This is a genomic window from uncultured Parabacteroides sp., assembly GCF_905196875.1.
Classification (GTDB): Bacteria; Bacteroidota; Bacteroidia; order Bacteroidales; family Tannerellaceae; genus Parabacteroides.
The window spans coordinates 1-56570 of record NZ_CAJJWO010000033.1 but is presented as its reverse complement, the minus strand read 5'-3'; the positions used below and the strand labels follow the sequence as shown (position 1 = coordinate 56570).

The following is a 56570-nucleotide window of genomic DNA, read 5'->3' as shown; positions in this document are numbered from 1 at the left end:
ACTCAATTCTATCACTATATCTTTCCGCATTTCACTTTTTTGTAGTAACTTTGCATACATAATTTACACACTCTTTTATAACTAGTATTAAAAAAGATTACAAAAGAAAATAAATGAAGATTATGAAGAAAATTCTTATTCTTTTTCTGCTGCTTGCCGGAATGACTAGTGTCTATGGGCAAAAGTTTGCGGTAAAGTCCAATTTGCTGTATGATGCAACAACGACCATAAACCTGGGAGTTGAAATGGGACTGAGTAAAAAATGGACATTAGATCTGTCGGGTAACTACAACGGATGGAAGTTTGGCGACGAGACTCGTCTGAAGAACTGGATGGTGCAGCCGGAAGCACGCTACTGGTTATGTGAGAAATTCAACGGCCATTTCTTTGGGTTGCATCCTTTCTACGGGGAATTCAACATCGGAGGACTGAACTTTCTGAGCGACAACATGAAGAACTATCGTTATCAGGGTACTGCCTACGGTGCGGGTATTGGCTATGGATACCAGTGGCTGCTGGGGAATCATTGGAGTATGGAAGCTGAAATCGGTGTGGGGTGGATCCATCTGGATTATGACAAGTATCCGTGTACTACCTGCGGAACGATACAAAAGAGCGACAAGAAAGACTTTTTCGGTGTGACAAAGGCGGCTCTGTCTATTATCTACTTCTTTAAATGATTGAAACAATGAAAAATATAAAGAAATTATCTCTGATGGCAATGTTGCTGTCGGCCGGTATGCTGACAGCTATGGCCCAAACCAACAGCCCGATCCATGTAACGAGCAACGACCTGACACAGAAAGGCGACTCGCTGTATATCGATGCAACGATACGGGTACAAAGTAAACTGATCGAATCGCGCAAGTCGCTAACACTGACTCCGGTGATTGAAAACAATAGCCAGCGCGAAGGGCTACCCAATATCCTGCTGAACGGAAAGAACCGCAGCAAAGTGTATAAGCGTGAAAAGGCGCTGAACAATCTGAAGAATGAAGAACCTCATTTTATCGTGTTGCGTGCACCCGATGCTACGGAACATGTAATCAACTATAAGATGGCTATTGCGTGGGAACCGTGGATGAAGGACGCACGTTTCGTGTTGGCACAGGATCTGTGCGGATGCGGTAAGGAAGAGGCGGTAGGTCCGCTCTTGATTGCCGACAAAATTCGTATGGCTCCCACTGAACGCTATCAGGTGCAGCCTACGCTGGCTTATATCACTCCCGAAGCCGAAACGGAAAAGCATCGTGCCGAAGTGGGTACGGCTTATCTGGAATTCCAGGTGGGAAAATCGGTTATCCTCAACGATTTCCGCAACAATGCTTCCGAGTTGGCTAAGATCGAGAATACTATTAATACAGTAATACGCGATAAAAATATCACTCCGAAAGGAATCATGCTGAAAGGATATGCCTCTCCTGAAGGAAGCTATGCCAGCAACCAGCGTCTGGCCGACAGCCGTGTGAGAGCTTTGCGCGATTATATCCGTGTAAGAAACAACTTCGGTAACGACTTCTTTATTATCGAATCGGAGCCGGAAGACTGGGCCGGATTTAAGGCTGCCGTAGAAAAAGACAGCGAAGTGCCTGCCCGTAGCGAAGTGCTGGCTATTATCAATAGCGATGATATGCCCGACGTAAAAGAGGCAAAGCTGAAAACATTGCAGGGAGGTGCCGCTTATCGTTATGTGTTGAATACGATCTTCCCGTCGTTGCGCCGTTCGGATTACCGGATCGACTATACCGTACGTGAATTCACTGTAGAGGAGGGACGCGAAATTATCAAGACTCGTCCGCAGCAACTGAGCCTGAGCGAGATGTTCGCAGTGGCCAACAGTTACGAAACAGGAAGTGAAGCCTACAACGAAGTGTTTGACATTGCTGTGCGCATGTACAGCTCCGACCCGGTAGCCAACCTGAATGCGGCTAATATCGCAATCGGCAGAGGCGATTATGCATCGGCTGCCAAATATCTGGATAAAGCAGGTATTTCGCCTGAAGCAAGCCATGCACGCGGCGTGATGTTCCTGATCGAAGGTAACCTCGATGCTGCCGAACCCCTGCTGAAGAAGGCTGCTGAAGCCGGCATAGAAGCTGCTTCGGCAAATCTGAAGGAGTTGCAGAAGAAACGCGAGAACGACGAATTGTTTAAGAGTTTCGGTTTATAAGATTATAATTTGTTTATCTATACGAAAAGGTTGCCTTAGGAATAGGGCAACCTTTTTTCTTGGTTCGTACCCGACATGAGGGGGGGTAAGCAGTCGAAAAGCCTTGATTTATGTGCTATGATCTATTTGCCTATGTAGATTGATATAAACTATTATGTAATAGATAGTTTTGCCATAGCCGCGATAGTCGGAGCCACTGTATCTTTGTAACATCAAAAGATAATAATATAAACCTGAAATACAACAAAGCAATGACTAAAGAATCAGTATTAAATGGTGTAAAGTCATACGTAGAGCAAATATTGGTAAACGAAGTCGGAAACGAACAAAGTGTTTACCTGTATCTGGAGGATGGCCATTGGTGTGCTTACGAACGCTCGGCTTATTATCTGGCCAGCCTGAATATCCCTATTCAGTTAAAAAGGGAAGTGATACGCGACGGATTTGATGTGATCCTCCTGAAAGCAAAAGTAGCGGTAGAAAAGCTCGGTCTGTCGGCAGGCGATTCGTATATCAAGTTAAAGAAAATAGGGGATGATAATCTCCAGTTAGGGCTGTCTTCGAATATTTACGGTTTTCCGGAATGGAAGGAGTCTCAGCTGAATGTTTTGTTGGCTTGATAATCAAAATAAACTGATTTGATAGTTTCACACCTGATGTTGATAGATTTGTCGCTTATAAATGATAGTTTTACCATAATCGGTCAGTATTTAAATACTCTATCTTTGTTGTGAGAGGTTCATCGATGTTGAACAAATTAAAATTGTGGATCATGGAAACTACATCACGTGTGGAATTTGTTTTGGGAAATGAAGTAGACAACAGCAACGCTGTCTATCTTTATTTGGAAGGGAACGAGTGGTGTGCTTACGAACGGTCTGCCTATTATTTATCTTTCCTGAAAGCGCCGGTTCGGTTGAAGAAGGAAATTATACGTGACGGGTATGATGTCGTTTTAATGAAAGCTTGTTTCACGTTAGATGAAATAAGTTTACCATTAGCTCCCAAAACTGTACTAAAGCAGGTGGCGGATGATAAGTTGCTGTTTCTGGTAGATAGCAATATTGATGGTTTTTTTGAGTGGAAACAATCTCAACTAAACAAGTTACCTGCTTAAGATTTTTTTTTGACCGGCCGTGAGGCTAGTTTCTTTTTTTAGAAAAGTTGTAAAATTGAGGGTGTATTTAGAGGGAGTGCGATTATGTCGGCTCCCTCTTTTGTTTTTATTTGGCTGCTGTTGTCTGGTAGATGATTACTTTACCTCCTTTTGTGAAGGTGATGGTAAAAGAGTCGCCGAGCGCTTCATTGAGGCTTCCTTGCCACCAGGCGGTAAGGTTGCGGTTGTTGATGGGCCATTTCAGCCCTTCGGTGGTGATAGTGGTATCGCCGGAAAGCGAGAAGATGGATACCTGTTGTCCGGCAAAGCTGGATAGAGTCGTGGTCTGAAGGAGTGGGGTGAAGAGTCCGTAGTCGGACAACATTTCCACACGGTCGAACAGAGGAGCGTAGTCTGTCAGTAGAGATATATTTCCCAAGGTATGGTCTTCGCGCAGACCGGTAGCTCCGAGGATCAGTATTTTGCGGTATCCGGCAGCATGAGCGAATCTGATGGCCTTGGTCAGGTCGTTTATTTCCTGGTCTTCCACGATATGAATGCGGTCTGAGTATAACCGGAACATAGCGGTAGGGATACTGTCGAGATCGCCCACGATAGCTGTTGGCTCCAGTCCCTGTTTGTAGAGCGTTTCAATAGCTCCGTCGCAGGCAATAATGGCAGGAGCCTCCCTCAGTTTTAGCAAAGGTAATTTTGTTACCGGAAATCTTCCGTTGGCAACCACAACACAATCATAAGATGTTTTCATATTTATTTATTCCTTTCTTTTTCCATGTATAATATCCGGCGATAGCCAATATGGCATAGCAAAGATATAGAAACATGGTGGGATAGAGTCCGCGCAGGTAATAAAGATATACCGATACGAAGTTGACGATCACCCAAAATATCCAATGTTCGATGATACGACGGGCCAGCATCCAGGTGGCAACGATACCGACGGAGGTAGTAAAAGCATCGCCCATCGGGATGGGAGAGTCGGTGAAGTTGTGGAGCACGTAATAGAGCAGCCCGTAGATGGAGAGGATAGCCAGAGCTATCCCTCCGAATAACGGCCAGGTGATATGACGGTACAGAATAGATTCGGAAACCGGCTCTTCTTCGGGTGTGGCCTTGTCGGTCTGCGTCCATTTCCGAAAACCGTAGATGCTGATCGCTACATAATAGATATTCAATCCCATATCGGCATATATCTTTGAAAAGAAAAAGACAAAGACATACACCAGGGAGGTAAGGAAGCCTACCACCCACATGGCTTTGTGTTGTCTGATTTCGAGTAGCAGGTAAAGCAATCCGGTTACTACTCCGAAATATTCCAGTACTTGTTCCATCTTTCTTAAAATTTGAAAGTAATACGCGCCATTGCGCTGGTTCCTGCCTGTGTGAAATAACCGTCGTCCTTTTTCAGGGTTCCATTCTCTATATAGGAATAAACCCAGGCGTTTGTTTCATATTGTTCGTTGAACAGATTGTTGACTGTCACATCCACGCCGATCTCTTTGATGAACTTCGGTTTGAAAACATAACCTACCCGCAGGCTGTTCACGAAATAAGGATCGATCGAGCGGTCTTTTGTGGAGGTGTTGTCGATATATTGACGGCCGACAAACTGCGAGTTGAAGCTGGCGGAGAATCCTTTCAGGTTGAAGTCGAACATGCTGTTGGCAATAATGCCCGGAGAAAAGGCGATATCGGTTGTCCCCAGGTATTCACTGTTTTGTCCACCGGTATCCCAGTTATCTACGTACCGGGTGAAATTTTTTATCTTATTACGGCTTAGTGTGACATTTCCGTTCCAGTCGAGCCAGTGTGTGATACTAACACCTCCGGTCAGTTCGATACCCATGCGGTAACTGTCTTTGATGTTGCTGGTCAATGCCTCGCCGATCTCACTGATCTTACCGGTCAGGATCAACTGATTATTGTAATCCATATAATACAGGTTGGCTCCTACGCGGAAATGCTGGTTGCCGAAACTGTAACCGGCTTCGTAGTCATAGAGGGTTTCATGAACGGGACGTTCGTCGGCGGCAGCTTCTGTAAAATTGTCACGGTTGGGTTCGCGGTTGGCTACGGAGAAGGAGACAAATGCGTTATGTCCTCCCCGCTGGATGTTGATACCGGCTTTCGGGTTGAAGAAGTTCCAGTGTTTATCTACATCGACGTTATCGCCAGCTTTGTCGTCGCTACCTTCTATAGTATAATGTATACCGCGGTATTGCAGGTCGAGGTATCCGTTCAACCAGGGGAGTAGCCGGTAGTTTGTTTTTATATAAGCATTATAGTCCAGTTTATTACCAGTGTTGCGATAGTATTCGTAATCGGGTACCGGCAGTGTTTCGCTGTTTTTTACCCACATGACACGGCCGAAGTGGTCACCGCTATATTTATTAACGGCAGAACCGAAGCTCATCTGAAGACGTTCGGTACGGTAGTTGGCGCTGTAAACCGCTCCGTAGAAGTCATTGTCCAGCCATTTACGTCGGACCAGGTCCGAACGTGTTATCGTATCTCCTTTCCCGTCGATGTAGTATGCGGGTAGTTTGTATGACTTGAACTTTGCATCGGCTTTATAGTCTTCGTAATATCCTTCTCCGTGTGTATAATGCAGGGTCAGGTTCATATTCCATAGATCACCCAGACGTTGGCTGGCCATCAGGTGATAATTCTGCTGCCAGTAGTTGTCGGTCTGGTTGTCGTAGAATTTAGTAACCCCGTTTTCTTGGTATTCGCCGCATGGGTTATAGGTGCGGTCGCTGTTCAATAGATAGGAGGGAACACCGGTCCAGGCCTGGTAGGTCTTTTCTACATTCCCGAAAGTCTGGAAACGAACTAGCGTATTGTCGCCATAATAGGCGGCGGAACCAAAATAAGAATGCATATTGGCTGTTGCGCGGTCGATATATCCGTCGCTTTGAATGTTGGAGTAGCGGGCATCGAAAACAAAATGATCGTGCAGTAACCCGGTACCTGCTTTGACGGAGTTTTTTACAGTTCCGAACGAACCGGCGGAGATGGCATATTCCGCATAAGGTTTCAGGTCGGGTTTCTGCGTCTGCATGGCAACGGTCGCTCCGAAAGAGGCGGCTCCGTTGGTGGAGGTTCCTGCTCCGCGTTGTATCTGTATGTTATCGACGGAGGAAGCAAAATCTGCCATGTTTGCCCAGAACACGGTATGCGATTCGGAGTCGTTGACCGGGACACCATTAACGGTGATGTTTATACGGTTGGCATCCGTGCCACGAATACGGAAGCCGGAGTAGCCGATACCGGTTCCGGCATCGGAAGTCATGATCACGGATGGTGACTGGGAAATAAGGTAGGGAATACCTTGTCCGTCATTCTTTCTGCTGAGTTCTTTTTTTGATAATTCGCTGTAAGCGACAGGTGTACTTTGCGATACTTTGGTGGCGGTGACCACCACTTCGTTTAAAGATACATCCCGGGAAATTTTGAGAGAATCGACAGGGTCGGACTCATTGCCCGCAACTGCGAATGAAGCCAGAGAACCGGCAAAAATAATCAATACACTTTTCATCCTTTTGTCCTTAAAGTTTAAAACCTGATAAGTGAATAGGAGAGGTGTGTCATGTGAAGAAGTATACCATAGTTTACAATTCCCTTCGCCGGCATTATCCGTATCAGGTAATATGGGTATCATCTCAGCCTGCGGTACGTTCTGTTTTTTTGAACGCTGCAAGCACCCCCTTGTATTCAGCGTGCAAAGAAAGGGAAAAATACGGAAGATACCAAATTGCATGTCGGGGGAATGATTTTCTTCATTTTCTTAGAAAAAGATAGATTTTATTTGAAAACTCGCTGATTATTTGTATATTTGCGGGCGATTAAGCGAAGATGAGGAGGGGGCGGGTAGTCCCCTTCTTTTGTTCTTAACAGTATGTTTATGATTGAAAAGGGAGTAATAACTCAGTTGGTTGAAGAAAAATTGGCTTCTTCCGACAATTATTTAGTTGACGTGGTGGTTAAGCCGGGAAACCTTATTATTATTGAGATAGATAATGATGAGGGTGTTTGCATAGATGATTGTGCAGCGTTGAGCCGGTATGTGGAAGAACATCTGGACCGTGAGGTGGAAGATTTCGAACTGGAAGTAGGTTCGGCCGGTGTTACTTCTCCTTTTAAAGTACTTCGTCAGTATGTGAAGAATATAGGAAACGAAGTGGAAATGTTACTGAAAAATGGCGTGAAGCTGTGCGGTGTGTTGAATTCGGCAGACGAAAACGGGGTAGTAGTTTCCGTTGAAAAACAGGTGAAACCCGAAGGTTCCAAGCGGAAAGTGACAGTTCAGGAAAATCAATCCTATACATTCGATGAAATAAAATATACAAAATACCTAATAAGATTCAAGTAAAGAAAGATTATGGCCAAGAAAGAGGAAACAATCAGTATGATTGACACCCTTGCGGAGTTCAAGGAGTTGAAAAATATAGATAAGGATACGATGATCAGCGTATTGGAAGATTCCTTCCGTAACGTAATTGCTAAGATGTTTGGTACGGATGAGAATTATGACGTGATCATTAACCCTGAGAAAGGTGACTTCGAGATCTGGAGAAACCGCACCGTGGTGGCTGATGATGAATTGGAAGATCCTAATCTGCAACTTACGTTGACCGAGGCCCGTAAGATCGATGCCGACTGTGAAGTGGGTGAAGAAGTGACCGACGAGGTTCATTTCGCCGATTTCGGACGTCGTGCCATCCTGAACCTGCGTCAGACGCTGGCTTCGAAGATTCTTGAATTGCAGAAGGATAGTTTATATGCTAAATATAAAGATAAAATAGGAAATATCGTAGCAGCTGATGTCTATCAGGTGTGGAAGAAAGAGATCCTGTTGCTGGATGACGAGGGTAATGAGTTGCTGCTCCCGAAATCAGAACAGATCCCTTCGGATTTCTACCGTAAAGGTGAAACCGTTCGTGCGGTTGTACAGAAAGTGGATAATTATAATAATAATCCGAAGATTATTCTGTCGCGTACAGATAAAATGTTCCTGCAGCGCTTATTTGAACTCGAGGTCCCTGAAATTAATGATGGCCTGATTATGATCAAGGCTATCGCGCGTATCCCGGGGGAAAGAGCCAAAGTGGCTGTCGAGTCGTATGACGACCGTATCGACCCGGTAGGTGCCTGCGTGGGAATGAAAGGTTCTCGTATCCACGGAATTGTCCGTGAATTGAGAAACGAGAACATCGATGTAATTAATTATACATCCAATGTGTCGCTGTTTATCCAGCGTGCATTAAGCCCGGCAAAAATTTCCTCCATACGAGTGAACGAAGAAGAACACAAGGCAGAGGTTTATCTTCGTCCTGAAGAAGTTTCATTGGCTATTGGTAAAGGCGGTTTGAATATTAAACTGGCCTGTATGTTGACAGAATACACGATCGATGTATTCCGTGATGTGGAAGGAGCTGATGAGGAAGATATTTATCTGGATGAATTTACAGATGAAATAGACAGCTGGGTAATCGAAGCATTCAAGAATATTGGTTGTTACACGGCTAAGAGCGTTTTAGCGATGACCCGTGAAGAACTTATTGAACGTGCCGACCTTGAAGAGACAACAGTCGACGAGGTACTTGCTATCTTATCTGCCGAATTTGAAGATGAAAGTCAGGAATAAAATGTATTACGACAAAGTTAGATATGCCCATAAAATTAATACAAGTACAAAGAAAATTAAACGTAGGGATCAATACGGTTGTTGAGTTTCTACACAAGAAAGGTCATCCGGTTGAGGATAATGCAAATCCCAACACGAGGATCAGTGATGAACAGTATGCTTTGCTCGTAAAAGAGTTTGGAAAGGATCTGCCCAATGGCGGCTTTGAACGTCCTCGCGTGGTGGAACGTCCTAACAGAGATAGAGATAAAGAGAAAGAAAGAGAGTCGGCTTCTGTGAAAGAAGAGAAGACTTCAGAAATAAAAACAGTCATCCCGGAAGAGTTCAAGCCTAAAATCGTGACGAAGGGCCATATCGACCTGGATGGACAGCATAGAAAACATCAGGAAGCTCCTGAAGTGAAAGAAGAACCGGTTGCTATCCCGCAACCTGCTGCCGTACAACAGCCTGTGGTGGAACCGCAACCTGTTGTCGAAGTAGCTCCTGCACCTTCTCCTGCTCCTGAAGAAAAGCCTGTGGAAGCTCCGGCTAAACAGGAAAAACAGGAACCGGTTCACGTGGAAAAGCCGGTGGAAAAACCTGTGGAGAAAAAAGAAGTAAAAGAGATAGTTGTGGAAAAAGAAAGAATCGAAGAGAAAAAACCGGAGGTTATTAAAAAGCCGGAAACGACGACAAACTCTTCTGAAGAAGTGAGTAATACGACCGCAGAGAGTCATTCTTCGGCCGAGTCGGAAGAGGATAGCCTGTTCCGGTTGAATACTCCGAAGTTCGAGTCGAATATCAAGGTTACCGGTAAGATTGACCTGAATGCTTTGAACCAGTCTACTCGTCCTAAGAAGAAAACCAAGGAAGAGAGACGGAAAGAACGTGACGACAAGCGCGACAAGTTCAGTAACAACAACAGACCCGGACAGCCGGGATTCCATAAAGGTCCGAAAGATCCGAATGCCAAACCGGGTGCACCGGCTAAGCCCGGAGCTCCTGTGAAGCCAGGCGCACCTGTTAAACCGGGTGAAGGTGGTGCAGATGCGAAAAAGAAACGTAACCGTATTAAGAAGGATCGTGTCGATGTAAACAACACTCCGGGTACGAACTATAGCCGTCCTGCCAACCAGGGCGACCGCAAGCCACGTCTGAAAAAGCCTGTTAAGGCTGAAGTAAGCGAGGAAGATGTACAGAAGCAGATCAAAGAAACCCTGGCTCGCCTGACGAACAAGGGGAATAAGAATAACAAGGGTGCCAAGTACCGTCGTGATAAACGTGATGCCGCCGTTAAGCGCGAACACGAAATGATGGAACAGGAGGAAATGGAAAGCAAAATCTTGAAGCTGACCGAGTTTGTTACGGCAAACGACCTCGCCAACATGATGGATGTTCCTGTAACGAAGGTTATCGCCACTTGTATGAGTATCGGTATCATGGTTTCCATCAACCAGCGTCTGGATGCGGAAACGATCAATATCGTAGCCGATGAATTCGGTTTCAAAACAGAATATGTCAGTGCGGAAGTGGTGGAAGCCATCAATGCCGACGACGAAGACGATAACGAAGAAGACTGGGTAGCACGTCCGCCTATCGTAACAGTGATGGGACACGTCGACCACGGTAAAACTTCTTTGCTGGATAATATCCGTAAAGCAAACGTTATTGCCGGTGAGGCCGGAGGTATCACACAGCACATCGGTGCTTACAATGTGAAACTGGCCAGCGGACGACGTATCACCTTCCTGGATACTCCGGGTCACGAGGCGTTTACCGCCATGCGTGCCCGTGGTGCGAAGGTGACCGATATTGCGATTATCATTGTGGCTGCCGACGATGCCGTGATGCCGCAGACCATTGAAGCGATCAACCATGCTTCAGCTGCCGGTGTTCCTATCGTGTTTGCTATTAATAAGGTAGATAAGCCGCATGCTAACCCCGAAAAGATTAAAGAAGAACTGGCCAATATGAACTACCTGGTCGAAGATTGGGGTGGTAAATACCAGAGTCAGGAAATCTCGGCCAAGAAAGGCATGGGTGTGGAAGAACTGCTTGAAAAAGTATTGCTCGAAGCAGACCTGTTGGATCTGAAAGCTAATCCGAAAAAACGTGCTGTCGGTTCGATCATCGAATCGTCACTGGATAAAGGACGTGGTTATGTATCGACCGTGCTGGTAGAGAACGGTACCCTGAAGATGGGTGATATCGTGCTGGCAGGAACACACCACGGACGTATCAAGGCAATGTTCAACGAACGTAACCTGCGTGTGGAAAAAGCCGGTCCGTCAGAACCGGTATTGATCCTGGGTCTGAACGGTGCTCCTCAGGCTGGCGATACATTCAATGTATTGGAAACTGAACAGGAAGCACGCGAGATCGCTACCCGCCGCGAACAGTTGCAGCGTGAGTTGGGTATCCGTACTCAGAAGATGCTGACGCTGGATGATATCGGTCGTCGTATTGCAGTCGGTAACTTCCAGGAACTGAACGTGATCGTGAAGGGTGACGTGGACGGTTCCGTTGAAGCTCTGTCCGACTCGTTGATCCGTTTGTCTACCGAAGAAATCCAGGTGAATGTTATTCACAAGGCTGTCGGTCAGATCTCCGAATCGGATGTTGTACTGGCTGCTGCTTCGAATGCCATCATTATCGGATTCCAGGTTCGCCCGTCTGTACAGGCTCGCCGTAATGCAGAAAAAGACGGTGTCGAGATCCGTTTGTACTCGATTATCTACGATGCGATCGAAGAGGTGAAGAGTGCAATGGAAGGTATGCTTTCACCGGAGATTCGGGAAGAGATTACCGCTTATGTGGATGTTACCCAGGTATTCAAGATCACGAAAGTCGGTACGGTTGCCGGTTGTGTGGTTAAGGAAGGTAAGATCAAACGTACGAACAAGATCCGCCTGATCCGTGACGGTATCGTAATATATGCCGGCGAGCTCGGTTCACTGAAACGCTTCAAGGACGATGTGAAGGAAGTGGTTGCCGGTCTGGATTGCGGTCTGAACATCACTAACTTTAATGATATTCAGGTAGGCGACGTGATCGAGTCTTACGAAGAAACTGAAGTTAAGAAAACTCTATAACCATGAACTGGTTAGACATTACATTGCTATGTCTGGCAGGAATTGGATTTGCGAAAGGCCTGTTTGATGGAATGATCAAACAGGTTGTTTCGCTTATAGCCCTCCTTGTTGCTATCTTTTTCTGTGCAAAAGCTGCTGCCTGGCTGAGAGGATATATTGTTGCCCTGGGGTGGTTTCCGCCCGAGGGAGTAACGATCCTTAGTTATGTGGCCGGTTTTATCCTGATCATGGGAGTCGTTTTGCTGGCAGGAGAAGTAGTACATAGGGGGGTCGGGGTTACCCCTCTCAGTATATTGAACCATCTGGCCGGTGGATTTCTGGGTCTGGGCCTGATGATCGTATTTGTCAGCCTGTTGCTGAATATACTGGAAGGCATCGATCGTGGTTCGGTACTGATCCCGCGGGAATCGAAGGTAGAATCGCGGTTCTATCATTCAGTCAAAGATATAGTCCCAACCATTTACCCCGGAAATTTGTTCTCATGGAAGGAGTAAATGGTTTGTTTTAAATTTAATATATAGATATGCAGGAGTCAAACGACATAATTAATGAGGTAACGAGCAGTGATTACAAGTACGGCTTCGTTACCGATATCGATACGGAAGTGATTCATAAAGGATTGGATGAAGACACCGTCCGTATTATTTCTGCCAAAAAGAATGAGCCGGACTGGATGCTCCAGTTCCGCCTGAAGGCTTTCCGCCACTGGCAGACACTGGAGATGCCGACATGGCCTCACCTCGATATTCCGCCGATCGATTATCAGGATATCATCTATTACGCAGCTCCAAAGAAAAAAGAGGGCCCGAAAAGCCTCGATGAAGTAGATCCCGAATTGTTGAAGACATTCGACAAGCTGGGTATCCCGTTGCATGAACGTGCACAGCTGGCAGGTATGGCTGTGGATGCCGTGATGGATAGTGTGTCCGTAAAGACAACATTTAAAGAGACACTGGCCGAGAAGGGTATTATCTTCTGTTCATTCAGTGAAGCAGTGCAACATCACCCGGATCTGGTGCAACAATACCTGGGGAGTGTGGTAAGCTATCGCGATAACTTCTTTGCGGCGTTGAACTCAGCTGTATTCTCGGACGGATCGTTCGTGTATATACCGAAAGGCGTGCGTTGCCCGATGGAACTTTCCACCTATTTCCGTATCAACGCGGCAAATACTGGACAGTTCGAACGGACACTGATCGTAGCCGACGATGAGGCGTATGTAAGTTACCTGGAAGGATGTACCGCCCCGATGCGTGACGAGAACCAGCTTCATGCCGCTATCGTAGAGATCGTGGCCAAAGAACGTGCCGAAGTGAAATATTCGACGGTGCAGAACTGGTATCCGGGCGATAAAGAAGGCAAAGGTGGTATTTATAACTTTGTGACCAAGCGTGGCTTGTGCAAAGGCGAAGGAAGTAAGATCTCCTGGACACAGGTGGAAACCGGTTCAGCCATCACCTGGAAATATCCGAGTTGTATCCTGGCTGGGGATAATTCTGTCGGTGAGTTCTACTCGGTGGCAGTCACCAACAACTACCAGCAGGCCGATACCGGAACGAAGATGATCCACCTGGGAAAGAATACCCGCAGCACGATCGTCTCGAAAGGTATCTCCGCCGGTCATAGCCAGAATAGCTATCGTGGACTGGTGAAAGTTTCTCCGCGTGCGGAAGGAGCCCGCAATCATAGTCAGTGCGACAGCTTATTATTGAGCTCTACGTGTGGTGCCCATACGTTCCCTTATGCCGATATTCAGAATGAAACGGCTGTGGTGGAGCATGAAGCTACGACAAGTAAAATCAGTGAAGAACAATTGTTCTACTGCCAGCAACGCGGTATTTCAGTAGAAGAGGCCGTCGGCCTGATCGTAAACGGTTATGCCCGTGAGGTAATGAATAAGCTCCCGATGGAGTTTGCCGTAGAAGCGCAGAAGCTACTGACTATCTCCCTGGAGGGAAGCGTCGGATAAAACGGAATCGCGTGACCCCCGTGGTAGGTATCGCGCAAGGCCCGCGATTAGGATCGCGCGATGTCCGTGATAGGTATCGCGCAACGTCCGCGATAAGTATTGAATAAATATAGAGAAATAACAACAGATATGTTAGAGATAAAGAACTTACATGCCAATGTGAATGGCAAAGAGATATTGAAAGGCATCGATCTTTCTGTAAAAGCCGGTGAGATACATGCCATCATGGGGCCGAACGGTTCGGGAAAGAGTACGCTGAGCAGCGTACTGGTAGGTAATCCTGCATTCGAGGTGACTCAAGGCGAGGTTACTTTCAACGGCAAGAACCTGTTGGAGCTGGAACCGGAAGACCGCAGCCGCGAAGGTATCTTCCTCAGTTTCCAATATCCGGTGGAAATTCCCGGAGTGAGCATGGTTAACTTTATGCGTGCCGCTCTGAATGAACATCGTAAATATAAAGGGCTTGACCCTGTTTCAGCCACAGACTTCCTGAAACTGATGCGCGAAAAGCGTGCGATTGTCGAGCTGGATAACAAGCTGGCAAGCCGCAGCGTGAACGAAGGTTTCTCCGGTGGCGAAAAGAAGCGGAACGAAATATTCCAGATGGCCATGCTCGAACCGAAACTGGCTATCCTCGATGAAACAGACAGCGGTCTGGATATCGATGCGCTCCGTATCGTGGCAAATGGCGTAAACCAACTGCGCACACCGGAGAATGCCGCCATCGTGATTACTCACTACCAGCGTCTGCTGGATTATATCAAGCCGGACGTGGTACATGTGTTGTACAAAGGCCGTATTGTAAAGACCGCCGGTCCGGAACTGGCTCTCGAACTGGAAGAAAAAGGTTACGACTGGATCAAGAAAGAGATGGGAGATGAGTGAGATGAGAGCTGAACAACAATATATCGACCTCTTTACCCGCTATGAAGACCTGGTGTGCCGGCATAGTGCAGCGGTGATGAATGCTCCGCGCGCAGAGGCACTGGTTAATTTCGATCGGCTGGGCTTTCCTTCGGTAAAAAGTGAAGATTATAAATATACGGATGTAGCGCAGGCTTTTGCTCCCGATTACGGAGTGAATATAAACCGCCTGGCCATCCCGGTGAACCCGTATGACGTGTTTCGTTGTGATGTCCCGAACCTCAGTACCTCTCTCTATTTTGTGATTAACGACACTTTCTACGATAAGATGATGCCGAAAGCACACCTTCCGGAAGGTGTTTATGCAGGCGGGCTGAAAACGTTTGCCGAGAAATATCCTGAAGTGGCCGCCCGTTATTACGGGAAAGCGGCAAAAAGCAGCCACGACGGTATCATCGCTTTGAATACCATGCTGGCGCAGGATGGTTTCGTACTGTATGTGCCGGAAGGCGTTGCCGTGGAACGTCCCATCCAGTTAATCAATATATTCCGTAGTGATGTGGATGCAATGGCCAACCGCCGTATCCTTGTCATCATGGAGCCGCGTTCGGAAGCCCGGTTGCTGATCTGCGACCATAGTATAGATGATGTGAAGTTCCTGGCCACGCAGGTAGTAGAGATATTTGCCGGTGAAGATTCCTATTTCGATTATTACGATCTGGAAGAAAGCAGTATATCTACCACCCGTTTTACATCTGTACATGTGAAACAGGAGGCTTCCAGTAATGTCCTGGTGAACGGTATAACGTTGAATAACGGACTTACCCGTAATAACTATTATATCGAGTTGAATGGTGAGTATGCCGAAACGACTTTGTGTGGTATGTCGGTAGCAGACCGTGAACAACAGGTCGATACGTATAGCCATATTACGCATGCCGTGCCGAATTGTACCAGTACAGAATTGTTCAAGAATGTTCTGAACGATCAGGCTGTCGGTGTTTTCAGCGGTCGTATCCTGGTGAAGGAAGATGCGCAGAAAACGGCGGCCTATCAGACGAACCGGAATCTTTGTGCTACCCGCGAAGCCCGTATGTACAGTAAACCGCAACTGGAAATCTATGCGGACGATGTAAAGTGCTCGCATGGTATGACTACCGGACAACTGGATGAAAATGCCCTGTTCTATATGCGAAGTCGCGGTATTCCTCTTAATGAGGCCCGGATGATGCTGAGCGTCGCATTTACCTCGGATGTGATCGATTATGTCCGCTTGGATGCGTTGAAAGACCGTTTGCATAAGTTGGTTGAAAAGCGTTTCCGCGGCGAGTTAGCCCGTTGTGCCGATTGCCGCATCTGTAAATAAGATATTATTCTGATCTATATAAAGGCCCGGATGGATGTAATGTCTGTCCGGGCTTTTTGTTTATCTTTGTCGTTCATCAAATCACATTATATTATGCAGTTGACTCATATTGCTATCTGGACCAATGAACTTGAACGTTCCCGTGAGTTCTACGTGAAGTATTTTAATGGAAAGAGTAACAATAAGTATGTGAATCCGAAGAAAGGGTTTGCCTCTTATTTCGTGACTTTCGAGGGGGGAGCTTCTCTGGAGATTATGCAGCGAACGGATGTGACTGAGGAAAGGGAAGGGTTGTTTATCGGCCTGGCACATTTCGCCTTTTCTGTCGGATCGAAAGAGAATGTCGATAATATGATAGAATTGTTCCACAAAGAAGGATACACCGTTCTCGGTGAACCGCGTACTACGGGGGATGGCTTCTATGAAGGTTCCGTGGCCGATCCCGACGGAAATATTGTAGAAATAATTGCCTGATATGGAAATACAAATCAAACAAACGACAGATTATCCTTACGATCTGCTTTTACTGGCAGATCCCAGCCATGAATATGTGGATAATTATCTGAAGACCTCGGATTGCTTTGTAGCTCTCCTAGAAGATCGGGTAGTAGGCGTGGCCGTTGTTCAAAAACAAACCGTGGATATGGCGGAGCTGATGAATCTGGCAGTGGATGAATCTTATCAGCGTAGAGGAATAGCACGTCGCCTGCTTCGATTTATATCGGACGAATGGGCTCCGGCAAACCACCTTTCCTGTCTGAAAGTATGTACTGGAACTTCCGCTCCGGGTCCCCTTATGCTTTACCAACAGGAAGGTTTTGACCTGAAAGTGTTGGATCGTGATTACTTCGTCAGAAACTATCCGGAACCTATCTGGGAGAATGGCGTACAATGCCGTCATCGGTTGATACTGGAAAAAGAATTATGAGTTTAGTTGAGAAATAAGAAGAGGAAGACCGGGTAATAATCCTTCAGGTTGGTATGCAGTTTCTTTAATGCTTTAGAAATGTGATATTCTACCCCTTTAGTAGTTATGCCCAGGGCATCTGCGATTTCTTTGTGAGATTTGTTTTCGTAACGGCTCATGACAAAAACAATCCTGGTCTGTTCCGGCAAGCCGGCCAGGGTTTTATTTACGATATCCTGTGCTTCGGCAGTGAATAGCTCGCCCGGATCGCAGGCTTCGAGAGTAGATATACGGGTGTTCAACTCCCACTCTGCATGGTTCAGTAAATGTTGGTTTACATCTTCTCTTACCTGGAGATGCTGAAGATAGTTGAGGCATTTATTTTTAATAATGGTAAGGATATAGGCCGGAACATTCGAATTTTCTTCCAGTGAATGGCGGTTTTCCCAATAATACATCAAAGCTTCAATCGTAAAGTCCTCGGCAACGGCAATATCCCTGACATACGTATTCGCAAAGCGGATGAATCTGCCTTGATAATTAGTGAATAATTGATTGAATGCTTTTAAGTCTGTTGTATTCTCCATTTCTAAGGCTTGTAATGCGACGTAAATATAATAAAAATAGTGTTATAAATTCCTTTTCACCTTTATAATCCTATATAGATAAAAAAGAACGATCCTCTATTGTTTCAGAGAATCGTTCTTTTATTTGGTTTATTCTTTATTTATCAAAGAGGAGTTGTCATTCACGCATTTGTTTGGCCCAGATATTACCGGGGTATAGCTGGATTGCCTGGTTGAACTCCTCGTTTGCCTTAGAGGGATTGCTTTGTAAGAGATGAATCAGCCCCGAATAATACAGGATATTACTTTGTTGTACATTCTGGTTTGCTTCTCCGAATTTGGCGTATGAATCCATCAAGTTGGTTTGCATACGTTCCAGGCTCTTTTGCATATCTGCCAGAGTTGCATCGGCTTCTTCGTTCCTGTTCAGTTTTCTGAGTGATTTGACTTTGTAATAGTTCAGGTCAGTCAACCGGTTTCTGAAATCGGTATCTGCTGATTTCTCAAAGCACTCTTTGGCTTTGTCCGCCTGATTCATCGCTTCGTAAGCAACGCCTGTCAGGTAATAAACTTTTGCTTCATATCCACCTTTTGGTGAAGGAGCTACTTCGAGATTGACAGGATATTGGTTTGCCAAGTCGAATTCGTCGATAGCCTCTTTGTAACGTTTCCCTTTCAATAGCTTCATTCCTTTCAGCATATGCGAGTCCACATAGATATCGTGAACCTGTCCACCGCCTTCCCATAGATGGAAATGTCTGCTGTCAAGTATTTTTATCGCTTTGTCATACAGGCCGGCTGCATTGTACAGTGTGAGCAAGCGCATCACGGCATCATCGTGCTTCATTACTGTTTTCAGATGAGATTCCAGTCGTTTTAATCGCATATCTGCCGATATGTTTGCTTGTTCATAGATCTTATCCGATTCTGTCAGTAGGAGAGGATCGTTCGGATTGGCTTTGATAGCCATATCATAATACTTCATGGACTTATCCAGTTCATTCAGGCAACCATAGCCGAAGCCGACATTACGACAGGCAATGGCGAAAGACGGATTAAGTTCTGTGGAACGTATCCAGTGGTCGAGGCCTGCTTCTTTCTGTCCGAGATAGTAAAGTAAATTCCCCAGGTGATAATGAAGGAATGAATTGTCCGGGCTTTCTTTTAATAAAGTCTCAAACAGGTTGATCTCTTCTATACGGAAAGGATAATTATTCAACGGAGATAATGATCCGGCCTTATCCAGACAGGCAATGGCTTCAGTCTGATTGTTCTGTTCCAGTAAATTGTATGCTTTATAATAATAGAGCAGCGGGTAAGATGCATATGGATCTCCCAGAGCTATTGCTCTGTTTAGCAATGTCAAAGCATCTTCGGTAGCTCCTATTTTCATATAGTTGGAAACAACTTCCAGCAACTCTTGTACGGCAATGATTCCTTTACTGTTATGATTGGTTCCGGTATTAAGGAAAGAGGTGTTTTGGGAGGCCAATAGACTGGCTTCTGCTGCGCTCCAGTAATCCAGCGGATCGATTTGTTGGATATAACGGATTGTTTCTTGTGCCTCTTCTTTCTTTCCCTGCATCCGGAGGATATAAGCCTTTAACGTTAGAGCCTGAAGATCGCGTCCTCCCACATAAAGGGACTGGGTGATCATGTCCATGGCTTGTTTATAGTTTTTGTCTTTTACCGCTAATACGGCCAGTTCATAGAAGGAACGATGTTTGAAATCGGGGGTCCAGGTCGCTGCCCAATAGGCGTCTATCGCTTTGCCCGTATTTTCGGTCATTTGGTATAGGTATCCCAGATAATATAAGGCTTCCGTGTTTTTAACGGTTGTGTAGTCGTGCGACAAACGGGCCTGGGCACGATTTAGATGTAATGCCGCTTTCTCCCATTTTCCCTGGCGGATATAATGTTTGCCGACTTCGATGTTTACACGTGCATCCATGGAGTCACGCAACAGGGCTTCATTATAAAAGTCCATGTAATCCAGACGTGCATTATTGAATTGATCGACACGTAACCCGGCCAGATAGAGTTCTTCGTTTGTTTTGTATTCTTTAACTGGTTTGGTTCCGTCGATAACTTTAGGAAGCGGCTTTTCTTCCAGTACGATTGGACGATAATCGACCAGCAGGTTTCCATTTGCATCGTAGAGTGCGGTATACAATGCTGAGGCATCTGACGGATCGGGAACGGATACCTGATCGAGGAAATATTTATCCGGGTCGATGTTGATTCGTTTATCCATTAGTATCTGGTCTTTGTATTTTACTACGACACGTGCATTCTCATACAGTGTGGTTGCACAATAACCTACACGGTAGTTGTTCCCTTCGATCGGTTCAAAATTAACAGCAGCGTCGTCTGTCGCGTTTTTAACACCTTTGATACCTTTTACCGGATACCATATCTGGCTGAATTCCCTGATTTCACCTGGGTTTATCCAGCTATAATCCGGTTGGTTGTCGGAATAACCGCCTACCATTAATTCCAGATAGTGCCCGTCATTGTCCGATAATATTTTGTTCCACATCTCGCCATTTTCATTGTTACCCCATAAAAAGAATTTCTTTCCGGGAACCACATGGCGGTTGGCTACGTGTACTGTTCCGGCATCTTTCCCATAATCGTAACCAGCCAGAAATGACATTTCACTTCCCCATGCGAAAATAGAGCGGGAACTGCCTGTGAAATTTTTCCACCACGACAAATCTTCTATTTTCCCATCACCGACGGTCGTTTCTCCTTGCGGCCAGTTAGTGAAGTATACTTTATGATGATCAGCTCCGAATTGTACATCAGGCGGGAATATTACCTGATATTGATCGTTACAATGAACAGATACATTAGCCCAGTAGAGCATCGACTGGATCATTGGGGTTGGATTGATCACTTTTATTTTAGCTTCCACCCATGAACGATTGGGGTATACTGAAACACCTACCGACCATTTCAGTCGGTGGCGTAATTCCGTCTCTCCCACCCAGATTGTCTTGCTTCCATCTTCATTTTCTTTCATTGTCCAGTTGATAGGCATGTAACTGCTGGCACGGTGATGGTCGGGGATATTCCATTCCACGCCACCGGATAGCCAGGCCCCCAGCATACCGATCAAGGCTGGTTTTACTCCTGTTTGGGTGTAAAAGAAAGGATAATTGTTCGTTTTATCGGCGGCTGCAAAGATACGTCCTCCGATTTCAGGAAGGATAGAGATGTCGACATATTGATTGTCTAAACGGAGCACATTATATTCCTGTTCCGTTTTCTCTTCCGTCAATACGTCATACAAGGGATAAGGATAAATATATCCTTCGGCACCCTGATAAACGCGGCCAGTAAAAAAGATAGGGTCGATTTCCGGACTACCGATCTGGTAAGTTGGAATCTTTTCTGTTATGGACTTCATGTTAACTTGCTGTCCCCAAAGAGGACCGGTGCACAATAATAGAAGTGGTAAGAATTTAGATTTCATGGTAGCTATAATTAATTATTTAAGAATGTACACATAAAAAAGAAATTAAAAACATGAGTGAGGAGTAATACTGTCCCGATATCACTCCCGGGACAGTATTTTCTAAGGTTTATTTGTAATGCAATTCAACGTGTTAGGTTTGAATTCTGCTGTTTGTCTGTTGAGGGATAAGGTAAATAAATTGACTTTTCACCTTGCCATGTAGTTGCATCAGGAATTAATACCGTTTCTGCAATAGAAACGCCGGGGGCTACTTCAATCGGAGTATTGGTTTTACGTTCGTTGAAGGTCTGTTCCAACAATTCCATGCGCATCTGGTCGTCACGGCGAGTTACCATACCAACCCAGTAGCCTGCAACTTCCCAACCGTGTTCTTTAAATGCAGCATCAGCGAAAGCAGAACCGTTTAATCCTGATACTGGTTCCAAACCGGCACGTTCTCGTACTTTATTCAAACATTCATAAGCCATTGCATTAGGAGTTCCATCTGCACGTGCCTGTGCTTCAGCGTACCATAGCAACACTTCTGAATAGCGGATCAAACGGTGGCGATGATCGTTGGTCATCCAACCGGTATTGGCTGGTTTCGTGTAATCATAATCTCCTCCGTCTTCACCAATTGTAAAGATACAGAACATAGGATGTTGTTCCGGTATATCCTTATCCCACCAATCCAGTAATTCATTCCCTGCCGTATTTTTCTTCAAAATTTTAGGATTGTAAGTCGCATCTTTACGAGGACCTGCCGGGAATTCTTTCCAGAATTTGATTTCGCCCCAGCCGTCACCCCAGCCACCGAGCGATTCGAACAGGTTGCTATCTGTCATTTGAGAGTCTTCAACCCACGTAAATGCACGGGAATAGTTGATGCCTACGACCGTTTCATTTGTATAATTGTGACTTGGAGCATATACATATTTATATTCCGGCTCCAGAATGTATTCATATGTTCCTGCATTTGCACCGTCAATTACCGCTTTTGCCTGTTCTGCCGCAGAAGCATAATATTGCGTTTGTTTCAGAGGCCAACCTGCCATTGCCATATAAACAGCAGCCAAAGTCGCTTGAGAAGCTTGTTTTGTAATGTACACATTGGCACCTTCATATTTACGTGGTGCTGCAGAGTAATCAGTAGGAAGTATTGCGATACAATCTTGCAAATCTTTTACGATTTGAGTATACACCTCTTCAACTGAAGCCAGCGGACGTTCATAATTTACTTCATTATCCAACACTAAAGGTATAGGTCCCCAGCGACGTACTAACCAGAAATAATTGACTGCACGCCAGTATTTTGCCTGACCGATTGCAATGTTGATTTCTTCGCTCGTAGTAGGAGTTTTTTCAGCATTTAAAATAATGTAGTTGGCAGCCTTAATAGCTGTATAAGAGGTTTGCCAGGCAGCTTCTATTCCTTTATTAGCATCAGTCGGATGGAATGCATCAACCTCTGCATAAGCTTGTTTATTACTACCAGGGTTGCTAGTCAAATCGTCACCCTGCCAGCTGGGAATAGTAGGATTGGTATTGGTTTGGAGCATACATATCTTATTATATAAAGCATAAGTAGCCATATCTAATTCTTCCTGGGTGGAGAAGAACGTCGAGGGAGTTAATTGTCCCTTCGGATCTTCATCCAGGAAATCACTACAAGAGGTTGACAGTAAAGCCAGACCTAAAGCATATACTATATATTTAGTTTTCATAATACTGTATTTTTATTTAATGGTTAGAAATTCAAGCGAACACCAAATGTATAAGAACGAGTCAACGGATAAGCTCCTAAATCAATACCGTCATTTACATCGACGCTACCATTATTGGGATCTACAAAAGAGATACCTGCCGGATCCATTCCTTTATAGCTGGTAATTGTAAACAAGTTCTGGCAACTGAATGTAAAGCGAAGATCGGCGAATTTTGCAACCTTTTTCGGTAAGTTATAAGATAAACTTAAGTTGTCCAAACGGAAATAGTTTGCAGATTCCAGGAACTTTGTAGAAGCGGAGGCTGACTGATAATCGTTGCCTGTAACAGAAACTGAGGGATAACGGGCTGAAACTCCCTTCACATCATAGTTGTTATTCAAGTATTCACGTAATGTGATGAAAGCGAAATCTCCTGTCATAGCAGTTCCTGTAAAGCGAACCAAATTCAGGCGGTCGGCTCCAAACGAACCTGTAAAAAACATATTTAAATCCCAATTTTTCCAACGGAGCGTATTATTCCATCCTAATGTAAAATCAGGAGTGGATTTCCCAATGAAGGAACGGTCGCTGCTGTCTATTATGTTATCATTATTTATATCTTCAAACGAATCTTTGCCTTCAGCATCCAGACCAGTCCATTTGTAACCGTAGAAAGCACCGATAGGTTGTCCTACTTCCACGCGAGTCACACCATCTGTCGGGATCATACCTGCTGCCGGAGAAATTCCGGAAACGAAGTCTAATCCACCTAAGTCCTTTACTTCATTCTTCAGATAAGTGCCGTTGAATGTTGAACTCCAGCTAAAATCAGGAGTGTCGAAGATTGTTGCATTGATAGAAAAGTCAATGCCTCGGTTGCTTACTTCAGCCGCATTTACCCAATAAGAACCACCGCCATCATAATTCGGAATAGAGCGTTGCAACAAACCGTCTTTTGTTTTCTTATCAAAATAATCAAATGAGATATTCAGACGGTGATTCAACACGGAAAAGTCTATGCCTAAGTCCAATTGATGTGTTGTTTCCCATGACAAATTCGGAGTAGCCACTGTTGTTCCTACCCAATAACCAGTGTATTGAGAAGCACCTCCGAAAGCATACATCGCTTTAGACATCAATCCTAACGTCGCATATGGATTAATAGCCTGACTACCGATTAAACCGTAACTAGCACGAATTTTCAAATCCTGGAATATGTTCTGATTTTCCATAAAATCTTCATTGCTTAAAGACCAGGCAGCAGCGATAGATGGGAACCATCCCCACTTATCATCAAAGAATTTGGAAGATCCATCGGCACGGATTGTCCCTGTCAACATATAACGGTCTTTATAGTTATACATCACGCGGCCTACACCTGACATCAATGCCCATTTAGAATAACTGTTGTCTGAAGTACGGCTGGAAGCCATATTAACATTCCACCAACCAACACTTTCGGTCAATAAACCGGAACCGTTTAGTGTCATATAACGATATTCAGACTGAGTTGCCTCGTAAACAGCTGTTGCAGTAAGAGCATGGTCACCCCATTTGTTTTGATAAGTCAAATTGTTGGTCGTTTGTAACGTCATCCGGTAAGCATCACTATTTCCCATACCGTTATTGCTGTTAGTAACCTTTTTGGTTGAGAATGAATATCCTTTCTGATCATTATAATCTACACCATTACTAGTTGTAAATGTTAATCCAGGGAGAATATCAAATTTTAAATCGATGCGGGCATTGACAATATCGTTAAGAGTTTCTCCTACTTGTTCTCTCAATATTCCCACCGGATTATTTTGGGTCAAAGCACTGTATGGATCTCGGGTATATGTACCATTTTCATTTAAAATACCGAGTACTGGAGAATAGTTCATTGCTACATTTATTATATTACTTTTTCCAGCATTGAAATCTCCGCTTTTTCTCACATTATGAGATGCATTCACGTCAGCGGTAACATGCAACCAATCCAGTACTTGAGAGGTGATATTGGCACGAGCTTGATAACGTTTGTTTGAATTCTCAATAATAACGCCTTCTTGTCCTACATAGTTACCGGAAACTAAATATTGAATTTTATCGCTACCTCCGGAGAATGTCAGTTTGTAATCTTGCGTAATACCTGTCTTATAAATCTCATCCTGCCAATCTGTACCTGCCGTTCCATTTTGAAAAGCAGACAATTGATCGGAAGAGAATGTATTGGCTCTATAAGTATTATATAATGTAGCAAATTCATATGGATTCAGCGTGTCATAACGTTTAGCGACTGTGCCGACACCGATTTGTGCATCGAACATCACCTGTCGTGTGTTGGCTTTACCTGTTTTTGTCGTAATCAAAACAACCCCGTTGGCTCCACGCGAACCGTAGATAGCCGTAGAAGATGCATCTTTTAAAATCTGCATAGACTGAATGTCTTCCGGGTTCAATCCTGTCAGACCACTTTCACGAACAATGCCGTCGATTACATACAACGGATCATTGCTACGGTTGATAGAACCTGAACCGCGGACGCGGATCTTAACCGTACCGCCTGGTACACCACTATTCTGTACCTGAACACCTGATACGCGTCCTTGCAATGCATCTGAGACCTGTTTGATCGGTTGGTCTTTAAATGATTTGCTATCCAAAACGGATACAGACCCGGCCAAGTCTGCTTTACGGACTGTACCGTAGCCAACGACTACAACCTCGTCAAGAGCTTGATTGTCCTCTTCTAATACAATGTTGAACAATGTCTGGTTGTTTATTTCGATTTCTTGTGGCAGATAGCCGATGTACGACACTTGCAGAATAGCATTTGCCGGAACATTTTCCAATGTGAATTTTCCATCTAAATCAGTAATTGTTCCGTTAGTGGTCCCTTTGACAAGGATATTAACTCCGGTTATCGGTCCCATGTTATCCCTTATGGTACCTGAAATTGTACGAGTACCTTTCTGATTTGTTTCAGTGTTTACAGGTACTTCTTTCTTTGATATGATTATCTGACCGTCAGATATGGAATAGTTATTTTCCGTGCCGGAAAATAACTGGTCGAGTATGTCATCTATCTTTTTGTTTTTAGCATTGATAGATACTTTGCGGTTCAAGTCGATCGATTTGTCGAGATAAAAGAAAATAAACTCACTGCTATTTTCTATTTCATTAATAACTTCTTTAACTGTCTTATTATTGTAGTTGATGGAGAATGATGCTTCCTGAGAATATGTTTCTGAGGCAAAGCATGATCCGACGGTTAAAAACGCAAAAAGTAAAAAAATCTTCATGGCGCGTATTAGTCTTTTTTGTTTGGTTTTCCCTTGACTAAACCTGGTTTTCTTATTCATATTCTGTAACGATTTAAGTTTATAATACGGTTTAATGCTAGTGATTTGATAATGGGTAAGTCCTAGACTTTTACCCAGTTTAATTTAAGGTCCCATATTAATCTGAATTTTAAGGTTTAACAATGATGTTTATAGATTCATTTGTTTGCACTATTTCAATCGGGGCAGCATTCCGGAGTGCTTTGAATACCTTGTCCAGATCATCTTTCAAATCCAGTTTACCGCTACAAGTTAGTTCACTGACTTTATCGTCCCATTGGATTTTAACCCCATAGTACTTACAAAGTTTTTCGAGTACAATATTCATCTTTTGGTGCTTGAACTGGTAATAGCCATCTTTCCAGGCAACATAATCCTGGGTATTAACAGTTGAAGTATAAATCTTGTCGTTAGAATTGTCGTACGTGAACAACTGGTTCGGATTGAGCGTATTTTTCTTACGTCCTTTTACCTGTACTTCCACTTTCCCTTCTACCAGTACGACATTACTGTTGGGCTCGTTTTCATAGGCTGAGACATTGAACTGCGTCCCGAGGTCTCTGATTTCCATTTTTTTTGTCTTTATGATAAACGGTCGTTTTTCGTCATGAACCACATCCAGATAAATTTCACCTTCAACGAAGATCTCCCGGCTATGATCTGAGAATTTATTCGGATAAATAACTTTCGAACCGGAATTTACCCATAGTTTACTACCATCTGCAAAAGTGACGAATGAACGTTTACCGACAGGGACGATTAACTGATTGAAAGATTGAACTTCTTTCTCTTTTTGTTTTTCTTTCCCAACTTCTATATCTTGTGAGTTAACGCTAATACTTCCTTCTTCATTATATTCGAGTTGAGTCTCTTTTCCTTCAATCGAGAGCTTTTTGTTCTCAGAAAGGATTAATTGAACATTTTCCGAAGGATCATCCGTTGAGGGTATCGATTCGATAATCGCTTCATAATTAATTTCGGATTTATTGGAATATATGCTATACCATCCATAGGTAAATATGGCTAGTAAAAACACGGCTGCTACTGCTGTTATTTTCAGGAAACTGGTCCGGCGTTTCTTTAAGTCATACTGATTATTCGCTGTCTGAATACGTTTCCAAAGCTCTTTTTGTTCTCCTCCCGGTAAAAAAGGTGCTTCTGTAGATGTTCTTATATTTTTCAGGAAAGAGTGTGCAATCTGCATCTCCTGCCTAAAGGATTCGTTTTCGTCCTGAAGTTGTTGCCAGAATTGATGGTTCTGAGCAGTCGGATGCAATACCGATTCCAGAAAATAATCATCATTCAACAACTGATGGGCTTTATATTTTGTATAATCCTTATTCATATCGGGGGTGCTTTTGCAATAAGGATACAGTAGTTCTTTTTTTATACTCACTTAAAAAAGAAATTTTTAGAAAATATTTTATTTTAATGATATAGCGAGTATTAATAAGAATACTTCAATTGAATCGTAATTTTGTCTTACTTTTTTGAGTGAACGCTGGATCAGGTTTTGTGCAGACTGGTAATTTAGGTTCATCAATATGCATATTTCATCCATACTTAATTCCTGGATAAAGCGATAATAAATAATTTCTTTTTGCCGGGGAGTTAAAAGGGCAAGGATATTATTGATCTTTTTCTGCTGATTGGCGTATTGTTCATTATTGATAAAATCCTCTTCTACCGTAGATTCTAATGAAAACTGGATATTTTCCGGTAATTCCCGGTCATAAAGAGATTCCTTATATAGAGTGCGTATAAGGCAGTTTTTCAATGAAACGAATAAATATACTTTGATATTATCAGGAGTGATAAGAGTATTCCTGTTTTTATACAGCGAAGTGAAAACTTCTTGTATACAATCCTTTATGATTTCAGAGTCGGAAGTAAAGCGAAGACCGTACCGGTATAATATTTGTATATAAGTAGTGTATATCCAGCTGTACGATTCGTTATCGCCGGAAACAAATTGACGCCATTTTATTTTACTTTCATCTACTTGCATACCTGTGTTTTGTGTAGCAAATATAAGACAATTATGCTAAAATCAAAGGTTCGGCTTATCGTTTATGAGAAATAAAAAAGCTTTGGGGATAAATAAAGGCCTCTGATAGAATGTTTTCTCAAAGGCCTTTAATTTCAAAATTATTTAGAGTGTTTCGAATACTGAGAAGTTTATTATCTGAGGATCCGCTTTCGATTCGGTCACAACTAATTTTATCGCTTCAACTGTTCGGGAGCCAAATCTGTTAATGTGTTTATGTCCGATGCTGCTGCCCGAAGATAACTCGATCCATTCATTTCCTTTTTTACCTTTCAGTAAATATTTCAATATCCGTTCACCTTTGGATATATCTTCCTGTATGACGATACGGTTTATACTGGTCGGTTTATCGAAAGAAATGGTGTATTCTGATCCGGTACCTGCTATTTGTTGGAGCGGTGTACCATATTGGCGTGCAATCTCATGGCCAAGTGCTTCGACCTGACGGACGTCGGCTTCAGGGATAAGACCTTTATTATCGACAACCAAACCTAAAAGCATATTTGTATTTCTTCCTACACTGGTTTCATATTTAGTGAGTAGCTCAGGGATGGTAAACATCATGCTGTCTTGTCCGGCCGTCCAAAACCAGCCACCCTGGAAAGAGCGGTTCCATCGTAAAGTGAAATCAGATTCTCCCGGACACCAGAAGGGGGCAAAAGGATCACCATTCAACCCATTGATAACACGGGTGCCATCAGCATTTGTTGTTGAGTCGGCTGTCGCCCAGCAAGGATAAGGGGCAACACCTTCTTCGTTGCCAACCCATCTGACCAGATTCGGGTGTCCATAAGGGCCCTGGAAAGCAATAGCGTTGGGCTGTAAATTTTGAACTAGTGATAACACGTCTGCACCGCCCTGTTCCCTGGAGAGTACGCCTCCGTCGAACCATATTTCAAACAATTCGCCGTAATTACTCCATAACTCGGTCAGTTGTTGTGCTACGATCTTATTGTATTCCTCCTGGCTGACCGGACCTCCTTCCTGAACAATCCCCGGATTATCTACATACAGATAACCATTGGCCGTGGTGCTGGCATAAATACCCGGTTTGATGTTATATTTTTTGCAGGAAGCGACAAAATCGGCAACAATATCTCCTTCACCATTTTTCCAGGGAGATTGTTTGATGCTGTAATCGTGTGCTTCTGTCGGCCACAAGCTGAAGCCGCTACAATGTTTGGCAACAAGTACTGCATATTTAGCTCCCAACTTCTGGGCCGTTTCCAACCATTGATCGGTGTTTAAGTCTGTCGGATTGAAAATGGAAGCGTCCGGATGTGTCCCCCACTTCCTGAAATTATAATCCGGTTGATAAACCGGCATGTCGAAATGGATCAGGACTCCCACTTCTGCATCCGCCCAGGCTAGTTGCCGGGCATTGGGAGTAACTACCTTCGTTGTCTCTTTGGGTGAACAGGATATGAGGACAGATAGAACTGTTAATAATCCTACAAATGTTTTTTTCATGATTGAGTCAGATTAATTTCAGATACAAGTATAGTGAAAAATAATGAGCCAATTAATTTATTGGCTCATTATTACTGCTTACCAATCCGGGTTTTGTGGTAACAAATTAGGATTGTAAGTGAATTCGTCGGTCGGTATCGGACGCAGGTACAGACGGTCGTACCATTTACGGGTCATATTTCCATATAAAATACGATAGTTTCCGGTTTCCGGATCACGTGGTCCTAAGTATGTTTTCTGGTTTTCGAGCAATTTACCTGCTTTCCACCGACACAAGTCGTTCCATCGAATACCTTCGCAAGCCAATTCTACCCGGCGTTCACGGCGGATCTCGTTGAGTAGTGGAGAAATACTGACTTCCCAGTTAGGCCAGTTCGGGTCGGTAAATCCTACATTGGTCGTCAGATGAGGCATGCCTACACGATCGCGCAGTTTATTGATCGTTTTGTCCAGTACAGCCTGATCGCATTCACCTAATTCGGCTTTTGCTTCTGCGTAGTTCAATAGTACTTCACCATAACGGTAGATCAGATCATCCAGCGTACATTTAATATATTCATTGTCTTCGGCCAACGGAGAATACATTTTATATAAACGATAACCGGTGAAAGTCAGATTGTTGAAGATCGGTGAATTTTCATATTCTTCTGAGCCGTCGGCTAAGATTGCAATAGGGCGATCAGGAGTATACACACATTGTTTCAGACGTGGGTCACGATTCTCAAATTCATCCATGAATTTAGTATCTCCCTTATAAAGATTACTTAATCCGATTGGTTTACCGTCTGTACACAAGAATGATTCCACGAAATCTTTGGTCATACCGGTACCTGCTTCACGAACGGTACGCGGACGGTTGTTCATACGTTTGTCTGTAATATAGGCGGCAAAGAAGATTGCTTCTTTATTATTCGTATAATCCTGCTGGTTGAACAAAGCATGATAATCATCCAGGATATTTCCGGTTGAATAGATATCGAAGTTACCGCTGTTGATGATTTTTTCAGAAGCTTCCACACTGGCACGCAGATATTTGTCTGCATTTTCCATGTTTCTGTATTTTCTCCAGGTTCCTTCAAACAGGCAAACTCTCGATTTCAGCGTTAAAGCGGAGTATCTGCTAAGTCGGGTATCTGTCATTGTTTCCGGTAGCCACTCACTCGCTTTATCCAGGCAGGCACAGATCGAGTCTATAACCGTTCCGCGGTCATTACGTGGATTGTATAGCTCTTCCGAAGAAGTGGTCAGGTCTGTTGTCAACCAGGGTACGTCACCGAAACGAAGTACTTTTTCGTAATAAAATTTAGCCTTGAAGAAATAGATTTCACCGACATACCGGTGGATGTTTTCCGTTATTCCTTCAACCGTATGATAACGTGTCAGGAAGTAGTTACAGCTTCGGATGTTTGCCCAGTCACTCTTAGACCAGCCTCCGCCGGCAGTAGGAACGGTATAATCGCTCCAGATGAAATCGTCTTTTGTCTGATGCGCCTGGTTATCAGATGCATTGTCGTTGCCATAGGCTCCGGTGTTATCCAGTGTAGTATAAAACTGGTTGGCAAAGTTTTTCAAGTCACTTTCTGTCTTCCAATAAGTCTCGTCATTGATCTTATCTTCCGGGTATAAATCCATGAAATCGTTGTTACATGCAGAAAACCCGAGTAGTAAAGACAAGCTTGCAATATAATATACTTTTTTCATTCTGTTTTTAATTTTAATTATTCTACAATATACTGTCTTAGAATGTCAGGTTGGCTCCAAAAGAGAATGATCTGATGAATGGATAAGCATTCACTGTTGCCAATTCCGGATCGAAAGTATCAGGCATTCCGGAGAATTCGAACAAGTTGTCCGCATTGAAGTAAATTCTCAGCTTTGAAATCTTGGCTTTTTCCGTAATAAATTTCGGAATAGTATAACCGAGAGCCAGCTGTTTACAACGGATATAAGCACCATTCAGCATGAAGCGGGTCTGATTTTCATTTACGGCCGAACCGTTCATTCGGGCACGTGGGAAGAACGCATCGCGGTTGTCTTCTCTCCAGTAGTCGTAGTTCATTTTCTGTGGAACGGACCACTGGGATGTATAATGAGACAGATAGAATGTCTTCGACGGTATGATATCGCGTTTCATGGTTCCCTGGAAGAATAAAGTGAAATCGAAGCCTTTGTATTCAGCCGTACCGCGGATACCGAAGTTGTACCGCGGTGTTTCATTACCGATGACCTTCATATCTCCTGAATTGTTGGCCGTGTTTTCCCCTTTTGTTACTTTACCGTCGCCATCCAGGTCGGCAAACTTCAGGTCACCTGCATATTGAGGATAGCCAACTACTTTCGACTGATCCCATGATGCCGCTTCTTCATCCGATTGGAATAGACCGTCTGTAACGAACCCCCAGATCTCGCCTAACTTTCTTCCTTCGTAATAGCTATCGGCCAGGTTCTTTGTCGGGTTATCATATTTGGTAATTTCCGCCTGGTAATCGGATAATGACAAGGTGGTACTATATGCAAAACCGCTTTCCAGTGTAGATTTCCATGTCAAAGCCAATTCCCAGCCTTTTGTTCTCAAATCGGCTGCATTCATCTGTGGCTCTGATACACCCAGGATAGAAGGTAATGTTTTTGACTTGGTCAACATGTCTTCTGTTGTACGTACATAATAGTCGAATTCACCGGTCAGGCGGCTGTCGAGCATAGAGAAATTGAAACCTAAATCCCATTGCTTCACCGTTTCCCAGGTCAACTGATCGCTTACCAGTCCCGGAGAATATACTCCCATCTGCTTTTCTCCATTGAATAAATAGCCAACTTCGCCTGTGGAATAGGTAGAAATGTAGGGGTAATATGCTGCATAACCACCTTGATTTAATACTTGGTTTCCTAATGCACCGTAAGAACCTCTGATCTTGAAATCATTCACGATATGAGAGATCGGTTTCCAGAATTTCTCCTGTGAAAGTCTCCAACCCAATGAAAATGTCGGGAAGAATGCGAAACGATCGTTTTTCGGGAAACGTGAGGAACCGTCGTAACGTCCGTTCACCTGGAACAGATATTTATCGTCGTATGCATAGAACAGACGGAAGAAAGCACCGCGGATGGCCCACTGGTTCATGTAATCGCTGGTCGAGCGGTCGCCGGTTGCCAGGTTGAGAAATGGGATATCGTTGGCGATCAGATTGTTTCTGCTCAGTCCAACTCCTTTGTAAGTCGCATTTTCCTGATTGAAACCGATCATACCTTCTAAGGCATGCACTTTATTGATTTTCTTTTTATAGGTAGCATACGCATTGAATACATCGTATTGCGATTCGTTTTTTGTATATGACACTTGGTTCGGAGATGTATGCGGGAAAATAGAACCCGGGTTTCCGTCGGCATCATAGTCGATATATTCGCGAACATGATTCTTGAAAGAATAATTATAATAATTGTATGTATAGTCAACGTTAATCTCCAAACCTTCGAATGGATTTAGTTTAGCAAATGCCGTTGCATACATATTATTGTTTCTCATTTCGGCAACCCCTCCCTGGGACAGCCATGCTGCCTGGTTTGTGAAGTAACCGTCACCGCAATAACCGGCAAAATGCCCATCCGGATGGTAGATCGGCATCAAAGGGCGGCTATCTCCCGGGATCGTTGCTCCAAGAGAATTGTTCCCATATTTGTTCTGCGGGCCGGTATTCATTTTTACCATCGACAGGGTTGCCCTCAATCCAACCTGTAACCAGTTGTTTACTTTGTAGTTTACATGTTGTAAGACATTGAAACGTTTATAATCTTCATCCGTCCATTTGGAAATACCATCTTGCTGGAACATACCAGCCGATGTCATATACTTGGCTGTTTCGCTACCGCCCTGTACGCTGATGTTGTACTGCTGCATCGGATAACTTTTCTTATTCAATGCCTCATACCAGTCTGTATTACCGCAATAACGATATTTACTGGGCGAATCGTCCGGATGATGGAATACCGGAAGATTGTTGACTGGGTCATTGTAATAATTTCTGACATGTTCCATTGTAACGTCATCGAAATAGTTGCTGCCATTGCTTGTCATGTTGGCATCGTTCATCCATTGGGTATATTCCATCGAGTTCATATATTCGGCATGAACAGTAGGTACGTTGATGGAGTAGTTGGTACTTAAGGATACAACCGGCTTTTGCGTTACGAAACCTGTTTTAGTAGTGATCAGGATCACACCAAAGGCTGCACGTGCACCGTAAATAGAGGCAGACGCAGCATCTTTCAAAACTGTTACGTCTTTTACATCCTGCGGATTGATCAGGTTCGGGTCCATTTCGATACCGTCTACCAGGATCAGCGGACCACCGCCTGACAAGTTGGTCGTACCACGGATATTAAATGTCGTACCGGTTCCCGGTGCTCCATTGGAAGAGGTAATATTCAGGTTGGCAATAGCTCCCTGCAAACCGGCTCCCAGATTGGTTAGCGGACGGTCTTCAATAACTTCCGAACCGACGGTTGCCACAGAACCTGTCAGGTCGGCTTTTTTCATTGTACCATATCCAACGACAACGACCTCTTCCAGTGTCTCGGCATCTTCCTGTAGAATGATATCCATTCTCCGGTTAGGATTGGCTTTTACTTCTTGTTTGACATAACCGATAAAAGTGATTACCAGTGTAGAACCTGATCGGGCATTGATCGAAAAGTTTCCGTCTATATCGGTTGTTGTACCGTTGGATGTTCCCTTTTCAACGATGTTGGCCCCGATAACGGCATCCCCATTCGTATCGATCACTTTTCCTTTGATAGTACCGTTTTGTTGTGGAGTAGCGGCCATATTCTGTTTACCGAGTACGATATGGTTTCCTTCTACAGAATATGTGATACCCGAATCTGCCAACAACTCTTCCAGTACTTTTGAAACAGGTTGGTTTTTAGCTTTTAATGACACCATCTTATTTACATTTACCTGATTATTGTAGACAAACAGATAATCGGTCTGGTGTTCTATCTCATTCAGTACTGTCTCCAGTTGAACATTTTTCTTGTTGATACTGACCCTCGCATTTTGCGAATGTGTATTTTCTGCAAATGAGCAGAAGACACATATAAAGAGCAGGAATGTCGTGATTCTCATAATTCTGAAAAATTTTAAGGGTCGTGGTGCCCGATAATTACACCTCGACAAAGTGTTTTCTTTCATACTTTGTTGTGATTTGAAATTAATAAATTTAATAATTCAGTTTGTGTTAATTGAATGTCTGCCGGCTATTGCCCCCCAGCTTTCATCGGCATTACGGTTAACAAGTTTTTATCCCATAAGCATTTTAATTTAGGTGAAACATATTGTTAAAATCATTTGATATAAATAATGTGTTTATCATCATCCCGTTCATAGGCAAACTTTATATCTTTCTGCAGAACTCTCAATGCATAATCCACACCATCTGTTTGCCTGAACTTTCCGGTGTACAGGTATTTTTGTACTTGCAGGTTTGTTATATGTATGTTTATTCCATAATATTTTTCAAATTCTTTCATGATCGAAGCGAATGTTTCGTTCTTGAAACAGATCAATCCTTCCCGCCAGCGGTAGGAGTTGCAATCGTCTACCGGCATCACCCGTAATTTCCCTTCATATAAATAGGCTTTATTGTAGGGTGTGAGCATCAGACTTTCGTTAGCATCCGTCAGTGATGAAATCTTTACGCTTCCCTCCATCAAGGCTGTTTCGAAACTCTCGCTTTCTGAATAGGATTCAACATCGAATTTTGTACCCAATACTTCTATATTGTATTTGTCGGTTTGAACGATAAACGGTTTTTTCTCGTTTCTGGCCACCTCAAAGTAGGCTTCACCGTCCAGTTTGACCAGGCGCTCATTCGCGTTAAAAGTGACCGGATATTGAATTGTTGTCCGTGCATTCAGCCAGACACAAGTTCCGTCGGGCAATGTTATATTGATCCGTTGACCAGCCGGAACAGTGATTGTTTGTAGTGCTATTGGTGTTTGTTCCGTCTGTATCTGCTGATACATGAAACTCCCTCCGAGTGTAAGAGCTACGACAGCTGCTATTTTAATTAACTCAGTTCTAAGAGAACTCTGTCCACTGTTTTTCTCCTGGTAGAGTTTTAATTTTCCTTTGGATGGAATGAAAAATGAAAAGAAATGTAATATATCAAATTGTCATTACTATCGCGACTAATTCAGATTTCTACCGCGGGTAATTTGAATTAGTCGCAAGAGTAATATATTTTAACGTATCAGAAGGAGATGTGTTATTTTTTTTTTCATTACAATCTGATAGTAGAGCCGTGTACAAAAAATGGGAGAAATATGGTATTGAATATTTTTTTTTATTTCTTTACTAGGGATATTTGTTTATGAACTGTTATTATTATAGACGACTATATTGGGCGTATTGAACATGAATAAAGATATATTATATAAGTTTTTCGAAGGAACAGCATCTTTAGATGAGGAGAAGGATGTGAGACAGTGGATGGAAGCGTCTGCAGATAACCGGCGTGCCTTTTTTAAAGAAAGAAAGCTTTTTGATGGAATGTTACTTTTAGGAGACGAAAATATTATCAGATCAGGAAAAAAGAGATTTACAATCAACCTTAGTTCTCTTAGAACTGAGTTAATTAAAATAGCAGCTGTCGTAGCGATCACATTGGGAGGCAGCTTTATTTATTTTCAGTCTTTGTTGGAAAAAGAACAAATGGCGATGCAAACAATTTCTGTACCTGCCGGTCAACGGATCAATGTTATGCTGTCTGACGGAACGAATGTTTGGCTAAATGCTAGAACATCACTGACATATCCGACGAAGTTCAACAGGAGGAATCGTCAGGTGATATTGGATGGAGAAGCCTATTTCGATGTAGTGAAAGATGAAAAAAAGCCTTTTATCGTGCAGACCGATAAATACAATATAGAAGTATTGGGTACAAAATTCGATGTGGATGCTTATTCTGAGACAGGTGAATTCGAGACGACATTAATGTCTGGTAGCGTTAAGGTAGCTTCCGTGAACGATCCGGCCGAAGAATTAAGGTTAACCCCGAACAATAAGGTCTATTTACAAAATGGTAAATTGTTTGTTACGCCTGTTTGTGATTATAATCCTTATCGGTGGAAAGAAGGATTGATCTGTTTTAAAGATGCTACATTTATATCTATTATGAAAGATTTTGAAAAGTATTACGGATTGAACATCCAGGTTAAAAATAAGGAAGTACGAAAGTTCTTTTACACTGGTAAATTCCGGCAGACAGACGGAATCGATTATGCACTCAGGGTTTTGCAGAAAGATATAAAATTTACCTATCAGCGGGATGACGACAATCAGATTATTTTTATTGAGTAATGAAAAAGATGTAAGTATAAAATCGATTATTTATTAACCTTAAAGGAAAGGAGCTTATGAGAGATACATGAAAATAAAAAATGCCGGCAAACGCTGGGGGGCAATTACCGGCATTCAGTCAACACATTTCAATTAATTAAACTGTATTAACTTCAAATCAACACAAAGGTATGAAAAAAAACTCTTTGCAGGGAAGGTATTATCCTAAATCCCCGCAACTTAAACAAATCTTTAGAATTATGCGGATTACCACGTTTCTGCTATTAGTCTGTGTTTTTTGCTCTTTTGCAGGAAATACGCATTCTCAGAATGCCAGGGTTAGTATTACTAAAAGTAATGCTAACTTGGAAGAGATATTAAGTGAAATAGAAAGTCAGACTGACTATCTGTTTATTTATAATAACCAGGTGGATATCAATAAGAAGCTTTCTATTAAAGTGAAAAACAAACCAGTTTCTGATGTTTTGGATAATCTGCTGAAAAATATGGGAGTTAGTTATGCCATGGAAGGAACGCATATCGTCCTGACTAAAAAAACAGAAAACCCGATCCCTGTTCAGCAGCAAACGAAAAATGTAAACGGTACGGTTGTCGATGTAAACGGTGATCCGGTGATTGGTGCCAATGTGGTTGTTAAAGGTACGACTAACGGAACTATTACGGATATAGACGGCCGGTTTACGATCGATGCCGATGCTAAATCTGTTTTGAACGTATCTTATATTGGATATCTGACAAAAGAAGTAGCTGTCGGGAATCAGCAGACTGTCCGTATTGTATTGCTGGAAGATACAAAAACGTTGGACGAAGTCGTAGTAATCGGTTATGGTACACAGAAAAAGGCTGACCTGACAGGTTCCGTAGCTAATGTTAGTGCCGAGAAACTGAATACCCAGAGTAATGCTAATATCGGGCAGGCATTGCAAGGTAAGATTGCCGGTGTAGATATTGTTTCACAAGGAGGTAGTCCGGGAGCTGGTACCCGTATTATGGTACGTGGTATCGGTACATTGAATAATGCAGCTCCTCTTTATATCGTCGACGGTATGTATATGTCGGGGATCGATCATATCAATCCGAATGACATTGCCAGTATCGATGTTCTGAAGGATGCCTCTTCGGCTGCGATCTACGGTTCACGTGCAGCCAACGGTGTTATTATCGTAACAACGAAAGAAGGTTCGAATACGGAAGGCAAGCCTATTGTCGACCTGTCGATCAATGCAGGTGTTGCTCTGGTAAGTAAAAAACTGGACATGCTGGATGCCCAGGGATGGTCGGAAGTTACTTCCGTGGCCCGTCGGGCTGTAGGGAAACCTGTTCTGGATATGGGGACGGATCTGGCCGGCAAACCGGATAATAACTGGCAGGACATTATGTTCAGACCCGCTTTGATGCAGAACTATAATGCTTCGATTAAAGGCGGTGGTAAGTATTCGACTTACTATACAGGTTTAGGTTATTTCAATCAGGATGGTGTTGTAAAAGGTACGAATTATGAACGTTATACTTTACAATCCAAGAATGATTATAAGAAAGGTATTTTCTCTGCCGGAACAAACGTGCTGCTTACTTTCAACCATGATAAACCGTTGCATGAAGAATCTCGTGGCGGCATGGTCGGAACGATCCTTCAGGCACTTCCTACATTGGAAAAATACGACGAGACCCGTACCGGTGGCTATGGCGGACTATACGGTGACGTGGCTAACCTGCCGAACCCACTGGGTATGATCGATGATAACCTGATGAACCGTTATAGCGAAAACATGAAGGTCTATGCTAATATCTATGCACAACTGGAATTATACAAAGGCCTGAAATATAGATTGAACCTGACTCCGGACTTTGATTTCTACCGTTATAAGAAATATTTGAATGAATATGACTTCGGTATTACAACCAACTCGGTCACTCAGTTGACGGAGCGCCAGACTCGCAGACGTAATATCCTGGTGGAAAACCTGTTGACTTACGATCAAACATTCGGGGATCATAAGATTTCAATTTTGGCAGGTTATACTTATCAGGACAGTCGTTTCCGCCATCTGCAGGCTTATGGAGAAAATCTTCCGCAGGGACTGGAAGAGATCGATGCTTCTACAACCTCTCGTAGCAATGAAGGTTATTCCAACCGGAGTGTGCTGACCTCTATCCTGGGACGTGTATTCTACTCTTATAAAAATAAATATTTGATCACAGCGACGATCCGTCGCGATGGTTCTTCCAAATTCGGAAAGAACAACCGCTATGGTAACTTCCCTTCTGCTTCTGTCGGTTGGAACATGGCTGAAGAACAGTTTATGGATAATTTTAGCTGGTTGGATCAGTTGAAGATCCGTGGTGGTTACGGTGTATTGGGTAACCAGGAAATCGATAACTATCAGTATTCATCGACTATCACAACCGGTATCAATTACCCGGACGGTAATGGTGGATTAATTCAGGGTGCTTTCCCGAAGGATTTTGCTAACCCCGATATTAAGTGGGAGTCTACTGCAATGACCAATGTGGGTATCGACTTCGTTGCCTTTAATAATCGTTTGAGTATCACAGCCGATTGGTATGTGAAGAATACGAAAGATATTTTGCTGACAGTGCCTATTCCTATTTCTTCCGGTGGCGCGAACGATCCTGTTCGTAACGCAGGTAAGATCCGTAACAAAGGTTTTGAATTCAATGTTGCCTGGAATACCAACGTAAACAGCGATCTTTCTTATGGTGTAAGCGTATTGGGCAGTTTCAACAAGAATGAGGTAACAGCTATGGGTACAGGCTCGCAGGCTATCTGGGGCGGTGCAACCAATCAGAATATCAATACCTGTAAAACAATGGCCGGTTATCCGATCGGTTCTTACTGGCTGATCCCGACAGACGGCTATTTCAATAGCGAAGCTGAAGTGGAAGCTTATTCAAAGGACGGTGTTAAGATCCAGCCGAATGCACAGGCAGGTGATATTCGTTTTAAGGATACGAATGGCGACGGAACGATCGACGATAAAGACCGTGTTTTCTGCGGCAGTCCGTTCCCTGATTTCACATTCTCTGTCAATGGAAATATTACATGGAAGAACTTCGACGCTTCTGTTACTTTGCAGGGGGTTGTAGGTAATAAGATTTATAATGCAACCCGTCAGACACTGGAAGATGTAACGAAAGGTACGAACTTCCTGGCTTCCACTCTGGATTACTGGACTCCGGAAAATCTGAATGCAGCACATCCGCGTCTGACATGGGATGACCCGAACCGTAATACACGTGCGGAGTCAGACCGTTATCTCGAAAACGGTTCATACCTGCGTTTACGTAACCTGCAGTTGGGATATACTTTCCCTCAGCAGTGGTTCAGAGGCTATATCGAGAAAGTACGTGTGTATGCGAATGCCGAAAATCTGTTTACGATTACCGGATATTCAGGTTATACTCCGGACGTGAATGCCGATAATGCGAGATACCGTGGTTTTGATAATTTCATTTATCCGACAAACCGTGTATTTATGTTAGGTTTAAATGTAACATTTTAATTGAGAGAAAATATTATGAAGACATATATAAAGACAACACTAGCTGTGTTATTTTCGGGAATGTTCCTCTTCTCCTCGTGCGACAGTCAGCTGGATCAAACGAATCCCAATAAGGCGACGGAAGATACTTTCTGGAAAAATGAAGCCGATTTTAATCTGGCATTGACCTCTTGCTATACTCCTTTGAAAAATGCACTGAACGGCGGATATTACGGAACCCGTGGCGTGATGCTTCGTATCGCACGGGCCGATGAGGTGGACTTCCGTAATGATATTTCCGATGTGTATACGGTCAATCGTTTTACGAACAGTAATACGAACTCTCTGACCCAGGGTATGTTCTATCAGTTCTATAATGCATTGTATCGTACCAATTCGATCATGCAAAAAATGGAAGAAAAGAAAGACGAGTTCTCACAGGAATTTCAGGATGCTGTCATCGGAGAATGCTTGTTTATCCGCGGATTTTATCTTTTCCAGTTAGCTAAAGAGTTCAAGGATGCACCTCTGAGAATGACGGCTTCGCAATCGCCTTCCACTTTTCCATTGGCTAAATCTTCCCAGTCGGATATATGGGCACAGGCAGAAATAGACCTGAAGAAAGCAGTAGAACTTCTGCCTGTTACGAATAAAGTAGGAAAGCCGACACAAGGGGCGGCCAATGCTGCTTTGGGAAAATTGTATATCTATGAAGAAGAATGGCAGAAAGCGATCGATGTGCTGGAACCTCTTACCAGAAGTCCGTATTCATATAGCCTGGTCGATGATTTCTATTGGAATTTTGATGACGAACATGAAAATAACTCGGAAAGTATTTTTGAATTGCTGATCGAAGACGTAGGTGGAACAGACTTGTGGGGAAATGGTGAAAATATCAACTCTACCCAGTCTAATACCCGTCCGAAAGAATATGCAGCATCCGAAGTGGGTGGGTGGTATGAAGCAAATCCTACTCAGCAGATGATGGATATATTCCTGAAAGAAAAGGATAAAGATGGTAATTCCGATTATCGTGCACGTTGTTCTGTCGCTTGGGATTATGAAGGTTGTATGTACTATCAAAAGCCTTTCCGTGAAGTTTTTGCACAGGAAAAATGGAACACTTACTGGATTTTGAAGTATCAGAACTGGAAAACGTTGACAGAAGAGATTGCTCCTCCGAAATCATTCATCAACGAACGTGCTATCCGTTATGCAGATGTTATTTTATTATTGGCTGAAGCTAATTTGAATCTGAATAAGCTGGATGTAGCGATCAGCTATATCAATCAGATCCGCCAACGTGCTAATCTGAATAATTACAGTGGAGCTGTAAGCAAAGAGGCTGTTTTTGAAGATCTTGTACATCAGCGTGCTGTTGAGTTCTTCGTGGAAGGCGAACGTTTCTACGATCTGCGCCGTTGGGGATTGTTCGATGAAACTCTCCAATCGTGTGATCCGGTTCGTTATCAGAACTTCTTAGGCGGACAAACAGGAAGTACGAACAAGTTCTATTATTTCCCGATACCTGCGAAGGAATTGGAGACAAATGAATTATGTACACCGAATGAAGGTTGGTAATGATTAGTTTTTAATAGGTTAGTCTTTTTATCAAGCCGGCTGTGATGAGTGTATTACGAGTTATAGCCGGCTTTTATTATATCTATTCCGTGATTTGATAGAAATAAATATCATGAAAACATTTAATATTTTAGTAACATCCGCCTGTATCCTTGCAGGCTTCTCTTGCACGAAAAAAGAAAATGTAAAACCCAATGTAATCTATATATTAATGGATGACATGGGGTATGGGGATTTGCAATGCTACGGACAACAAAAGATCGAAACACCGAATATCGACCGGTTGAGGGATGCGGGAATGCAATTTACGCAACATTACACCGGTTCTCCGGTCTCTGCTCCGGCAAGATGTGTATTGCTTACCGGGCTTCACTCCGGCCATACGCAGATCAGGGCGAATGACGAGATGCCGGAGAGAGGTGCGGTGAATAGCCACGACTCGATGTATGTGCATCCTGAGTTGGAAGGACAATATCCTTTAAAAGCAGGGACAATGACGATTGGGCGTCTGATGCAACTGGCCGGTTACAAAACCGGATGTTTCGGTAAATGGGGACTGGGAAATCCGGGTTCGGAAGGGGTTCCCAATAAACAGGGTTTCGATGACTTCTTCGGCTATAACTGCCAACGGCAGGCACATACTTATTATCCTCCTTTTTTGTGGAAGAATGAGAAGCGAATCTATTTGGATAATAAGGTTTTAGATCCACATTTGACTAAATTGGATGAAGGGGCCGATCCTTACGACGAAGCCAGTTATGCTAAATATACGCAGCAAGTATATGCCAACGACACTATTTTCAGTGAATTGCAGCAATTTGTCGATCAAAACAAGGAACACCCGTTTTTCCTGATGTGGACAACTCCTCTTCCGCATGTATCTTTGCAAGCCCCGGAACGTTGGGTAAAGTATTATGTCGATAAATTCGGGGATGAAGAACCTTATACCGGTACAAAAGGCTATATGCCTTGCCGTTATCCGCATGCCACTTATGCGGCAATGATCAGTTATTTCGACGAACAGGTAGGAAAACTGGTCGAGCAACTGAAAAAGAACGGATTATATGAGAACACCGTTATTGTATTTACATCCGACAACGGCCCTACTTTCAACGGGGGGAGCGACTCGCCCTGGTTTAATAGCGGAGGCCTTTTCAAATCGGAATATGGCTGGGGGAAATGTTTTGTCCATGAAGGAGGAATACGCATTCCGGCTATTGTTTCCTGGCCCGGACAGATCGAAGCGGGTAGTAAGACAGACCATATCAGTTCTTTCCAGGATGTGATGCCTACACTGGCCGATATTGCAGGGATAGCTTGTCCATTGACAGACGGTATCAGTTTCCTTCCTACTTTGAAAGGACAAAAGGCAAAACAGAACGAGCATGAGTTTCTGTATTGGGAATATCCTGATGCAAAGATCGGTCTGAAAGCAGTCCGCTGGGGAAACTGGAAAGGGATCATTACTGACATCCGGAAAGGAAATACGAAAATGGAACTATATGATCTGGATAACGACCTGCAGGAACTGCATGATGTGGCATCCGAACATCCGGATATTGTGGAGAAATTACAGCATTATATGGATATTTCGCACCAAACTCCTGAAAATCCTAAATTTCGTTTCTAAAAGGCAGATAAATGAAATATATAGATAAGTTAGATAATAAATGGTTACTGTTCTTTTTGTTCAGTATCATAGTGAATACTGGGGCGGCAGAGGTTATCGGGTTTGATGTCGGCTGGAAGTTTTATCAGGGGAATGTAGGAGAGGACGCCTTGTCTCCCGGTTATAATGATTCCGGCTGGCGACAGCTCGATTTACCTCACGACTGGAGTATAGAAGGTATATATGAACAAACAGCCAACGGAACGGACTGGCAAAGCGGCTATCTTCCCGCCGGAACAGGCTGGTATCGTAAAACCTTTGCATATAATCCGGACTGGAAGGATAAAAAAGTCCGTATTCAGTTCGACGGGATCTATCTGAACAGCGAGGTTTGGATAAACGGTCATTCGCTGGGTAAGCGACCGAACGGATATGTCGGGTTCGAGTATGACCTGACTCCTTTTTTGAAAGAGGGTGATAATTGCATAGCTGTAAAAGTCGATCAGTCCAAACCGCTTACCGGACGTTGGTATACCGGCTCCGGTATTTACCGGCATGTTCGTCTGAATATCTCTTCGCCTGTTCACATTGCTTATTCGGGTGTCTGTTTCAAGGTGGATACTTTCTTGACTGATAAGGCTCTTTGCTCTGTTGTCGTTTCGATTGTAAATCCGGGTAAAGAAAAGGTGCGGGTTGTTTCCTGTTTGCAGGATACGGAGGGACGGATTATCGCCCGGACTACCGGATCGGAGAGTGTTTCTACTGAAGAAAAGGTAGCGATGAGTGTTACTGCTCCGGAACGTTGGTCGCCCGAAAATCCGGTTGTTTATACGTTGGTATGCCGGTTGGAGCAGGGTGGAAACGTGCTGGATGAGGTACAGCAGTTCGTTGGTTTTCGCTCTTTGGAGTTCAGCCCGGAGTTCGGTTTTAAGCTGAATGGTAAGGTTACGAAGTTGAAAGGCGTTTGCGATCATCATACGGCCGGAGCAGTAGGTGCAGCTGTACCGGAGGATATTTTACATTACCGGCTGAGGCTGCTGAAAGAGATGGGATGCAATGCCATCCGTACCGCCCATAATCCTTTCTCTCCAGAGTTTTACACGATGTGTGATACGATGGGGCTGATGGTTCTGAATGAGGGATTGGACGGATGGAACACGCCGAAGGCAGCCGACGATTACGGTCATTATTTTGAAGAATGGTGGGAGAGGGACATGACTGATTTCATCAAACGCGACCGTAATCATCCGTCTGTCATTATGTGGAGTATCGGAAATGAAGTGAATAAAGCCTCTCCCGAAATTCAGCGTAACCTGGTCGATTTGTTCCATTCGCTCGACTCGCGTCCCGTGACGCAGGGCGGCGCCGATCCAACCCGTGGCATGTCTGTCGATTATAAAGAGAATTTCGGCAGGCTCGATATTGTCGGATTTAACGGGAATGGGGAAGAAGTCGGAGAGTTCGAGAAGTTCCGGAATGATTTCCCGTCCGTCTGTGCCGTGGCAACAGAGGTTCCCCATACTTATCAGACCCGTGGCGTTTACCGGACGAAAACACAATGGAGGAGGAGAGACTTTCCGGCTCCCTGGGAACAAGGCGATCCGGTTAAATGGGATCAGTTCGAGAAACGGGTGTTTCCGATTCCCGACCTGACTGAAGAAGAGTTTTTTCCGGAGGAAGCGGTCAATCCTTATTATCAGTCTTCGTATGATAACGCCTCTGTCCGTATCAGTATCCGTAAAGCCTGGCAAAGAACCTGTTCGTTTCCTTGGCTGATGGGAGAGTTCCGCTGGGGAAGCTTCGATTATCTGGGTGAAGCGGAATGGCCGCAACGCTGCGGGAACTTCGGCATAATCGATGTGGCAGCCATGCCTAAAGATGCTTATTATCTGTATCAGAGCTTGTGGAGCGATAAGCCGATGGTACACCTGCTGCCTCATTGGACGCATACCGGAAAGGAAGGACAAATCGTGCCCGTTGTTGTGTATACCAACTGTGAGTCAGTGGAATTATTATTAAATGATGTATCTTTGGGAACACAATCTTATGACGGGGAGCAGCTGGTATGGAAAGTTCCGTATAAAGCCGGTAAGATAGAAGCGAGGGCAAAGAAGGGGGATAAAATCGTTGCGACGGATGTACAACAAACTGCCTCTTCGCCTTATACGGTCGCTTTTTCGGCTAATAAGCTGGAATTGAAGGCCTCCTCTTCCGATGTTGCTCGTCTGGAACTGGATGTAGTCGACAGGAATGGAGTTCTTTGTCCGTATGCTTCGGATGAGCTGGTTTTCGAACTGACGGGCCCGGTTCGCCTGCTGGGAGTGGATAACGGTGATCCGGTGGATATGTTTCCTTATAAGCAGCCTCGTTGCCATGCGTTCAGAGGGAAATGTGTTTTACTGCTTCAGGCTACCGATACGCAGGGTACGGCAGTTGTAACTGTCCGGTCGGCTCGATTGAAAGAGAAGAAAATAACATTAGATATAAAATAACTATAGACATGAAAACTCAATTAGTATTATGTGTAGGCGGTGCCCTGTTAGCCGGAATGTCCGCCTGTAAAAGTGAAGCTCCTGAAAAAGAAGTACCGATGAACGTGATTTATATCCTTGCCGACGACCTGGGATATGGTGATATCGGCTGTTATGGACAAACAAAGATTCATACGCCCAATATCGATAAGATGGCGCAGGAAGGGATGTTGTTCACTCAGCATTATGCCGGCTGTACGGTAAGTGCCCCGTCGCGTTGTTCCCTGATGACTGGTTTGCATACCGGACATTCGCAGATACGCGGAAACAAGGAGATCGATCCGGAAGGACAGCAACCGATGAATGCCGATACCTATACCCTGGGCAAACTGATGAAGTCGGCCGGTTATACGACCGGTATCTTCGGCAAATGGGGATTGGGTTATCCCGGTTCTTCTTCGGTTCCTTCCACGATGGGCTTCGATGAGTTCTTCGGGTATAACTGCCAGCGTCAGGCGCATAGCTATTATCCCGATCACCTGTGGCATAATAACGATACCGTATTCTTGCATGAGAACGATAATATGGGACGTAAGGTTTATTCGCAGGACTTGATCCACGAGCAGGCTTTGAAGTTTATCCGCGACAACAAGGATAAACCGTTCTATGCCATGCTGACCTATACGTTGCCTCATGCAGAACTGAACTTGCCGCACGACTCGATCTATCAGATGTATGAAAATGCCTTTGAAGAGGTGCCTTACACGGAAGGAGGATATTATCCGTCGGAGAAACCCTATGCTTCTTTTGCCGCTATGATCACCAGACTGGATAAATACGTAGGAGATGTGATGGCGGAACTGAAAGAACTGGGACTGGATAAGAATACGATCGTTATCTTTACCAGTGATAACGGCCCGCACCGCGAAGGTGGCGCAAACCCTGATTACTTCAAGAGCTACGGCCCGCTGAGAGGTATCAAGCGGGATGTCTACGAAGGTGGTATCCGTGTCCCTATGGTAGCCTGGTGTCCCGATAAGATCAAGGCGGGTGTTAAGGCGGATCATATCAGCGCTTTCTGGGATGTTATGCCTACGTTGGCCGAACTGACGGGGGTGACTTTGCCAGCTCAGGGCGACGGTATTTCTTTTCTGCCTACCTTGTTCTCGAAAGACGGACAGAAACAGCATGAATATCTGTATTGGGAATTCCACGAACAAAACGGTCGTGAAGCGTTACGCAGCGGCAACTGGAAACTGATCCGTCAGCCGATCGTTGGCGAGACTATTCTGGAACTTTACGACCTGAGTAACGACATCCATGAAGATAACAACCTGGCTAAGCAGAACCCGGAGAAAGTGAAAGAACTGGAAGCTTTACTGGATGGAGCACGTACGGAATCACCTTTATTTAATTTCGGAAGACAATGAGAATATCCTTATTCATAAGTATGCTATTGGTTACGGGCACTCTTTTTGCCCGTAACCTGGACAAGACATTTCAACTGTTGCCTCAACCTCAGTCGATCGAGGTTCTGGCTGGCAAAGGATTGAATTACGGGGAACTGTCGTATGTGGTAGCCGACGGAGAAGCTCCGATCCCTGTGCTGGGAGCCATCACAAACGGATTACCTCAGAGTCAACGGACTGGTAAAGGTATTCGTTTCCGGTTGTCGCAAACCGATGTGCCGGACTCTCCGGAAGGATACGTTCTTGAAATTACGGATAAGGGTGTGACTGTTACAGCCCGTAGCGAGGCGGGTCTTTTCTATGGCAGCCAGACGTTGGAACAACTGCTCGAGGATAGCCGGGACTTCAGGAAAGAAGTACCGCCGATGAAGATCACGGACTATCCGGCTATCGCCTACCGCGCCGTCCATCTGGATACCAAGCATCATCTCGACCGGATGGAGTATTACTACCGGATGGTGGACAAGCTGGCCCGGTATAAGGTGAATGCCATCATCTGGGAACTGGAAGATAAACTGCGTTTTACCCGTCGTCCCGAAGTGGCAGCCCCGAATGCGATCAGCAAACAGGAGATGCAGGCCTTATGCCGGTATGCCAAAGAACGGAATGTGGAGATCAGCCCCTTGGTACAAGGCCTGGGACATGCCGGATTTATTCTGAAACATCATTGGGAGTTGAGGGAAAATCCGGCCAGCGACTGGGAGTTCTGCCCTTCCGACCCGCGTACCTACGAAGTGCAGTTCGATCTTTACCTCGATGCGCTCGAAGCCATGCCGTATGGCAAATACCTGCATGTAGGTGGAGATGAGATTACTGCGATCGGTATCGACGACCGTTGTAAAGCCACCGGTAAGTCTGCTTTCGAACTGCAAATGGTCTGGCTGAAGAAAGTCTGTCGGTTTGCCGTCGATCATGGTCGCATTCCTATTTTCTGGGATGATATGCCGCTTAAATATGCCGGTATCTGGGAACTTGTTCTGAGTGACAAGCCGGAAGAGGAAGTGGCCAAAGAATGGAATGCCGAAAAGCTGGATAAGGCCATCGATCTCTTCCCGAAAGAATGTGTGTATATGCGTTGGAAATACGAAGACGCAACCTCTCCCGCCCATCAGCGCCTCTTGAAATGGTATAGCGACAAAGGGTTGAAAGTGATGGGGGCAACGGCTGCATCGGCGGGCGACTCTCCTTTCCTTCCCCGCAAGAATACCCGGTCGGAATATGTGAAAGGTTTCAGTCAACTGGTCGCCCAAAATCATCTGGAAGGAATTCTGGCAACGGCGTGGGACGACGGTTCGCCACATCTGGAAACAGTTTGGCGTGGATATATCGCACAAGGGGAGTTCGGATGGAATCCGACGGCACGCGATATAGAAGCTTTCAAGAAGGTACATGCCCAGCGCGAATACGGTTTCCGTCCCGAAGAGAACCGGATAGCTTTCCTCGACGAGTTGGAGAAGGCGATCTTTTTCTTCGATGACGCATTAGTCTCATCCGGACGGCGTAATCCGGCTTGGGGAGCAACTGATTTTACGTTGATCGATTTGCCGGAGAAAGAACACCCGGGTGTCTGGAGTGAAAAACATAAGGAAAAGATCGATCAGGCGAAGATGGAAGCGGAACGTTATAAAACAATCGCTGACGGTATTCGTGCAGCCGAACGGAATGCGTTGCGCAACCGCTATACATTAAATATCTATGAACAGACGAATAACCTGCAAAACTATCCGGTACGTCTCCTTTTGGCACTGAACGAATACGATACGGCGAACGATGATACCGCCCGCCGGACAGCGGAGGGGAAGATACGGGAAGTATGCGATTACTTTCAGGTAATGCGCGATAACCTGGAGTCTGTTTATTCGGAAACCCGTTTCATGCAGCAACCGGAGGGCTTTGTAGCCGACATGAATCACCATAATCACCTGGCCTCAAAAACAGACAACAGCGACTGGCTCTATCTGTATGAGATCCCGATGGTGAAGAAAGTAAGAAAATGGTTGAGTGATTAAGTATGATAAAGGAGGCGAATAGAGCTAAAAATCTCTCCGTAGGCCTCCGGAATAATCGCTGCGATCTTTGTGATGCCTCCGCAGGCCTCCGAAGTAACCTTTTAGGTCTCAGTGATGCCTCCGTAGGTCTCCGAAGTGACCTTTCAGGTCTTAGCGATATCTCCGTAGGCATCCGGAGTGGCTGCTACGGTTGTTGTGATACCTTCGTAGGCCTCCGGAGAAATCTCTGTCAATAATCAGAATAATAACATATAATTTATTTTATCATGAAGAAAATAATAGTAACTTTTTTTGTCTGTTTGCTCTGCATCCCTTTGTGGGCGGCGCATCAGCCCGAGTTTTCAACAGCCGGTTTCTTTCGGATGGATAATTCCGGAAGGGAAGTATTCTCGATGAATCCGGCTTGGCGTTTTTATAAGGGAGCTGCCGATAGAGCGGAAGCGAAAGATTTTGACGACAAAGACTGGACGGTCGTATCCTTGCCGCACGGTATCGAGTACCTGCCGACCGAAGCCAGCGGCTGTATCAACTATCAGGGTGAAGCCTGGTATCGCAAGCATTTCACACCGGATGCAGCTTTGAAAGGAAAGAAACTCTTCCTCCATTTCGAAGCGATCATGGGAAAGAGCAAAGTATTTGTGAACGGCAAGCAACTGACCGAACATTTCGGCGGCTACCTGCCTGTCGTTGTCGATGTGACGGATGCCCTGGATTGGAACGGCGACAATGTAATCGCCGTATGGACGGACAACAGCGACGATCCTTCCTATCCTCCCGGCAAAGCACAGGATGTGCTCGACTATACCTATTTCGGTGGTATTTACCGCGATTGCTGGCTGGTCGCCCATAATAATATCTTTATCACTGATCCGAATTATGCGGATGAGGTAGCCGGTGGTGGTCTGTTTGTCGCCTTCGACAAAGTGTCGGATGCTTCAGCCGATGTACTGCTGAAAATACAGTTACGCAACGAAACAAAGAAATCGTTCACCGGCGTCGTGGAATATGAGTTGCAACAACCCGATGGCCAGCAAGTCGCTTTTCTGAATGCAAAGATCCGGATAAAGCCGGGTAAATCTATGAGTAGTTCGGATAAGCTGTTGGTAAAGAACCCGCTGCTGTGGAGTCCTTCTTCTCCTACCTTATATAACTTGCTTGTTCGTATTCGTGATGCGGAAGGAAACGTGATCGACGGTTACCGCCGCCGTATCGGTATCCGCAGCATCGAGTTCAAAGGAAAAGACGGTTTCTGGCTGAACGGGAAACCGTATGATAAACCCTTGATCGGCGCGAATCGCCATCAGGACTTTGCCGTAGTAGGCAATGCCGTAGCAAACAGTATCCACTGGCGCGATGCGAAGAAACTGAAAGATGTCGGCATGGAAGTGATCCGCAACGCCCATTGCCCGCAAGATCCGGCTTTTATGGATGCCTGCGACGAACTGGGACTGTTCGTGATCGTCAATACGCCCGGATGGCAGTTCTGGAACGATGCTCCCGAATTCGCTCAACGCGTCTACAGCGATATCCGTCATCTGGTACGCCGCGACCGCAACCATGCCTGCGTCTGGCTGTGGGAACCGATTCTTAACGAAACCTGGTATCCGGCCGACTTCGCCAAAAATACCAACGACATCGTACATGCCGAATATCCCTATCCTTCCTGCTATTGTGGCAGCGATAGCGAAGCCCGCGGACACGAGGTATTCCCTGTTCTCTTTACCCATCCGCAGAACGCAGACCCGGAATGGGCTTTGAAGCATTCGGACGACACGAAAACATATTTCACCCGCGAATGGGGCGATAACGTGGACGATTGGAATTCGCATAACTCTCCCAGCCGCGTTGCCCGTAACTGGGGCGAACAGGCGATGCTCATACAGGCACAACATTATGCTTCCCCGTCTTATCCTTACACCTGTTATGACATTTTGTATCAGACCTCCCGCCAACATGTAGGTGGTTGCCTGTGGCATTCGTTCGACCATCAGCGCGGTTATCATCCCGATCCTTTCTACGGAGGTATAATGGATGTATTCCGTCAGCCCAAATTTTCTTACTATATGTTTATGGCCCAGCGTCCGCCGGTAAAGAGCGATCTAATTGCCGGGACAGGGCCGATGGTCTTTATTGCACATGAAATGACTCCTTTCTCCGGAAAAGATGTAGTGGTTTATTCCAACTGCGACGAGGTACGCCTCACTTACAACAAAGACGGAAAGACCTACACTTATAAGAAGGATAAGAACCGGAAGGGAATGCCTTCGCCCGTTATCACTTTCCCGGATGTATACGATTTCATGATCGATAAAGCAATGTCGAGAGAAAGTAAGCAGAATGATGTTTATTTGCTGGCCGAAGGTCTGATGGACGGAAAGGTAGTTGCTACGCATAAAGTCGCTCCTGCCCGTCGTCCCGAAAAGCTGTTGCTTTGGGTAGACAACGAAGGAACGAACCTCGAAGCGAACGGTTCCGATTTCGTTACCGTAGTAGCAGCCGTAGCCGATAAGCAGGGTAACATCAAGCGTTTGAACAACTATTTCATCAAATTCAATATAGAAGGCGAAGGCCGCCTGTTGGGTGGTTCGGACGTGATGGCTAATCCCGCTCCGGTGAAGTGGGGGACAGCTCCTGTCCTGGTACAGTCAACCCTGAAACCGGGCAAGATCAAAGTAACTGCCAGCGTCCTGATGGAAGGTTCGCAAATGCCGTTAAGCGCCGAGTTGGAGTTTGACAGCCAAGCAGCAACATCCCCGTTGATCTATAACCCGACGGAAGCTGCCCTGATCCCTGCCTCTTCTGTCGAAAGCGGGCAGTCTTCAACAGTCAAATCTTCCGCCGAACGTGAAGTGGAGCGTTTGCAAAAAGAGTTGAATGCCTTAAAATTAAAAGAGGTGGAGCGCCAGCAAACGGAGTTTGGAGAAAATAGGTAATGTATTCAAATCTGAAAATATTTAATATCTTTACCCCAAACTATAAATTTAATGGATTATGAAGAAAGGTTTATCAGGGCTTTTGACTTGTTTCGGTGCAATCTGTGTGCTTTCCTGTACGCAGCAACCCAAAGAGTGGACACTCGTTTGGGAAGATAATTTTGATCAGGCGGATGGTTTCGATCCTGCTTCCTGGAGTAAGATACCTCGCGGAGGATCTGATTGGAATAACTATATGTCCGACTTCGATTCCTGTTATGCCATGCGTGACGGGAAACTGATCCTGCGCGGGTTGGTCAATTATAGTTTGCCTACAGACACGGCGCCTTTTATTACCGGCGGAGTTTATACGAAAGATAAAGTCGGTTTTAACAACGGCCGTCTGGAAATCCACGCCAAACTCAATGGTGCCACCGGTGCATGGCCTGCTTTCTGGTTGTTGCCACAGGATGGAAAATGGCCGAACGGAGGGGAAATAGATATCATGGAGCGTCTGAATAACGATAGCATAGCTTATCAGACCGTTCATTCGAACTATACCTTCAACCTGGGTATCAAAGACAATCCGAAGCAAGGCGGTACGGGTCTGATAGACAGAAACGACTTCAATACATATACCGTTGAAATGTATCCGGACAGCCTCGTATTCTTCATCAACGATAACCATACGTTCACTTATCCGCGTATCGAAACAGACAAGGAAGGGCAATATCCGTTCAGCGACGGTCAATTTTATCTTTTATTGGATATGCAACTTGGAGGTAGCTGGGTAGGGGCGGTCGAACCTGACGATCTTCCTGTGGAAATGGAGATCGACTGGGTACGTTTTTATCAAAAGCAGTAAACGCTTTTAGTGAATAATATTTAATCAGCAAAAGAGCATTCGTGATTTTATTCACGGATGCTTTTTTTGTTTGCAGGCAGACCTTGTTCTGAAAACAGTCTCTTTTCAGTTTGCCTTGACTCTAATACCTTAAATTATAATATGGGGATACAGGTTGATTATTAAACGAAGTTTGTATAAATGACTATAGGAGAGTGTTTTTTTTCTGAATTTGTAACAGTTGTATGATATAAAAAGTTTATATTTGCGATGTTAATAATATTAAATATTAAAAACTAACTGTAATGATTGGATCTATTATTCAGCTGGCGTTATTTATACTGATGCTTGCCAGCATGTGGAAAATTTTCGAAACTTTCGGTCAGAAAGGATGGGCATGTATTATTCCATTTTACAACATCATCGTTATGTTGCGTATTGTAAAATGGGAGCCTGTAAAATTCTGGTTTTTCCTGATCCCTATTTACAACATTTATCTTTCTTTCTTGCTGTACAAGGATATTGCAGCAAAGTATGGGAAAGGTGACAATGCGTATGCAATAGGTTTGCTATTGTTACCGTTCATTTTCTTCCCGCTGTTGGCGTTTAAAGAAACTCCGATTGCAGAAGATGTAGAGTAATTAGTATTGAGGGAACAAAAAGCCTTTCGTGAGAACGAAAGGCTTTTTTTATATTCTTATATCTGTATAAATGAATATCTCTCCGTTGTTAAAATAAACATCGTATCTTTGGCGTTTGTTATAAGACTAAAGATACACGAGCTATGTTAGATATACAATCTATCCGGAAAGATTTTCCTATTCTGGAACATAAGATATACGGTAAACCGCTCATTTATTTCGATAATGGTGCGACAACGCAGAAACCCCGCCAGGTGGTGGAAAAGATAGAAAGCGGTTATTATAATGTGAATGCCAATATCCATCGCGGCGTTCATTTCCTGAGCCAGGCAGCTACGGAGGCACATGAAGAGGCACGAAAAACCGTACAGTCGTTTCTGAATGCGCGCTCATCCAACGAAATCATTTTTACACGCGGTACGACCGAAGCGATCAACCTGATTGCCTCCAGTTTCACCGACGAATGCATGTCGGCAGGCGATGAAGTGATCGTATCCGTTATGGAACATCACTCCAATATTGTTCCCTGGCAGATACAGGCGGCGAAGAAAGGAATAGCACTGAAAGTGATCCCGATGAATGAAAAGGGAGAGCTTGAAATGGATAAGTTTCGTGAGTTATTCTCCGATCGTACCCGTCTGGTTTCCGTAACTCATGTTTCCAACGTGTTGGGAACCGTCAATCCGGTGAAAGAGATCATCGAAGAAGCGCATAAGCATGATGTGCCGGTGTTGATCGACGGAGCGCAGGCTGTACCGCATCTCTCGGTCGATGTACAGGATCTGGATGCCGAGTTTTATGTATTTTCCGGTCATAAGGTTTACGGGCCGACAGGTATCGGCATTCTGTACGGAAAGGAAGAATGGCTGGATAAGCTTCCTCCTTACCAGGGAGGCGGCGAAATGATTTCAACCGTTTCTTTTGAAAAGACGACGTTCAATGAACTGCCTTTCAAGTTTGAGGCAGGTACGCCTGATTATATCGGTAGTACGGCTCTGGCAGAAGCGTTGCGTTACGTTAATCATCTGGGAATGGAAAATATAGCTGCTTATGAGGATGACTTGTTGCGCTATGCCACGGAGAAGCTGAATGCCATCGAAGGAATGCGTATTTTCGGACAGGCTGCTCATAAGGGAGCGGTTCTTTCGTTCCTGGTCGGTAATATCCATCATTATGATATGGGGATGTTGCTCGATCGTTTGGGAATAGCTGTCCGCACGGGCCATCATTGTGCCCAGCCGCTGATGCAGGCATTAGGTATTGAAGGTACGGTTCGTGCTTCTTTCTCTTTCTATAATACGAAAGAAGAAATAGATGTCTTTGCCGCCGGGATAGAACGTGTAAGAAAAATGTTTTAATAAGTAGTCTATGTTATATTACCTGAAGAGATATCCGATATCTTTAGCAGTCATCGCAATAGTCATTTATCTGTCGTTCTTCAAACCGCCGACAATGGATATATCGAAGATCCCGAACCTGGATAAGCTGGTACACCTCTGCATGTACGGAGGAGTATCGGGTATTTTGTGGATCGAGTTCCTTCGTAACCATCGGAAGTATGACGAGGTGATGTGGCATGCATGGATAGGAGCCGTACTTTGCCCGATCGGGATGGGAGGAGCGATTGAATTGCTTCAGGAATATTGTACTACGTATCGGGGTGGCGACTGGTTGGACTTTCTGGCCAATTCGACCGGAGTAGTGCTGGCTACCTTGTTCGCCTATTTTGTGTTACGTCCCTGGATGCTGAGAAACAAAAAAACAACCAATTAATCTAACCTGTATGCTATTACCCTTTTTAGAAGCCAACCGGATAGAAGCCGGATGTGATGAGGCGGGACGCGGATGTCTGGCCGGATCTGTTTTTGCTGCGGCTGTGATCCTGCCGCCTGATTTTAAGAACGACGATCTGAACGACAGTAAGCAGTTGAGCGAAAAGAAGCGTTATCTCTTACGTCCGGTCATCGAGCGTGAGGCAATCGCCTGGGCTGTAGGTATCGTTACTCCTGAAGAAATAGACAAGATAAACATATTGAAAGCCTCTTTCCTGGCTATGCACCGTGCTATCGACCAGCTGAAAGTAAAACCCGAGCATCTCCTGATTGACGGAAACCGTTTCACTCCATACCCCGACATTGCCCACACAACCGTAGTGAAAGGCGACGGCAAGTATCTGAGTATTGCTGCCGCCTCCATCCTGGCCAAAACGTACCGTGACGATTATATGGATGAATTGGCCAAAGAATACCCTGATTACCACTGGACCGAGAATAAAGGTTATCCCACCAAAGCCCATCGCGAAGCTATCCGCGCAGTCGGTATCACTCCCTATCACCGTAAAACATTTACTTTGCTACCCGAACAATTAACGTTGGATTTTTAGATTTGTGTCTTTTTCTCTTTATCTAATCTTTGATTTTGAATCTTTTTTAAGGTGAATGATCGGACTGTTCAAGTGAAAGGTCTTGGTTTATTATTGACATAGTTCTTGTAG

39 protein-coding genes and 1 riboswitch are annotated in these 56570 nt (G+C 44.4%); of the genes, 26 read left to right on the top strand and 13 right to left on the bottom strand.

Annotation, left to right across the window (positions count from 1 at the left end; translation table 11 throughout):
• Positions 1-122 precede the first annotated feature (122 nt).
• The 4 genes from QZ076_RS12425 to QZ076_RS12410 all read left to right on the top strand — a co-directional run bounded on the left by QZ076_RS12425 (position 123) and on the right by QZ076_RS12410 (position 3287).
• On the top strand, positions 123-680 hold the full coding sequence (locus tag QZ076_RS12425) for a DUF3575 domain-containing protein (protein WP_293713630.1): 558 nt from the start codon (positions 123-125) through the stop codon (positions 678-680).
• 8 nt (positions 681-688) lie between these two features.
• Positions 689-2170, top strand: coding sequence for a DUF3868 domain-containing protein (locus tag QZ076_RS12420; protein WP_293713629.1), 1482 nt, complete (start codon positions 689-691; stop codon positions 2168-2170).
• A gap of 251 nt (positions 2171-2421) precedes the next feature.
• Complete coding sequence (locus QZ076_RS12415) at positions 2422-2790, top strand: hypothetical protein (RefSeq protein ID WP_293713628.1); 369 nt, start codon at positions 2422-2424, stop codon at positions 2788-2790.
• 152 nt (positions 2791-2942) lie between these two features.
• Positions 2943-3287, top strand: a complete 345-nt coding sequence (locus QZ076_RS12410; protein ID WP_293713627.1) for a hypothetical protein — start codon at positions 2943-2945, stop codon at positions 3285-3287.
• Between the two features lie 106 nt (positions 3288-3393).
• On the opposite strand, the gene QZ076_RS12405 is transcribed toward QZ076_RS12410, so the two are convergent.
• Genes QZ076_RS12405 through QZ076_RS12395 form a run of 3 tightly spaced genes read right to left on the bottom strand, consistent with a single transcriptional unit; the run spans position 3394 to position 6822 of the window.
• Positions 3394-4032: a thiamine diphosphokinase gene (locus tag QZ076_RS12405; RefSeq protein WP_293713626.1), complete on the bottom strand. Its 639-nt coding sequence runs from the start codon at positions 4030-4032 to the stop codon at positions 3394-3396.
• Positions 4016-4615 (bottom strand): nicotinamide riboside transporter PnuC, encoded by a 600-nt coding sequence (gene pnuC, locus QZ076_RS12400; protein WP_293713625.1) that lies wholly within the window; start codon positions 4613-4615, stop codon positions 4016-4018. The genes QZ076_RS12405 and pnuC overlap by 17 nt, the downstream gene beginning before the upstream one ends.
• Positions 4616-4620: 5 nt before the next feature.
• The gene (locus QZ076_RS12395; RefSeq protein WP_293713624.1) at positions 4621-6822 is read right to left on the bottom strand and encodes a TonB-dependent receptor plug domain-containing protein; all 2202 of its coding nucleotides are present in this window, start codon (positions 6820-6822) and stop codon (positions 4621-4623) included.
• Between the two features lie 62 nt (positions 6823-6884).
• Positions 6885-7002: riboswitch (TPP riboswitch) on the bottom strand.
• Positions 7003-7188: 186 nt separating this feature from the next.
• On the opposite strand from QZ076_RS12395, the gene rimP reads away from it, so the two are divergent.
• The 9 genes from rimP (at position 7189) to QZ076_RS12350 (ending at position 17129) form a co-directional block, all read left to right on the top strand.
• Positions 7189-7656: a ribosome assembly cofactor RimP gene (rimP, locus tag QZ076_RS12390; protein ID WP_293713623.1), complete on the top strand. Its 468-nt coding sequence runs from the start codon at positions 7189-7191 to the stop codon at positions 7654-7656.
• 9 nt (positions 7657-7665) lie between these two features.
• A complete protein-coding gene (gene nusA, locus QZ076_RS12385; protein ID WP_293713622.1) occupies positions 7666-8931 on the top strand; it encodes a transcription termination factor NusA in 1266 nt (421 codons plus the stop codon).
• A gap of 23 nt (positions 8932-8954) precedes the next feature.
• Complete coding sequence (gene infB / locus QZ076_RS12380; RefSeq protein ID WP_293713621.1) at positions 8955-12002, top strand: translation initiation factor IF-2; 3048 nt, start codon at positions 8955-8957, stop codon at positions 12000-12002.
• A gap of 2 nt (positions 12003-12004) precedes the next feature.
• Positions 12005-12496: a CvpA family protein gene (locus tag QZ076_RS12375; protein ID WP_293713620.1), complete on the top strand. Its 492-nt coding sequence runs from the start codon at positions 12005-12007 to the stop codon at positions 12494-12496.
• 29 nt (positions 12497-12525) lie between these two features.
• The gene (gene sufB, locus QZ076_RS12370; RefSeq protein ID WP_293713619.1) at positions 12526-13971 is read left to right on the top strand and encodes a Fe-S cluster assembly protein SufB; all 1446 of its coding nucleotides are present in this window, start codon (positions 12526-12528) and stop codon (positions 13969-13971) included.
• Between the two features lie 129 nt (positions 13972-14100).
• On the top strand, positions 14101-14856 hold the full coding sequence (gene sufC / locus QZ076_RS12365; RefSeq protein ID WP_293713618.1) for a Fe-S cluster assembly ATPase SufC: 756 nt from the start codon (positions 14101-14103) through the stop codon (positions 14854-14856).
• A complete protein-coding gene (gene sufD, locus QZ076_RS12360; protein WP_293713617.1) occupies positions 14849-16201 on the top strand; it encodes a Fe-S cluster assembly protein SufD in 1353 nt (450 codons plus the stop codon). Before sufC ends, sufD begins: the two co-directional genes overlap by 8 nt.
• Positions 16202-16294: 93 nt before the next feature.
• Positions 16295-16675 carry a VOC family protein gene (locus QZ076_RS12355; RefSeq protein ID WP_293713616.1) on the top strand — a complete coding sequence of 127 codons (381 nt, stop codon included), beginning with the start codon at positions 16295-16297 and terminating at the stop codon, positions 16673-16675.
• Between the two features lies 1 nt (position 16676).
• Positions 16677-17129, top strand: a complete 453-nt coding sequence (locus QZ076_RS12350) for a GNAT family N-acetyltransferase (protein ID WP_293713615.1) — start codon at positions 16677-16679, stop codon at positions 17127-17129.
• Between the two features lie 2 nt (positions 17130-17131).
• Here the strand turns inward: QZ076_RS12350 and QZ076_RS12345 are convergent, their stop codons facing one another.
• The 10 genes from QZ076_RS12345 to QZ076_RS12300 form a co-directional block, all read right to left on the bottom strand.
• Entirely contained in the window at positions 17132-17695 is a 564-nt protein-coding gene (locus tag QZ076_RS12345; protein ID WP_293713614.1) for an RNA polymerase sigma-70 factor, read from the bottom strand.
• A 157-nt stretch (positions 17696-17852) separates the two neighbouring features.
• Positions 17853-21152, bottom strand: a complete 3300-nt coding sequence (locus QZ076_RS12340) for a DUF5107 domain-containing protein (RefSeq protein ID WP_293713613.1) — start codon at positions 21150-21152, stop codon at positions 17853-17855.
• A 125-nt stretch (positions 21153-21277) separates the two neighbouring features.
• Positions 21278-22858 (bottom strand): RagB/SusD family nutrient uptake outer membrane protein, encoded by a 1581-nt coding sequence (locus tag QZ076_RS12335; protein WP_293713612.1) that lies wholly within the window; start codon positions 22856-22858, stop codon positions 21278-21280.
• Positions 22859-22881: 23 nt separating this feature from the next.
• Positions 22882-26184, bottom strand: a complete 3303-nt coding sequence (locus QZ076_RS12330; RefSeq protein WP_293713611.1) for a TonB-dependent receptor — start codon at positions 26182-26184, stop codon at positions 22882-22884.
• 109 nt (positions 26185-26293) lie between these two features.
• Positions 26294-27508 carry a FecR family protein gene (locus tag QZ076_RS12325; RefSeq protein ID WP_293713610.1) on the bottom strand — a complete coding sequence of 405 codons (1215 nt, stop codon included), beginning with the start codon at positions 27506-27508 and terminating at the stop codon, positions 26294-26296.
• Between the two features lie 78 nt (positions 27509-27586).
• Entirely contained in the window at positions 27587-28171 is a 585-nt protein-coding gene (locus tag QZ076_RS12320) for a sigma-70 family RNA polymerase sigma factor (protein ID WP_293713609.1), read from the bottom strand.
• A gap of 144 nt (positions 28172-28315) precedes the next feature.
• The gene (locus QZ076_RS12315; protein ID WP_293713608.1) at positions 28316-29680 is read right to left on the bottom strand and encodes an alpha-L-fucosidase; all 1365 of its coding nucleotides are present in this window, start codon (positions 29678-29680) and stop codon (positions 28316-28318) included.
• Positions 29681-29758: 78 nt separating this feature from the next.
• Positions 29759-31381, bottom strand: a complete 1623-nt coding sequence (locus tag QZ076_RS12310; protein WP_293713607.1) for a RagB/SusD family nutrient uptake outer membrane protein — start codon at positions 31379-31381, stop codon at positions 29759-29761.
• 37 nt (positions 31382-31418) lie between these two features.
• Complete coding sequence (locus QZ076_RS12305; protein WP_293713606.1) at positions 31419-34802, bottom strand: TonB-dependent receptor; 3384 nt, start codon at positions 34800-34802, stop codon at positions 31419-31421.
• Between the two features lie 218 nt (positions 34803-35020).
• A complete protein-coding gene (locus tag QZ076_RS12300) occupies positions 35021-35701 on the bottom strand; it encodes a FecR family protein (RefSeq protein WP_293713605.1) in 681 nt (226 codons plus the stop codon).
• 391 nt (positions 35702-36092) lie between these two features.
• Between QZ076_RS12300 and QZ076_RS12295 the strand changes: the two genes are divergently transcribed.
• The 13 genes from QZ076_RS12295 to QZ076_RS12235 all read left to right on the top strand — a co-directional run bounded on the left by QZ076_RS12295 (position 36093) and on the right by QZ076_RS12235 (position 56459).
• Positions 36093-37037: a FecR family protein gene (locus QZ076_RS12295; protein ID WP_293713604.1), complete on the top strand. Its 945-nt coding sequence runs from the start codon at positions 36093-36095 to the stop codon at positions 37035-37037.
• A gap of 170 nt (positions 37038-37207) precedes the next feature.
• Positions 37208-40561: a TonB-dependent receptor gene (locus QZ076_RS12290; RefSeq protein WP_293713603.1), complete on the top strand. Its 3354-nt coding sequence runs from the start codon at positions 37208-37210 to the stop codon at positions 40559-40561.
• Positions 40562-40576: 15 nt separating this feature from the next.
• Positions 40577-42121 (top strand): RagB/SusD family nutrient uptake outer membrane protein, encoded by a 1545-nt coding sequence (locus QZ076_RS12285; protein ID WP_293713602.1) that lies wholly within the window; start codon positions 40577-40579, stop codon positions 42119-42121.
• Positions 42122-42233: 112 nt separating this feature from the next.
• The gene (locus tag QZ076_RS12280; protein ID WP_293713601.1) at positions 42234-43751 is read left to right on the top strand and encodes an arylsulfatase; all 1518 of its coding nucleotides are present in this window, start codon (positions 42234-42236) and stop codon (positions 43749-43751) included.
• A gap of 11 nt (positions 43752-43762) precedes the next feature.
• Entirely contained in the window at positions 43763-46222 is a 2460-nt protein-coding gene (locus QZ076_RS12275; protein WP_293713600.1) for a sugar-binding domain-containing protein, read from the top strand.
• An 8-nt stretch (positions 46223-46230) separates the two neighbouring features.
• Positions 46231-47631, top strand: a complete 1401-nt coding sequence (locus tag QZ076_RS12270; protein WP_293713599.1) for an arylsulfatase — start codon at positions 46231-46233, stop codon at positions 47629-47631.
• The gene (locus QZ076_RS12265) at positions 47628-49679 is read left to right on the top strand and encodes a beta-N-acetylhexosaminidase (protein WP_293713598.1); all 2052 of its coding nucleotides are present in this window, start codon (positions 47628-47630) and stop codon (positions 49677-49679) included. Before QZ076_RS12270 ends, QZ076_RS12265 begins: the two co-directional genes overlap by 4 nt.
• Positions 49680-49945: 266 nt before the next feature.
• Positions 49946-52612: a glycoside hydrolase family 2 TIM barrel-domain containing protein gene (locus tag QZ076_RS12260; protein ID WP_293713597.1), complete on the top strand. Its 2667-nt coding sequence runs from the start codon at positions 49946-49948 to the stop codon at positions 52610-52612.
• 58 nt (positions 52613-52670) lie between these two features.
• Positions 52671-53456, top strand: a complete 786-nt coding sequence (locus QZ076_RS12255; protein ID WP_293713596.1) for a glycoside hydrolase family 16 protein — start codon at positions 52671-52673, stop codon at positions 53454-53456.
• A 284-nt stretch (positions 53457-53740) separates the two neighbouring features.
• Positions 53741-54076: a DUF5684 domain-containing protein gene (locus QZ076_RS12250; protein WP_293713595.1), complete on the top strand. Its 336-nt coding sequence runs from the start codon at positions 53741-53743 to the stop codon at positions 54074-54076.
• Between the two features lie 143 nt (positions 54077-54219).
• On the top strand, positions 54220-55434 hold the full coding sequence (locus QZ076_RS12245; protein WP_293713594.1) for a cysteine desulfurase: 1215 nt from the start codon (positions 54220-54222) through the stop codon (positions 55432-55434).
• A 10-nt stretch (positions 55435-55444) separates the two neighbouring features.
• A complete protein-coding gene (locus tag QZ076_RS12240) occupies positions 55445-55849 on the top strand; it encodes a hypothetical protein (RefSeq protein WP_293713593.1) in 405 nt (134 codons plus the stop codon).
• Positions 55850-55859: 10 nt separating this feature from the next.
• Positions 55860-56459, top strand: a complete 600-nt coding sequence (locus tag QZ076_RS12235; RefSeq protein WP_293713592.1) for a ribonuclease HII — start codon at positions 55860-55862, stop codon at positions 56457-56459.
• Positions 56460-56570: the final 111 nt, after the last annotated feature.

Excerpts from the sequence above, each read along its gene's own strand:
- QZ076_RS12425 (WP_293713630.1), top strand. The coding sequence starts at position 123 with ATGAAGAAAATTCTTATTCTTTTTCTGCTGCTTGCCGGAATGACTAGT.
- QZ076_RS12420 (WP_293713629.1), top strand. The coding sequence starts at position 689 with ATGAAAAATATAAAGAAATTATCTCTGATGGCAATGTTGCTGTCGGCC.
- QZ076_RS12415 (WP_293713628.1), top strand. The coding sequence starts at position 2,422 with ATGACTAAAGAATCAGTATTAAATGGTGTAAAGTCATACGTAGAGCAA.
- QZ076_RS12410 (WP_293713627.1), top strand. The coding sequence starts at position 2,943 with ATGGAAACTACATCACGTGTGGAATTTGTTTTGGGAAATGAAGTAGAC.
- QZ076_RS12405 (WP_293713626.1), bottom strand. The coding sequence starts at position 4,032 with ATGAAAACATCTTATGATTGTGTTGTGGTTGCCAACGGAAGATTTCCG.
- pnuC (WP_293713625.1), bottom strand. The coding sequence starts at position 4,615 with ATGGAACAAGTACTGGAATATTTCGGAGTAGTAACCGGATTGCTTTAC.
- QZ076_RS12395 (WP_293713624.1), bottom strand. The coding sequence starts at position 6,822 with ATGAAAAGTGTATTGATTATTTTTGCCGGTTCTCTGGCTTCATTCGCA.
- rimP (WP_293713623.1), top strand. The coding sequence starts at position 7,189 with ATGATTGAAAAGGGAGTAATAACTCAGTTGGTTGAAGAAAAATTGGCT.
- nusA (WP_293713622.1), top strand. The coding sequence starts at position 7,666 with ATGGCCAAGAAAGAGGAAACAATCAGTATGATTGACACCCTTGCGGAG.
- infB (WP_293713621.1), top strand. The coding sequence starts at position 8,955 with ATGCCCATAAAATTAATACAAGTACAAAGAAAATTAAACGTAGGGATC.
- QZ076_RS12375 (WP_293713620.1), top strand. The coding sequence starts at position 12,005 with ATGAACTGGTTAGACATTACATTGCTATGTCTGGCAGGAATTGGATTT.
- sufB (WP_293713619.1), top strand. The coding sequence starts at position 12,526 with ATGCAGGAGTCAAACGACATAATTAATGAGGTAACGAGCAGTGATTAC.
- sufC (WP_293713618.1), top strand. The coding sequence starts at position 14,101 with ATGTTAGAGATAAAGAACTTACATGCCAATGTGAATGGCAAAGAGATA.
- sufD (WP_293713617.1), top strand. The coding sequence starts at position 14,849 with ATGAGTGAGATGAGAGCTGAACAACAATATATCGACCTCTTTACCCGC.
- QZ076_RS12355 (WP_293713616.1), top strand. The coding sequence starts at position 16,295 with ATGCAGTTGACTCATATTGCTATCTGGACCAATGAACTTGAACGTTCC.
- QZ076_RS12350 (WP_293713615.1), top strand. The coding sequence starts at position 16,677 with ATGGAAATACAAATCAAACAAACGACAGATTATCCTTACGATCTGCTT.
- QZ076_RS12345 (WP_293713614.1), bottom strand. The coding sequence starts at position 17,695 with ATGGAGAATACAACAGACTTAAAAGCATTCAATCAATTATTCACTAAT.
- QZ076_RS12340 (WP_293713613.1), bottom strand. The coding sequence starts at position 21,152 with ATGAAATCTAAATTCTTACCACTTCTATTATTGTGCACCGGTCCTCTT.
- QZ076_RS12335 (WP_293713612.1), bottom strand. The coding sequence starts at position 22,858 with ATGAAAACTAAATATATAGTATATGCTTTAGGTCTGGCTTTACTGTCA.
- QZ076_RS12330 (WP_293713611.1), bottom strand. The coding sequence starts at position 26,184 with ATGAATAAGAAAACCAGGTTTAGTCAAGGGAAAACCAAACAAAAAAGA.
- QZ076_RS12325 (WP_293713610.1), bottom strand. The coding sequence starts at position 27,508 with ATGAATAAGGATTATACAAAATATAAAGCCCATCAGTTGTTGAATGAT.
- QZ076_RS12320 (WP_293713609.1), bottom strand. The coding sequence starts at position 28,171 with ATGCAAGTAGATGAAAGTAAAATAAAATGGCGTCAATTTGTTTCCGGC.
- QZ076_RS12315 (WP_293713608.1), bottom strand. The coding sequence starts at position 29,680 with ATGAAAAAAACATTTGTAGGATTATTAACAGTTCTATCTGTCCTCATA.
- QZ076_RS12310 (WP_293713607.1), bottom strand. The coding sequence starts at position 31,381 with ATGAAAAAAGTATATTATATTGCAAGCTTGTCTTTACTACTCGGGTTT.
- QZ076_RS12305 (WP_293713606.1), bottom strand. The coding sequence starts at position 34,802 with ATGAGAATCACGACATTCCTGCTCTTTATATGTGTCTTCTGCTCATTT.
- QZ076_RS12300 (WP_293713605.1), bottom strand. The coding sequence starts at position 35,701 with ATGTATCAGCAGATACAGACGGAACAAACACCAATAGCACTACAAACA.
- QZ076_RS12295 (WP_293713604.1), top strand. The coding sequence starts at position 36,093 with ATGAATAAAGATATATTATATAAGTTTTTCGAAGGAACAGCATCTTTA.
- QZ076_RS12290 (WP_293713603.1), top strand. The coding sequence starts at position 37,208 with ATGAAAAAAAACTCTTTGCAGGGAAGGTATTATCCTAAATCCCCGCAA.
- QZ076_RS12285 (WP_293713602.1), top strand. The coding sequence starts at position 40,577 with ATGAAGACATATATAAAGACAACACTAGCTGTGTTATTTTCGGGAATG.
- QZ076_RS12280 (WP_293713601.1), top strand. The coding sequence starts at position 42,234 with ATGAAAACATTTAATATTTTAGTAACATCCGCCTGTATCCTTGCAGGC.
- QZ076_RS12275 (WP_293713600.1), top strand. The coding sequence starts at position 43,763 with ATGAAATATATAGATAAGTTAGATAATAAATGGTTACTGTTCTTTTTG.
- QZ076_RS12270 (WP_293713599.1), top strand. The coding sequence starts at position 46,231 with ATGAAAACTCAATTAGTATTATGTGTAGGCGGTGCCCTGTTAGCCGGA.
- QZ076_RS12265 (WP_293713598.1), top strand. The coding sequence starts at position 47,628 with ATGAGAATATCCTTATTCATAAGTATGCTATTGGTTACGGGCACTCTT.
- QZ076_RS12260 (WP_293713597.1), top strand. The coding sequence starts at position 49,946 with ATGAAGAAAATAATAGTAACTTTTTTTGTCTGTTTGCTCTGCATCCCT.
- QZ076_RS12255 (WP_293713596.1), top strand. The coding sequence starts at position 52,671 with ATGAAGAAAGGTTTATCAGGGCTTTTGACTTGTTTCGGTGCAATCTGT.
- QZ076_RS12250 (WP_293713595.1), top strand. The coding sequence starts at position 53,741 with ATGATTGGATCTATTATTCAGCTGGCGTTATTTATACTGATGCTTGCC.
- QZ076_RS12245 (WP_293713594.1), top strand. The coding sequence starts at position 54,220 with ATGTTAGATATACAATCTATCCGGAAAGATTTTCCTATTCTGGAACAT.
- QZ076_RS12240 (WP_293713593.1), top strand. The coding sequence starts at position 55,445 with ATGTTATATTACCTGAAGAGATATCCGATATCTTTAGCAGTCATCGCA.
- QZ076_RS12235 (WP_293713592.1), top strand. The coding sequence starts at position 55,860 with ATGCTATTACCCTTTTTAGAAGCCAACCGGATAGAAGCCGGATGTGAT.